This window comes from Escherichia sp. MOD1-EC6475 (assembly GCF_003046645.1).
GTDB lineage: Bacteria > Pseudomonadota > Gammaproteobacteria > Enterobacterales > Enterobacteriaceae > Escherichia > Escherichia ruysiae.
The window spans coordinates 1-57,671 of sequence record NZ_PZKQ01000039.1 but is presented as its reverse complement, the minus strand read 5'-3'; the positions used below and the strand labels follow the sequence as shown (position 1 = coordinate 57,671).

At 51.3% G+C, this 57,671-nt stretch carries 50 protein-coding genes and 2 pseudogenes (1 of these 52 running past the window's edge); 24 read left to right on the top strand and 28 right to left on the bottom strand.

What is annotated here, in order from left to right; translation table 11 throughout:
- From asnB to nagB, 5 genes are all read right to left on the bottom strand, one after another.
- Positions 1–1,407, bottom strand: partial view of an asparagine synthase B gene (gene asnB / locus A7589_RS13200; protein WP_000337055.1) — the 5' portion only. It extends 258 nt beyond the left edge of the window; only the first 1,407 of its 1,665 coding nucleotides appear in the window; the start codon lies at positions 1,405–1,407; its stop codon lies beyond the left edge, outside the window.
- Positions 1,408–1,663: 256 nt separating this feature from the next.
- Complete coding sequence (nagD, locus tag A7589_RS13190; RefSeq protein WP_000153129.1) at positions 1,664–2,416, bottom strand: ribonucleotide monophosphatase NagD; 753 nt, start codon at positions 2,414–2,416, stop codon at positions 1,664–1,666.
- A 47-nt stretch (positions 2,417–2,463) separates the two neighbouring features.
- On the bottom strand, positions 2,464–3,684 hold the full coding sequence (gene nagC, locus A7589_RS13185; RefSeq protein WP_000187570.1) for a DNA-binding transcriptional regulator NagC: 1,221 nt from the start codon (positions 3,682–3,684) through the stop codon (positions 2,464–2,466).
- 8 nt (positions 3,685–3,692) lie between these two features.
- On the bottom strand, positions 3,693–4,841 hold the full coding sequence (gene nagA / locus A7589_RS13180; RefSeq protein ID WP_000271178.1) for an N-acetylglucosamine-6-phosphate deacetylase: 1,149 nt from the start codon (positions 4,839–4,841) through the stop codon (positions 3,693–3,695).
- A 61-nt stretch (positions 4,842–4,902) separates the two neighbouring features.
- On the bottom strand, positions 4,903–5,703 hold the full coding sequence (gene nagB, locus A7589_RS13175; RefSeq protein ID WP_001237072.1) for a glucosamine-6-phosphate deaminase: 801 nt from the start codon (positions 5,701–5,703) through the stop codon (positions 4,903–4,905).
- Between the two features lie 331 nt (positions 5,704–6,034).
- On the opposite strand from nagB, the gene nagE reads away from it, so the two are divergent.
- The 4 genes from nagE (at position 6,035) to A7589_RS13150 (ending at position 12,257) form a co-directional block, all read left to right on the top strand.
- Positions 6,035–7,981 carry a PTS N-acetyl glucosamine transporter subunit IIABC gene (nagE, locus tag A7589_RS13170; protein WP_001023091.1) on the top strand — a complete coding sequence of 649 codons (1,947 nt, stop codon included), beginning with the start codon at positions 6,035–6,037 and terminating at the stop codon, positions 7,979–7,981.
- Between the two features lie 254 nt (positions 7,982–8,235).
- Complete coding sequence (glnS, locus tag A7589_RS13165) at positions 8,236–9,900, top strand: glutamine--tRNA ligase (protein WP_001287167.1); 1,665 nt, start codon at positions 8,236–8,238, stop codon at positions 9,898–9,900.
- A 568-nt stretch (positions 9,901–10,468) separates the two neighbouring features.
- Positions 10,469–11,875, top strand: a complete 1,407-nt coding sequence (gene chiP / locus A7589_RS13155; protein WP_001201179.1) for a chitoporin ChiP — start codon at positions 10,469–10,471, stop codon at positions 11,873–11,875.
- A gap of 49 nt (positions 11,876–11,924) precedes the next feature.
- Positions 11,925–12,257: a ChiQ/YbfN family lipoprotein gene (locus tag A7589_RS13150; protein WP_000733600.1), complete on the top strand. Its 333-nt coding sequence runs from the start codon at positions 11,925–11,927 to the stop codon at positions 12,255–12,257.
- 269 nt (positions 12,258–12,526) lie between these two features.
- On the opposite strand, the gene fur is transcribed toward A7589_RS13150, so the two are convergent.
- The 5 genes from fur to ybfF all read right to left on the bottom strand — a co-directional run bounded on the left by fur (position 12,527) and on the right by ybfF (position 15,129).
- Complete coding sequence (gene fur, locus A7589_RS13145; protein ID WP_000131706.1) at positions 12,527–12,973, bottom strand: ferric iron uptake transcriptional regulator; 447 nt, start codon at positions 12,971–12,973, stop codon at positions 12,527–12,529.
- On the bottom strand, positions 12,966–13,052 hold the full coding sequence (gene uof / locus A7589_RS13140; RefSeq protein WP_001406816.1) for a fur leader peptide: 87 nt from the start codon (positions 13,050–13,052) through the stop codon (positions 12,966–12,968). Before uof ends, fur begins: the two co-directional genes overlap by 8 nt.
- Positions 13,053–13,261: 209 nt before the next feature.
- Complete coding sequence (gene fldA / locus A7589_RS13135) at positions 13,262–13,792, bottom strand: flavodoxin FldA (RefSeq protein ID WP_001018618.1); 531 nt, start codon at positions 13,790–13,792, stop codon at positions 13,262–13,264.
- Between the two features lie 139 nt (positions 13,793–13,931).
- A complete protein-coding gene (gene ybfE / locus A7589_RS13130; protein WP_024165168.1) occupies positions 13,932–14,225 on the bottom strand; it encodes a LexA regulated protein in 294 nt (97 codons plus the stop codon).
- A gap of 139 nt (positions 14,226–14,364) precedes the next feature.
- Positions 14,365–15,129 (bottom strand): esterase, encoded by a 765-nt coding sequence (gene ybfF / locus A7589_RS13125; RefSeq protein ID WP_000773261.1) that lies wholly within the window; start codon positions 15,127–15,129, stop codon positions 14,365–14,367.
- A gap of 184 nt (positions 15,130–15,313) precedes the next feature.
- On the opposite strand from ybfF, the gene seqA reads away from it, so the two are divergent.
- Together seqA and pgm are read left to right on the top strand one after the other, a co-directional pair.
- A complete protein-coding gene (gene seqA / locus A7589_RS13120) occupies positions 15,314–15,859 on the top strand; it encodes a replication initiation negative regulator SeqA (RefSeq protein WP_001515978.1) in 546 nt (181 codons plus the stop codon).
- Between the two features lie 28 nt (positions 15,860–15,887).
- Entirely contained in the window at positions 15,888–17,528 is a 1,641-nt protein-coding gene (gene pgm, locus A7589_RS13115) for a phosphoglucomutase (alpha-D-glucose-1,6-bisphosphate-dependent) (RefSeq protein ID WP_001297249.1), read from the top strand.
- Between the two features lie 222 nt (positions 17,529–17,750).
- Here pgm and potE read toward each other — a convergent pair whose 3' ends face one another.
- The 10 genes and pseudogenes from potE to kdpF all read right to left on the bottom strand — a co-directional run bounded on the left by potE (position 17,751) and on the right by kdpF (position 29,713).
- On the bottom strand, positions 17,751–19,070 hold the full coding sequence (potE, locus tag A7589_RS13110) for a putrescine-ornithine antiporter (RefSeq protein ID WP_000075810.1): 1,320 nt from the start codon (positions 19,068–19,070) through the stop codon (positions 17,751–17,753).
- Positions 19,067–21,265 (bottom strand): ornithine decarboxylase SpeF, encoded by a 2,199-nt coding sequence (speF, locus tag A7589_RS13105; RefSeq protein ID WP_001292416.1) that lies wholly within the window; start codon positions 21,263–21,265, stop codon positions 19,067–19,069. Before speF ends, potE begins: the two co-directional genes overlap by 4 nt.
- A gap of 303 nt (positions 21,266–21,568) precedes the next feature.
- The gene (gene speFL, locus A7589_RS13100; protein WP_107164369.1) at positions 21,569–21,673 is read right to left on the bottom strand and encodes a leader peptide SpeFL; all 105 of its coding nucleotides are present in this window, start codon (positions 21,671–21,673) and stop codon (positions 21,569–21,571) included.
- Positions 21,640–21,759: pseudogene (locus tag A7589_RS23715) on the bottom strand (TonB-dependent receptor). The gene speFL and the pseudogene A7589_RS23715 overlap by 34 nt, the downstream one beginning before the upstream one ends.
- A 188-nt stretch (positions 21,760–21,947) precedes the next feature.
- Complete coding sequence (gene kdpE, locus A7589_RS13090) at positions 21,948–22,625, bottom strand: two-component system response regulator KdpE (RefSeq protein ID WP_000186091.1); 678 nt, start codon at positions 22,623–22,625, stop codon at positions 21,948–21,950.
- The gene (gene kdpD / locus A7589_RS13085; protein ID WP_010354861.1) at positions 22,622–25,306 is read right to left on the bottom strand and encodes a two-component system sensor histidine kinase KdpD; all 2,685 of its coding nucleotides are present in this window, start codon (positions 25,304–25,306) and stop codon (positions 22,622–22,624) included. The genes kdpE and kdpD overlap by 4 nt, the downstream gene beginning before the upstream one ends.
- Positions 25,299–25,871 carry a K(+)-transporting ATPase subunit C gene (gene kdpC, locus A7589_RS13080; protein ID WP_010354859.1) on the bottom strand — a complete coding sequence of 191 codons (573 nt, stop codon included), beginning with the start codon at positions 25,869–25,871 and terminating at the stop codon, positions 25,299–25,301. The genes kdpD and kdpC overlap by 8 nt, the downstream gene beginning before the upstream one ends.
- Before the next feature lie 8 nt (positions 25,872–25,879).
- The gene (gene kdpB / locus A7589_RS13075) at positions 25,880–27,928 is read right to left on the bottom strand and encodes a potassium-transporting ATPase subunit KdpB (protein ID WP_108188874.1); all 2,049 of its coding nucleotides are present in this window, start codon (positions 27,926–27,928) and stop codon (positions 25,880–25,882) included.
- Between the two features lie 22 nt (positions 27,929–27,950).
- Positions 27,951–29,624 (bottom strand): potassium-transporting ATPase subunit KdpA, encoded by a 1,674-nt coding sequence (gene kdpA, locus A7589_RS13070; RefSeq protein WP_000741175.1) that lies wholly within the window; start codon positions 29,622–29,624, stop codon positions 27,951–27,953.
- Positions 29,624–29,713, bottom strand: coding sequence for a K(+)-transporting ATPase subunit F (gene kdpF, locus A7589_RS13065; RefSeq protein ID WP_010356539.1), 90 nt, complete (start codon positions 29,711–29,713; stop codon positions 29,624–29,626). Before kdpF ends, kdpA begins: the two co-directional genes overlap by 1 nt.
- A gap of 312 nt (positions 29,714–30,025) precedes the next feature.
- On the opposite strand from kdpF, the gene A7589_RS13060 reads away from it, so the two are divergent.
- The 3 genes from A7589_RS13060 (at position 30,026) to phrB (ending at position 32,259) form a co-directional block, all read left to right on the top strand.
- Positions 30,026–30,232 carry a YbfA family protein gene (locus A7589_RS13060; RefSeq protein WP_000424926.1) on the top strand — a complete coding sequence of 69 codons (207 nt, stop codon included), beginning with the start codon at positions 30,026–30,028 and terminating at the stop codon, positions 30,230–30,232.
- A gap of 102 nt (positions 30,233–30,334) precedes the next feature.
- A complete protein-coding gene (locus A7589_RS13055; protein ID WP_001075790.1) occupies positions 30,335–30,844 on the top strand; it encodes a YbgA family protein in 510 nt (169 codons plus the stop codon).
- Positions 30,841–32,259, top strand: a complete 1,419-nt coding sequence (gene phrB, locus A7589_RS13050; RefSeq protein WP_000207163.1) for a deoxyribodipyrimidine photo-lyase — start codon at positions 30,841–30,843, stop codon at positions 32,257–32,259. Before A7589_RS13055 ends, phrB begins: the two co-directional genes overlap by 4 nt.
- A gap of 129 nt (positions 32,260–32,388) precedes the next feature.
- On the opposite strand, the gene dtpD is transcribed toward phrB, so the two are convergent.
- The gene (gene dtpD, locus A7589_RS13045) at positions 32,389–33,870 is read right to left on the bottom strand and encodes a dipeptide permease DtpD (RefSeq protein WP_001032672.1); all 1,482 of its coding nucleotides are present in this window, start codon (positions 33,868–33,870) and stop codon (positions 32,389–32,391) included.
- Between the two features lie 270 nt (positions 33,871–34,140).
- Here dtpD and ybgI point away from each other — a divergent pair, with 270 nt between their 5' ends.
- Genes ybgI through nei form a run of 5 tightly spaced genes read left to right on the top strand, consistent with a single transcriptional unit; the run spans position 34,141 to position 38,040 of the window.
- The gene (gene ybgI, locus A7589_RS13040; RefSeq protein WP_000798868.1) at positions 34,141–34,884 is read left to right on the top strand and encodes a radiation resistance protein YbgI; all 744 of its coding nucleotides are present in this window, start codon (positions 34,141–34,143) and stop codon (positions 34,882–34,884) included.
- A gap of 22 nt (positions 34,885–34,906) precedes the next feature.
- On the top strand, positions 34,907–35,563 hold the full coding sequence (gene pxpB, locus A7589_RS13035) for a 5-oxoprolinase subunit PxpB (RefSeq protein ID WP_016231632.1): 657 nt from the start codon (positions 34,907–34,909) through the stop codon (positions 35,561–35,563).
- The gene (gene pxpC / locus A7589_RS13030) at positions 35,557–36,489 is read left to right on the top strand and encodes a 5-oxoprolinase subunit PxpC (RefSeq protein ID WP_108188873.1); all 933 of its coding nucleotides are present in this window, start codon (positions 35,557–35,559) and stop codon (positions 36,487–36,489) included. Before pxpB ends, pxpC begins: the two co-directional genes overlap by 7 nt.
- Positions 36,479–37,213: a 5-oxoprolinase subunit PxpA gene (pxpA, locus tag A7589_RS13025; protein WP_000687173.1), complete on the top strand. Its 735-nt coding sequence runs from the start codon at positions 36,479–36,481 to the stop codon at positions 37,211–37,213. Before pxpC ends, pxpA begins: the two co-directional genes overlap by 11 nt.
- A gap of 35 nt (positions 37,214–37,248) precedes the next feature.
- Complete coding sequence (nei, locus tag A7589_RS13020; protein ID WP_024257439.1) at positions 37,249–38,040, top strand: endonuclease VIII; 792 nt, start codon at positions 37,249–37,251, stop codon at positions 38,038–38,040.
- Here the strand turns inward: nei and A7589_RS13015 are convergent.
- The 7 genes from A7589_RS13015 to A7589_RS22825 form a co-directional block, all read right to left on the bottom strand.
- Entirely contained in the window at positions 38,037–39,083 is a 1,047-nt protein-coding gene (locus A7589_RS13015) for an AbrB family transcriptional regulator (protein WP_001144721.1), read from the bottom strand. The two genes, nei and A7589_RS13015, sit on opposite strands and share 4 nt — an antisense overlap.
- Before the next feature lie 151 nt (positions 39,084–39,234).
- Positions 39,235–40,296, bottom strand: a complete 1,062-nt coding sequence (locus A7589_RS13005; RefSeq protein ID WP_000102196.1) for a fimbrial protein — start codon at positions 40,294–40,296, stop codon at positions 39,235–39,237.
- Positions 40,293–41,024 (bottom strand): fimbrial biogenesis chaperone, encoded by a 732-nt coding sequence (locus A7589_RS13000; RefSeq protein ID WP_000142795.1) that lies wholly within the window; start codon positions 41,022–41,024, stop codon positions 40,293–40,295. The genes A7589_RS13005 and A7589_RS13000 overlap by 4 nt, the downstream gene beginning before the upstream one ends.
- Before the next feature lie 14 nt (positions 41,025–41,038).
- Positions 41,039–43,498, bottom strand: a complete 2,460-nt coding sequence (locus A7589_RS12995) for a fimbria/pilus outer membrane usher protein (RefSeq protein WP_165797962.1) — start codon at positions 43,496–43,498, stop codon at positions 41,039–41,041.
- A 50-nt stretch (positions 43,499–43,548) separates the two neighbouring features.
- Entirely contained in the window at positions 43,549–44,115 is a 567-nt protein-coding gene (locus A7589_RS12990; RefSeq protein WP_000472410.1) for a fimbrial protein, read from the bottom strand.
- Between the two features lie 384 nt (positions 44,116–44,499).
- A complete protein-coding gene (gene gltA / locus A7589_RS12985; RefSeq protein ID WP_000785828.1) occupies positions 44,500–45,783 on the bottom strand; it encodes a citrate synthase in 1,284 nt (427 codons plus the stop codon).
- A gap of 205 nt (positions 45,784–45,988) precedes the next feature.
- Positions 45,989–46,096, bottom strand: coding sequence for a hypothetical protein (locus A7589_RS22825; protein ID WP_122983127.1), 108 nt, complete (start codon positions 46,094–46,096; stop codon positions 45,989–45,991).
- Between the two features lie 380 nt (positions 46,097–46,476).
- Here A7589_RS22825 and sdhC point away from each other — a divergent pair, with 380 nt between their 5' ends.
- The 10 genes and pseudogenes from sdhC to A7589_RS12925 form a co-directional block, all read left to right on the top strand.
- Positions 46,477–46,881: a succinate dehydrogenase cytochrome b556 subunit gene (gene sdhC, locus A7589_RS12970; RefSeq protein WP_000263354.1), complete on the top strand. Its 405-nt coding sequence runs from the start codon at positions 46,477–46,479 to the stop codon at positions 46,879–46,881.
- Positions 46,875–47,222, top strand: a complete 348-nt coding sequence (gene sdhD, locus A7589_RS12965) for a succinate dehydrogenase membrane anchor subunit (RefSeq protein ID WP_000254365.1) — start codon at positions 46,875–46,877, stop codon at positions 47,220–47,222. The genes sdhC and sdhD overlap by 7 nt, the downstream gene beginning before the upstream one ends.
- Positions 47,222–48,988 carry a succinate dehydrogenase flavoprotein subunit gene (gene sdhA / locus A7589_RS12960; RefSeq protein ID WP_000775532.1) on the top strand — a complete coding sequence of 589 codons (1,767 nt, stop codon included), beginning with the start codon at positions 47,222–47,224 and terminating at the stop codon, positions 48,986–48,988. The genes sdhD and sdhA overlap by 1 nt, the downstream gene beginning before the upstream one ends.
- Positions 48,989–49,003: 15 nt before the next feature.
- Positions 49,004–49,720, top strand: a complete 717-nt coding sequence (gene sdhB, locus A7589_RS12955; protein ID WP_001235265.1) for a succinate dehydrogenase iron-sulfur subunit SdhB — start codon at positions 49,004–49,006, stop codon at positions 49,718–49,720.
- 258 nt (positions 49,721–49,978) lie between these two features.
- Complete coding sequence (gene sucA, locus A7589_RS12950) at positions 49,979–52,780, top strand: 2-oxoglutarate dehydrogenase E1 component (protein WP_001181468.1); 2,802 nt, start codon at positions 49,979–49,981, stop codon at positions 52,778–52,780.
- Between the two features lie 14 nt (positions 52,781–52,794).
- On the top strand, positions 52,795–54,012 hold the full coding sequence (gene odhB, locus A7589_RS12945) for a 2-oxoglutarate dehydrogenase complex dihydrolipoyllysine-residue succinyltransferase (RefSeq protein ID WP_016159059.1): 1,218 nt from the start codon (positions 52,795–52,797) through the stop codon (positions 54,010–54,012).
- Between the two features lie 184 nt (positions 54,013–54,196).
- Positions 54,197–55,363, top strand: coding sequence for an ADP-forming succinate--CoA ligase subunit beta (gene sucC, locus A7589_RS12940; RefSeq protein WP_001048608.1), 1,167 nt, complete (start codon positions 54,197–54,199; stop codon positions 55,361–55,363).
- Positions 55,363–56,232 (top strand): succinate--CoA ligase subunit alpha, encoded by an 870-nt coding sequence (gene sucD, locus A7589_RS12935; protein ID WP_000025458.1) that lies wholly within the window; start codon positions 55,363–55,365, stop codon positions 56,230–56,232. The genes sucC and sucD overlap by 1 nt, the downstream gene beginning before the upstream one ends.
- A 219-nt stretch (positions 56,233–56,451) precedes the next feature.
- A pseudogene (locus A7589_RS12930) lies at positions 56,452–57,057 on the top strand (tetratricopeptide repeat protein); the annotation flags it as partial.
- Between the two features lie 484 nt (positions 57,058–57,541).
- On the top strand, positions 57,542–57,671 hold a 130-nt coding region (locus A7589_RS12925), incomplete at its 3' end, for an IS3 family transposase (RefSeq protein ID WP_000567664.1).

Sequence of the window (57,671 nt, the reverse complement as noted above, 5' to 3'; positions counted from 1 at the left end):
TGCCACTTCTTTCAGAGTGTCGATCCAGCTATAACCGACGCCATCAGAGAACTGCTCTTTCTGCCGCCAGGCCACGCTTGCGGGCAGATACGACTCAAAACATTCACGCAGGATGTGTTTTTCCATTTTCCCGTTACCGCACATTTTATCCTGCGGGTTAATACGCATCGCCACATCAAGGAATTTTTTGTCGAGGAACGGAACGCGTGCTTCCACGCCCCAGGCTGACATCGCTTTGTTGGCACGGGCGCAGTCATACATATGCAGGGCCAGCAGTTTACGCACCGTCTCTTCATGCAGTTCTTTAGCGTTCGGCGCTTTGTGGAAGTATAGATAACCGCCAAACACTTCGTCAGAACCTTCGCCGGACAGCACCATTTTAATGCCCATCGCCTTGATCTTACGCGACATTAAATACATCGGTGTTGAAGCGCGAATAGTGGTCACATCATACGTTTCGATGTGGTAAATCACGTCGCGGATGGCATCCAGACCTTCCTGTACGGTGAAGTGAATTTCGTGATGCACAGTGCCCAGATGGTTTGCCACTTCTTGGGCCGCTTTCAGATCCGGTGAACCTGGCAGACCCACGGCAAAGGAGTGCAACTGCGGCCACCATGCTTCCGAGCGTTCCTGATCTTCCACGCGACGGGCGGCGTATTTCTTGGTGATCGCGGAAATAATTGAGGAATCCAGACCACCCGAGAGCAGCACGCCGTACGGCACATCGGACATCAGATGGCTTTTAACGGAGTCTTCCAGCGCCTGACGCAGCTCGTTTTTGTCGGTCACGTTATCTTTCACCGCATCGTAGTCGAACCAGTCACGGTGATAATAAGAACGGATTTCGCCGTCCTGACTCCATAAATAGCTTCCTGCCGGGAACTCTTTAATGGTGCGGCAAACCGGCACCAGGGCTTTCATTTCTGAGGCTACATACAGTTGACCGTGTTCGTCATAACCCATATACAGCGGGATGATCCCCAGATGGTCGCGACCAATCAGATATGCATCTTTTTCGCTGTCGTACAGGGCAAAGGCGAACATGCCTTGCAAGTCGTCGAGAAATTCCGCCCCTTTTTCCTGATACAGCGCGAGGATCACTTCGCAGTCAGATCCAGTCTGGAACTGGTAACGATCGCCATACTCGGCGCGCAATGCCTGGTGGTTGTAGATTTCACCGTTTACCGCCAGTACGTGGGTTTTTTGTTGGTTGTAGAGAGGTTGCGCCCCCGCGTTAACGTCAACAATTGACAGACGTTCGTGAGCGAGAATGGCGTTATCGCTGGCATAAATACCGGACCAGTCCGGGCCACGATGACGCATCAGGCGTGACAGCTCGAGTGCTTTCTTACGCAGCTCAACTGCGTCTGTTTTGATATCGAATACGCCAAAAATTGAACACATAACCTTCTCCGTTAACCTGGTATTTGTTGCTTGTTGTGTTTGCTTGTTTAAAAAAATGCCGCAAAGCAGCACTGTGCGCAAGAGATTTGGCGGTGTAAAAATAAAAAACGTAATGGTGATTGCTGATTGATGAAAAAGGGTAGGGTGTAGTGGCGTGTTTATTGATGAATCGATAATTTTTGACGTGTTTTATTGAATGGATGAGTTTTGGCGAGCGGTGAAAATAAAAAACCACGTCCTGAGACGTGGTTGATATTCAGATAACGTCGATTTCAGCGACCGACGGGTAAATCCAGCTTGGGCGGAACGGCATACTGTCGATATCGTCGAGCGATGAAACGCCAGAGAGCACCAGAATCGTCTCCAGACCCGCCTGGAAGCCCGCCAGAATATCGGTACGCAGGTTATCGCCGACAATCACCGTTTCTTCCGAATGCGCCTGCATTTTGTTTAATGCCGCGCGGATGATCCACGGACTTGGCTTACCGACATAAAAAGGTTTACGCCCGGAGATTTTCTCAATACCTGCGCACAGCGCGCCACAGGCGGGATAAAAACCGCGCCCGTGGGTATCCGGGTTAGTGGCGATAAATCGCGCACCGTTAGCGACGAAATACGCCGCTTTATGCATCATGTCCCAGTTGTATGAACGCGTTTCGCCAACAATCACAAAATCAGGATTCACGTCCGTAATAGTGAAACCGGCTTTGTACAGCTCATGGATCAGCGCGCCTTCGCCCACCACATACGCTTTTTTACCTTCCTGACGACGCAGGAAATCGGCGGTTGCCATCGCGGAGGTATAAAACACGCTGTCAGGTACATCGACACCGGCAGTGGCAAAGCGGTTCGCCAGATCTTGCCCGGTCTGCGAAGGATAGTTGGTCAGCAACACCAGCGGCAGGCCTTTATCCATAATCCCGTGCAAAAATTCCGCTGCACCCGGTACGGCGACGTTATCGTGCATCAGCACGCCGTCGATATCGCAAATTACATTTTTAATGGTCATGGACTACCCAGAATATTGACAACAATAAGCGCCACTATAAAAGCACATTAATTTTCCAGCAAATGCTGGAGCAAAATACCGTTGAGCATGGCGCGTTTTACCAGCGCAAAAGCACCGATTGCCGAGCGGTGGTCCAGCTCAGAACGTACCACCGGCAGATTAGTACGAAACGCCTTCAGCGCCTGAGTATTAATGCAGCTTTCAATAGCAGGGAGCAGCACTTTATCGGCTTCGGTGATTTCTCCGGCAATAACAATTTTTTGCGGGTTAAACAGGTTGATGGCAATGGCGATGGTTTTGCCCAGATGACGACCGACATACTCAATCACTTCCGACGCCAGACCGTCGCCTTTGTTCGCGGCTTTGCAGATAGTTTTGATGGTGCAATCGTCCAACGGCACGCGACTCTGGTAGCCCTGCTTTAACAGATTCAACACCCGCTGTTCAATGGCGGCGTTGGCAGCGATAGTTTCCAGACAGCCAAAGTTGCCGCAGTGGCAGCGTTCACCCAACGGTTCGACCTGAATATGACCAATTTCACCGACGTTGCCGTTGCGACCGATAAAAATGCGCCCGTTAGAGATAATACCGGCCCCAGTTCCGCGATGTACTCGCACCAGAATGGAGTCTTCGCAATCCTGACTTGCACCGAAGTAGTGCTCTGCCAGCGCCAGACTGCGGATATCGTGACCGACAAAACAGGTCACTTTAAAACGCTCTTCCAGTGCCTCTACCAGCCCCCAGTTTTCCACCTGAATATGCGGCATGTAATGAATTTTACCGCTGTCCGGGTCAACAAGCCCAGGCAGGATCACCGAAATCGCGATTAGTTCGCGCAGCTTGCGCTGATAGCTATCAATAAACTGAGCAATGGCATTCAGCAGGGCATGTTCCAGCGTCTGCTGGGTACGTTCTGGTAGCGGATAATGTTCTTCTGCCAGCACTTTGCTGCTGAGATCAAACAGAGTGATGGTGGCATCGTGACGACCGAGTCGTACGCCGATAGCGTGGAAATTACGAGTTTCAGTGACGATGGAGATAGCGCGGCGGCCCCCGGTGGAGGCCTGCTGATCGACTTCTTTGATCAGCCCGCGTTCGATAAGCTGACGTGTAATTTTGGTTACGCTAGCGGGGGCAAGCTGGCTTTGCTCAGCAATCTGAATCCGCGAGATTGGCCCGAACTGGTCAATCAGGCGATAAACCGCCGCGCTGTTAAGCTGTTTTACGAGATCAACATTACCTATCTGAGCTTGTCCGCCTGGTGTCATACTTTCTCTTATTGAGTTACGACCTCGTTACCATTAACGATGGTCCTGGTGATTTTAAAATCAGGTGTGAATGCGGTCAGGTTGGCCACTTTACCTGCGGCGAGCGTGCCGAGACGTTTTTCAACGCCAATTGCACGTGCCGGGTAGAGCGTCGCCATACGCAGCACTTCATCCAGTGCGATACCGCAATGTTCGACCAGATTACGCACGCCTTCAATCATGGTTAATGATGAACCACTTAACGTACCATTTTCATCCACACAAAGTCCGTTGCGGTAGTATATTGTTTTACCCGCAAAAATGAACTGTTCAATATTGGCGCCTGCTGGTGCAGTAGCGTCGGTGACCAGACACAGTTTGTCGCCTTTCAGACGTTTGGCGTTGCGGATGTTAGCGTAATCAACGTGCAGGCCATCGGCAATAATACCGCAATAAATGTCTGCTTCGTCGAGAATTGCACCTGCCAGTCCCGGTTCGCGACCAGTAATATACGGCATCGCGTTATACAGATGGGTGGCAAAAGTAATACCTGCGCGGAAACCGGCTTTCGCTTCTTTCAGCGTCGCGTTGGAGTGACCAGCAGAAACCACAATCCCGGCATTTGCCAGTTTGCTGATGACTTCCGCAGGAACCATTTCCGGTGCCAGGGTAACTTTAGTAATCACATCAGCGTTTTCGCACAGGAAATCAACCAGCGCAGCATCGGGTTTACGCACGAAATTCGGGTTATGAGTGCCTTTTTTCACCAGGTTCAGCCACGGACCTTCCAGATGCAGACCTAAGGCCTGATTCGGATGTTTTGCCAGGTACTCACGCATTACGCGCACACCCTGTTTCATCAGGTCATCGCTGGTAGTGATAAGTGTCGGCAGATAGTTAGTACAGCCTGATTTCTCATTGGCTTTCTGCATGATTTCCAGCGTTTCAACGCTTACCGCTTCCGCAGTGTCGTTGAACTGCACGCCGCCGCAGCCGTTTAACTGCACATCAATAAAACCGGGGGAGAGAATGGCTCTGTTCAGTGAACGTTGTTCAATCTCTGACGGCAGTTCCGCAACCGGACAGACGCTTTTAATCAGGCCATCAGCGATAACAACCGCGTGGTCATCAAGAAATTCGTGACCGGTAAAGATCCGGCCCTGGGTTAATGCATACATTCCGACCCCCGATTTTAAAGATAATATTGCCCTGAACAAGGTGTCAGGGCAGGGATAATAATTACAGACCTTTGATATTTTCTGCTTCTAATTCATTGAAATATCTTAAAGTCTTAACTTTCAGCTCCATGGTGGACGGTTCATCGCACACCATGATCGCTTTCGGATGCAGTTGCAGGCAGCTGATGGTCCACATATGGTTAACGCAACCTTCAACTGCGGCTTGCAGCGCCAGTGCTTTCTGGCTACCCAGAACCAGAATCATCACTTCTTCGGCATCCAGCAATGTACCAACACCGACAGTCAGGGCATATTTTGGCACCTGATTAACATCGTTATCAAAGAAACGAGAGTTCGCGACGCGAGTGTCATGAGTCAGGGTTTTGATACGGGTGCGAGAAGCCAGAGAAGAGGCCGGTTCGTTAAATGCGATGTGACCGTCGTTACCTACGCCGCCCATAAACAGATGAATTTTACCGTAAGAGCGGATTTTTTCTTCATACTGGCGGCACTCGGCGTCGATATCCGGGGCGTTACCGTTGAGAAGGTTGATATTTTCTGCTGGAATATCAACGTGATCGAAGAAATTACGGTGCATAAAGCTGTAGTAACTTTCCGGATGCTCTTTCGGCAGACCGACATATTCATCCATGTTGAAGGTGACAACGTGCTTAAAGCTGACCTGGCCTGCTTTATGCATTTCGACTAACGCTTTATAGGTGGTCATCGGTGTGCCGCCAGTCGGCAGACCGAGCACGAACGGACGATCGGCAGTCGGTTTGAACGCGTTGATACGATTAACGATATGGCGAGCAGCCCATTTGCCGACCTGTTCAGCGGTAGTCAGGGGGATCAGTCTCATTATTCACCTCAATAAGTAAAATGTAAGCCGTTGGCGGATTAGGCATCTTTAAGCGTAACCTGGATTTGCGCAGAGAGGCGTCAATCCGACCTGATTTTTTGAATGATAAAATAAGTTTTCTGGTTTAGCCAGTAAAAGGGAGTAATGATAACGATATTTGGTGACAAAACTCACAAAAGACACGCGTTTAATTTGCGGTACGAATTAATTTTTTACACACTCTGTAGCAGATGATCTAACAATATGATTACAGAACATCGGCAGTACAGTTTGCAGCAAAATAAAAAACGGCTTTAAACGAGCCAAATAGGGTTCTCGTAGGGGGAATAAGATGAATATTTTAGGGTTTTTTCAGCGACTCGGTAGGGCGTTACAGCTCCCTATCGCAGTACTGCCGGTGGCGGCACTGTTGCTGCGATTCGGTCAGCCAGATTTACTTAACGTTGCGTTTATTGCCCAGGCGGGCGGCGCGATTTTTGATAACCTCGCATTAATCTTCGCCATCGGCGTGGCATCCAGCTGGTCCAAAGACAGCGCAGGTGCGGCGGCGCTGGCAGGTGCGGTAGGTTACTTTGTGTTAACCAAAGCGATGGTGACCATCAACCCGGAAATCAACATGGGTGTACTGGCGGGTATCATTACCGGTCTGGTCGGTGGTGCAGCCTATAATCGCTGGTCCGATATTAAACTGCCGGACTTCCTGAGCTTCTTCGGTGGTAAACGTTTTGTGCCGATTGCCACTGGCTTCTTCTGCCTGGTATTGGCGGCTATTTTTGGTTATGTCTGGCCACCGGTGCAGCACGCTATTCATGCTGGTGGTGAATGGATCGTGTCTGCGGGCGCGCTGGGTTCCGGTATCTTTGGTTTCATCAACCGTCTGCTGATCCCAACCGGTCTGCATCAGGTGCTGAACACCATTGCCTGGTTCCAGATTGGTGAATTTACCAACGCGGCAGGGACGGTTTTCCACGGCGACATCAACCGCTTCTATGCCGGTGACGGCACTGCAGGGATGTTCATGTCCGGCTTCTTCCCGATTATGATGTTTGGTCTGCCGGGTGCGGCACTGGCGATGTACTTCGCAGCACCGAAAGAGCGTCGTCCGATGGTTGGCGGGATGCTGCTTTCCGTTGCTATCACCGCGTTCCTGACTGGTGTTACCGAGCCGCTGGAATTCCTGTTCATGTTCCTTGCTCCGTTGCTGTACCTTCTGCACGCACTGCTGACCGGTATCAGCCTGTTTGTGGCAACGCTGCTGGGTATTCACGCGGGCTTCTCCTTCTCTGCGGGCGCCATCGACTATGCGTTGATGTATAACCTGCCGGCAGCCAGCCAGAACGTCTGGATGCTGCTGGTGATGGGCGTTATCTTCTTCGTTATCTACTTTGTGGTGTTCAGTGCAGTTATCCGCATGTTCAACCTGAAAACGCCAGGCCGTGAAGATAAAGAAGACGAAATTGTTACTGAAGAAGCCAACAGCAACACTGAAGAAGGTCTGACTCAACTGGCGACCAACTATATTGCTGCGGTTGGCGGTAGCGACAACCTGAAAGCGATTGACGCCTGTATTACCCGTCTGCGCCTGACGGTGGGTGACTCATCCCGCGTCAACGATGCGATGTGTAAACGTCTGGGGGCTTCTGGGGTGGTGAAACTGAACAAACAGACCATCCAGGTGATTGTTGGTGCAAAAGCGGAATCTATCGGTGATGCGATGAAGAAAGTCGTTGCCCGTGGTCCGGTAGCCGCTGCTTCTGCTGACGCTGCTCCGGCAACTGCCGCGCCGGTTGCGAAACCACAGGCTGTACCAAACGCAGTGTCTATCGCTGAGCTGGTATCGCCGATCACTGGTGATGTTGTCGCACTGGATCAGGTGCCAGACGAAGCGTTTGCCAGCAAAGCGGTGGGCGACGGTGTGGCGGTGAAACCGACGGATAAAATCGTTGTATCACCAGCCGCAGGGACTATTGTAAAAATCTTCAACACCAACCACGCGTTCTGCCTGGAAACCGAAAAAGGCGCGGAGATCGTCGTCCACATGGGTATCGACACCGTGGCGCTGGAAGGTAAAGGCTTTAAGCGTCTGGTGGAAGAGGGCGCGCAGGTAAGCGCAGGGCAACCGATTCTGGAAATGGATCTGGATTACCTGAACGCTAACGCCCGCTCGATGATTAGCCCGGTGGTTTGCAGCAATATCGACGATTTCAGTGGCCTGAACATTCAAGCTCAGGGTCATGTTGTGGCGGGTCAAACGCCGCTGTATGAAATCAAAAAGTAATCTGTTTCATGCCTGATGCGACGCTTGACGCGTCTTATCAGGCCTGTCGGTTGGATAAGACGCACCAGTGTCGCATCCAACTATGACACAGCAGTGGCAAAAGCGGCGGATATCATCTTCGCCGCTTTTTTTTTCATCAATCATCCCCATAATCTCAGTGAGATTTTCTATTTTCTCTAACTAACAGTTGTCAGCCTGTCCCGCTTATAAGATCATACGCCGTTATACGTTGTTTACGCTTTGAGGAATCCACGATGAGTGAGGCAGAAGCCCGCCCGACTAACTTTATTCGTCAGATCATTGATGAAGATCTGGCCAGTGGCAAGCACACCACAGTACACACCCGTTTCCCGCCAGAACCAAATGGCTATCTGCATATTGGTCATGCGAAATCTATCTGCCTGAACTTCGGGATCGCCCAGGACTATAAAGGCCAGTGCAACCTGCGTTTCGACGACACTAACCCGGTAAAAGAAGATATCGAGTACGTAGAGTCGATCAAAAACGACGTTGAATGGTTAGGTTTTCACTGGTCTGGTAACGTTCGTTACTCCTCCGACTATTTTGATCAGCTCCATGCCTATGCGATCGAATTGATCAATAAAGGCCTGGCGTATGTCGATGAACTGACGCCGGAACAGATCCGCGAATACCGTGGCACCCTGACGCAGCCAGGTAAAAACAGCCCGTACCGCGACCGCAGCGTTGAAGAGAACCTGGCGCTGTTCGAAAAAATGCGTACCGGCGGTTTTGAAGAAGGTAAAGCCTGCCTGCGAGCGAAAATCGACATGGCTTCGCCGTTTATCGTGATGCGCGATCCTGTGCTGTATCGTATTAAATTTGCGGAACACCACCAGACCGGCAACAAGTGGTGCATCTACCCGATGTACGACTTCACCCACTGCATCAGCGATGCGCTGGAAGGCATTACGCACTCTCTGTGTACGCTGGAGTTCCAGGACAACCGTCGTCTGTATGACTGGGTTCTGGACAACATCACCATTCCTGTTCATCCGCGCCAGTACGAATTCTCGCGCCTGAATCTGGAATACACCGTGATGTCCAAGCGTAAGCTGAACCAGTTGGTGACCGACAAGCATGTAGAAGGCTGGGACGATCCGCGTATGCCGACTATTTCTGGTCTGCGTCGTCGTGGTTATACCGCAGCTTCTATTCGTGAGTTCTGCAAACGCATCGGCGTGACCAAACAGGACAACACCATTGAGATGGCATCTCTGGAATCCTGCATTCGTGAAGATCTCAACGAAAACGCGCCGCGCGCAATGGCGGTTATCGATCCAGTGAAACTGGTTATCGAAAACTATCAGGGCGAAGGCGAAATGGTCACCATGCCGAACCATCCGAACAAACCGGAAATGGGTAGCCGTCAGGTGCCGTTTAGCGGTGAGATTTGGATCGATCGCGCTGATTTCCGCGAAGAAGCTAACAAGCAGTACAAGCGTCTGGTGCTGGGTAAAGAAGTGCGTCTGCGTAATGCTTACGTGATTAAAGCAGAACGCGTGGAGAAAGATGCTGAAGGCAATATCACCACCATCTTCTGTACTTACGATGCCGACACCTTAAGCAAAGATCCGGCTGATGGTCGTAAAGTCAAAGGCGTTATTCACTGGGTAAGCGCGGCACATGCGCTGCCGGTTGAAATCCGCCTGTACGATCGCCTGTTCAGCGTGCCGAATCCAGGCGCTGCGGATGATTTCCTGTCGGTGATTAACCCGGAATCGCTGGTCATCAAACAGGGCTTTGCTGAACCGTCTCTGAAAGACGCGGTAGCGGGTAAAGCGTTCCAGTTTGAGCGTGAAGGTTACTTCTGCCTCGACAGCCGCCATTCCACGGCGGAAAAACCGGTATTTAACCGCACCGTTGGGCTGCGTGATACCTGGGCGAAGGTTGGCGAGTAATTTTAAGTTTCACCATGCAGGATGCGGCGTAAATGCCGCATCCTGCAAGAAACACACAAACAGTCTCAAACGCTAAATTGCCTGATGCGCTACGCTTATCAGACCTACGTGAACTCTGCAATGTATTGAATTTGCGTGCTTTTGTAGGCCGGATAAGGCGTTTACGCCTGAAATATACAAACAATCCCAAACGCCGCGCTCTGCGGCGTTTTTTCTGCTTATCATCGCGAATTAATTCCGCTTCGCAATTTATCCGTAAAATAAATTTAAAACCACAAATCATAATTCAATAAAATGTAACCGTTTTCATCCTACTGGAAAGCCACATATTTTTTCTTCTACAAGCTCTTCTGCTGCAAACTTAAATCCTGTAACAAAAATCATCAAAATATGTGCGGTTGCTCATGTTCTTACATTCTCGTTACAGAAAGAGATTGATAATTCGCGTCGCGAAAAATAGTCTGTTCCTGTAGTCAGCGAGACTTTTCTCAACGCTACTTTTTTAATTTTTATTTTTTTCGCTGTTCACCTGTGGTGCAGCAATTTATACGTCAAAGAGGATTAACCCATGCGTGCGTTTAGTGGCAAACGTAGTACGCTGGCGCTGGCTATCGCCGGTGTTACAGCAATGTCGGGCTTTATGGCAATACCGGAGGCTCGCGCCGAAGGATTCATCGACGATTCAACCTTAACCGGCGGTATCTATTACTGGCAGCGTGAACGTGACCGTAAAGATGTTACCGACGGCGACAAATACAAAACCAACCTTTCTCACTCCACCTGGAACGCCAACCTCGATTTTCAGTCTGGTTATGCTGCTGATATGTTCGGCCTCGATATTGCCGCGTTTACGGCGATTGAAATGGCGGAAAACGGCGACAGCTCCCACCCGAACGAAATCGCGTTTTCAAAAAGTAATAAAGCCTATGATGAAGACTGGTCTGGCGATAAAAGCGGTATAAGTCTGTACAAAGCAGCGGCCAAATTTAAATACGGTCCGGTGTGGGCGAGGGCAGGTTATATTCAGCCAACGGGTCAAACACTGTTAGCGCCGCACTGGAGTTTTATGCCGGGTACTTATCAGGGCGCGGAAGCCGGGGCTAATTTTGATTACGGCGATGCCGGCGCATTGAGTTTCTCCTATATGTGGACGAACGAATATAAAGCGCCGTGGCATCTGGAAATGGATGAGTTTTATCAGAACGATAAAACTACCAAAGTTGATTATCTGCACTCCCTCGGGGCGAAGTACGACTTCAAAAATAACTTCGTACTGGAAGCGGCGTTTGGGCAGGCTGAAGGTTATATCGATCAATATTTTGCCAAAGCCAGCTATAAATTTGATATCGCTGGTAGCCCATTAACTACCAGCTATCAGTTCTATGGTACGCGCGACAAAGTTGACGATCGCAGCGTCAACGATCTTTACGACGGCACCGCCTGGCTGCAGGCGTTGACCTTTGGCTACCGGGCGGCTGATGTAGTGGATTTGCGCCTCGAAGGCACCTGGGTTAAAGCTGACGGTCAGCAGGGATACTTCCTGCAACGTATGACCCCAACCTATGCTTCCTCGAACGGTCGCCTGGATATCTGGTGGGATAACCGTTCTGACTTTAACGCCAACGGCGAAAAAGCGGTCTTCTTCGGTGCGATGTATGACCTGAAAAACTGGAATCTTCCCGGCTTCGCCATCGGCGCTTCCTACGTTTATGCATGGGATGCCAAACCAGCGACATGGCAGAGCAATCCGGATGCGTACTACGACAAAAACCGGACTATCGAAGAGTCTGCTTACAGCCTGGATGCGGTCTACACCATTCAGGATGGTCGCGCCAAAGGCACGATGTTCAAACTGCACTTCACCGAATACGACAACCACTCCGACATTCCAAGCTGGGGCGGCGGTTACGGCAACATCTTCCAGGATGAGCGTGACGTGAAATTCATGGTTATCGCACCGTTCACTATCTTCTGATGCCCGATGCGGCAGGCATTTCACCTGCCGCACGTTTGAGGAATTTGCTATGAAAAAACTGATTCTCATCGCCATGATGGCATCGGGGCTGGTGGCTTGTGCGCAATCGACCGCGCCACAGGAAGACAGCCGTCTGAAAGAGGCATACAGCACCTGTATCAATACCGCACAAGGCTCGCCGGAAAAAATTGAGGCCTGCCAGAGCGTGTTAAACGTGCTGAAGAAAGAGAAACAACATCAGCAGTTTGCCGACCAGGAAAGTGTGCGGGTACTGGATTATCAGCAGTGTCTGCGAGCAACGCAAACGGGTAACGACCAGGCAGTGAAAGCCGATTGCGATAAAGTCTGGCAGGAAATTCGCAGTAATAACGCTACGCAGTAAAAACAAAAAAAGCGAGGGCTGTAACTCTCACTTGTTCTTATTTCCCTTGTATAAAAAAGCCAACCTGCAGGTTGGCTTGAGATTTATAGCAAGTGCATAAATTGCCTGATGCGCTGCGCTTATCAGGCCTACCTTTTTATGCAATATATTGAATTTGAGATGATTTGTAGGCCGGATAAGGCGTTCACGCCGCATCCGGCACGAACAAATCTCACTATGCCAATAATATAAAGTCAACCTGCAGGTTGGCTTTTCTCGTTCAGGCTGGCTTATTTGCCTTCGTGCGCATGCTCATCTTCGCGGCAATCGCCTTCGGCACAGTGACCGTAAAGATAGAGACTATGGTTAGTCAGGCGAATGCCATGTTTCGCGGCGATTTCACGCTGACGCGCTTCGATAGATTCATCACTAAATTCAATAACCTTGCCGCAGTCGAGGCAGATCAGGTGATCGTGGTGATGTTGCTGGGTCAGTTCAAATACGGATTTACCGCCTTCAAAATTGTGGCGGGTGACGATACCGGCATCGTCAAACTGGTTCAGTACGCGATATACCGTAGCCAGACCAATTTCTTCACCCATATCGATCAGACGTTTATATAAATCTTCCGCACTGACGTGATGGTTGTCCGGCTCCTGAAGAACTTCCAGGATTTTTAAACGAGGAAGCGTTACTTTCAGGCCAGCTTTCTTTAGGGCGGTATTGTTATCAGTCATGCGGAATCTGTCCTGTTACTAAGCGGTTCACTTCATTAGAAGAAGTGACAGAATTTGCTCTTGAGATAATGCGTATCATTATAGAATTGCCACGCCTAAATGAAAACCACAAGTCCCTGGCAAATATTGTTAATAAAAACGTGGCTTAGCTTACATTTACATCGGCAAGGCCACTTCAATACTGGAACATTGTACAGGTACTACGGCAAAAGTTACAAATTTGTAGCAATTATTTTGATTGGCGTTATCTATTAATACGGCGTAGACATTAGCCTACACCGCATCACATCAGGCATTGAGAATTTCGTCGAGATGCAACTCTTCAGAAATCTGTTTAACCCATTTTTCTACACGTTCAGCGGTCAGTTCCGGCTGACGGTCTTCGTCAATAGCCAGGCCGACAAAGTGGTCGTCATCTGCCAGACCTTTTGACGCTTCGAAATGGTAGCCCGCAGTTGGCCAGTGACCCACGATAGTCGCGCCGCGCGGTTCGATGATGTCACGGATAGTGCCTAATGCATCACAGAAATATTCGGCGTAATCTTCCTGGTCGCCACAGCCAAACAGGGCAACCAGTTTACCATTGAAATCAATCTCTTCGAGAGTCGGGAAGAAGTCGTCCCAGTCACACTGCGCTTCGCCGTAATACCAGGTTGGGATACCCAGCAGCAGAATGTCATAAGCTTCCAGATCTTCTTTGCTGCTTTTTGCAATGTCATGGACATCGGCAACGTCTTTACCAAGCTGTTTTTGAATCATTTTTGCGATATTTTCGGTATTACCGGTGTCGCTGCCGAAAAAGATGCCAGTGATAGCCATGAGTGAAATAACCTCTTGAAACTTATTGAAATGGGGGTGGCAAATTGCCCACGGATAAAGGCAATCATAGCAGAACAGGCAGTCTTGCGGAATCAGCAAACGGGCAGGACTGCACACTGTGCTACATGAAAGTGGAAATTTAAACGATGCCCTGACTACGCAGTGCCGCCAACTGCTGCATCAAAATCTCTTCGATCAGTTCGCTACGGCTCATATTGCGCGACTCTGCCAGCTCATTCAGCGCCTCGACAGCTTCCGCGTTCAGCTTCAGTTCGACACGCTTAAGACCACGTACTTTGTCGCGTTTTAGCTGGTTGCGTTTATTAATACGCAGCTGTTCATCGCGCGAAAGCGGATTGGTTTTCGGTCGTCCCGGTCGACGCTCGTGCGCGAACAGATCTAATGTCGTACGGTCCGTTTGTTCTTTGGCCATGATCTTGGTGACTTCGGGGGAAACAATCAGCCGGGCGTCTGCCCGGATGGATAGCGCGCCATAATACATCAGCGCGATGAGTCACGCCAACGCCCACGCGCGGAAAGCGACGCAGACGCTGGGTTTTTAATCAGTTGCGTTAATCATTGAGATAGCGACGGATGGCGCGCAGTACCGCATCAGGTTTTTCTGCGTGTACCCAGTGACCCGCACCCGCAATCACATGCGCCCGAGCCTGCGGGAATTGCGCCAGTAAATCATCACGATATTGTTCAGTGACATACGGTGAATTACCGCCGGGGATAAACAGGGCAGGGTGATCCCATGCCGGAATTTTCGACCAGCCAACAATATGCGGATACTGATCCCACAACACTGGCACGTTAAAACGCCATTCACCATCAACGTAAGATTTCAGCAGAAACTGAATCACTCCTTCTTCATTCAGATGCTGGCGCATCACCGCTGCTGCCTGCTGTCGCGTTTGCGCGTTGGATTTACTGACGGCGTTGATGGCTGCGAAAATCTCATCATGACGACGAACGTGATAATCGACGGGGGCAATATCGATAGCCACCAGTTTATCGATGCGGTCGGGGGCCAGTGCGGTTAGCGCCATAACGGCTTTACCGCCCATAGAGTGACCGATAAACGTCGCTTTTTCGATCTGCTGTGCATCCAGCGTATCCAGCAGATCTTGCGCCATTGCTGGATAATTCATCACAGGATCGCGCGGTGAAAGTCCGTGGTTACGCATATCTACCTGGATGATATCGTGGTCGCTCACCAGGTTGCGCGCCAGCACGCCGAGGTTGTCGAGACTACCAAACAAACCGTGGACGAGGACGATGGGAGAATTATTATGCTGGTTTTGTGCAGATTGCGCGCGGATATTCAATTTCATGGCAAAGTTCTTTTTTTCGCGAAGTCGGGTTAGGGTATTATGTTGACCATTGTGCCACAGGGCTGCAACAAATAAGGTTTAATCCGAGTTTTTCTGCAAGCCAGGCTTGACGCTATCCGCTGCCGGGATTTATTCATATACTCCTGGCGACTTGTATTCAGCTAAGACACCGCACTGGATTAAGATGAAAACGATTGAAGTTGATGATGAACTCTACAGCTATATTGCCAGCCACACTAAGCATATCGGCGAGAGCGCATCCGACATTTTACGGCGCATGTTGAAATTTTCCGCCGCATCACAGCCTGCTGCTCCGGTGACGAAAGAGGTTCGCATTGCGTCGCCTGCTATCGTCGAAGCGAAGCCGATCAAAACGATTAAAGACAAAGTACGCGCAATGCGTGAACTTCTGCTTTCCGATGAATACGCAGAGCAGAAGCGCGCGGTCAACCGCTTTATGCTGCTGTTGTCTACACTATATTCTCTTGACGCCCAGGCGTTTGCCGAGGCAACGGAATCGTTGCACGGTCGCACGCGCGTTTACTTTGCGGCAGATGAACAAACGCTGCTGAAAAATGGTAATCAGACCAAGCCGAAACATGTGCCAGGCACGCCGTATTGGGTGATCACCAACACTAACACTGGCCGTAAATGCAGCATGATTGAACACATCATGCAGTCGATGCAATTCCCGGCGGAATTGATTGAGAAGGTTTGCGGGACAATTTAAAACAACGTTGCAGATAAAGGACAAAGCAATGGCAATCCACAATCGTGCAGGTCAACCTGCACAACAGAGTGATTTGATTAACGTCGCCCAACTGACGGCGCAATATTATGTACTGAAACCAGAAGCAGGGAATGCGGAGCACGCGGTGAAATTCGGTACTTCCGGTCACCGTGGCAGTGCAGCGCGCCACAGCTTTAACGAGCCGCACATTCTGGCGATCGCTCAGGCAATTGCTGAAGAACGTGCGAAAAACGGCATCACTGGCCCTTGCTATGTGGGTAAAGATACTCACGCCCTGTCCGAGCCTGCGTTCATTTCCGTACTGGAAGTGCTGGCAGCGAACGGCGTTGATGTCATTGTGCAGGAAAACAATGGCTTCACCCCGACACCTGCCGTTTCCAATGCCATTCTGGTTCACAATAAAAAAGGTGGCCCGCTGGCAGACGGTATCGTGATTACACCGTCCCATAACCCGCCGGAAGATGGTGGTATCAAGTACAATCCGCCAAATGGTGGCCCGGCTGATACCAACGTCACCAAAGTGGTGGAAGACAGAGCCAACGCACTGCTGGCCGATGGTCTGAAAGGCGTGAAACGTATCTCCCTCGACGAAGCGATGGCATCCGGTCATGTGAAAGAGCAGGATCTGGTGCAGCCGTTTGTGGAAGGTCTGGCTGATATCGTTGATATGGCGGCGATTCAGAAAGCTGGCCTGACGCTGGGCGTTGATCCGCTGGGCGGTTCCGGTATCGAATACTGGAAGCGCATTGGCGAGTATTACAACCTCAACTTGACCATCGTTAACGATCAGGTCGATCAAACCTTCCGCTTTATGCACCTCGATAAAGACGGCGCGATCCGTATGGACTGTTCCTCCGAGTGTGCGATGGCGGGGCTGCTGGCACTGCGTGATAAGTTCGACCTGGCGTTTGCTAACGACCCGGATTATGACCGTCACGGTATCGTCACTCCGGCAGGTTTGATGAATCCGAACCACTACCTGGCAGTGGCGATCAACTACCTGTTCCAGCATCGTCCGCAGTGGGGCAAAGATGTTGCCGTGGGTAAAACGCTGGTTTCTTCTGCGATGATCGACCGCGTGGTCAACGATTTGGGTCGCAAGCTGGTGGAAGTACCGGTAGGCTTCAAATGGTTTGTTGATGGTCTGTTCGACGGCAGCTTCGGCTTTGGCGGCGAAGAGAGCGCAGGGGCTTCCTTCCTGCGTTTCGACGGCACGCCGTGGTCCACCGATAAAGACGGCATCATTATGTGTCTGCTGGCGGCGGAAATTACCGCAGTCACCGGTAAGAACCCGCAGGAACACTACAACGAACTGGCGAAACGCTTTGGTGCGCCGAGCTACAACCGTTTGCAGGCAGCTGCGACTTCCGCGCAAAAAGCGGCGCTGTCTAAGCTGTCTCCGGAAATGGTGAGCGCCAGCACCCTGGCAGGTGACCCGATCACCGCACGTCTGACGGCGGCACCGGGTAATGGTGCTTCTATCGGCGGTCTGAAAGTGATGACTGACAACGGCTGGTTCGCCGCGCGTCCGTCAGGCACGGAAGACGCATACAAGATCTACTGCGAAAGCTTCCTTGGTGAAGAACATCGCAAGCAGATCGAGAAAGAAGCGGTTGAGATTGTTAGCGAAGTTCTGAAAAACGCGTAAACACATTAAATAAGAAAAAGGGCGGTCGGAAGATCGCCCCTTTTACTTATGATTGCCTGATACGCTACGCTTATCAGGCCTACGAGGATAGTGCAATATATTGAATTTGCGCGATTTTGTGGGCTGGATAAGGCGCTTGCGCCACCTGCGGCATGAACAACGAGCACTTTGTTAATAATCCCAAAGGGCGATCATTCGATCGCCCTTTTTTACTTCGCTTTATTAACCGTGTTTATTTTTCAGTTCAAAGCGGGGTGATACCAGACCATACAGTGTCCAGCCGAGGAAGGTCACGATGGAGCCATACAGCATGGCCTCTTCCCCAGACGAGTACAGCGCATAGAAGCTGTACATTGCACCAATAAAGGCAACAAAGTTAGCCACTTTCGCTTTAGCAGCCGGAACATTAGCTGCTTTCTGAATGATCACCAATGCTGCCATCGACAGAATATACGGGATAATATTGGTCACCACGGCCAGGTTGACCAACACGTTGAACTGGCTGTTCAGCGACGGGCTAATGGTCATCAGCGATAATCCACTCTGGATAATCACAATGGTCAACATTCCCTGAACCGGTGCATCCACTTTGGTTACACGAGAGAAAATTTTCGGGAAGTACCCTTCATCGGCAGAAGATTTAAACACCTGGGCAATGGTGAACTGCCAACCGAGCAGTGAACCGCAGCAGGACATCACCATCAACGCCATAATCACTTTACCGACTTCCGGTGTGAACATCTGCGCGAAGGCCAGACCAAACGGTGCCGTTGAATTTGCCAGCTCCATATTTGGCACAATCCCGGCAATCACGTTAGTAGAGACGATATAAATTACTGCCGCACCCAACGTACCGCCAAGAACAGCAATTGGCACGTTACGTTCCGGGTTTTCTACCACTTCAGCGTTCGCACAGGCCGATTCCAGACCGAGAAAAGCCCACAATGTCATGGCGATGGAAGAACCAACCGCGCTAAAGAAGGGCGCATGATGCGGGTTCCAGGAGTCAGCGTAAAGCGTCGGGCTGAACCAGAACCAGCCGATAATGCACAGGCCAATTACCGGAATAATGACACCCCACACGGTAATGCTACTGATCTGCCCGGTAATGCGTGCACCACCAAAGTTAGCCACGGTACATACCCACAGCACAGCAATAGTGGCAAGACCAATCTGAACAGGCGAAAGGGTTGTGTCAAACAACTCAGTACCGTAGCCAACGGCGGAAATAGCGATGGCGACATTGGCAATCAGCAGTGACACACCGTAGGTATAGTTCGCCATGAAGTTACCGGATTTACCGAAGGCATATTCGGCATAACCCCCCATACCACCTGATTTACGACTATACATACCGCATTTTGCAAAGGCCCAGGCCAGCGCCATTGAGCCTACGGCGGTGACCAGCCAGGAGATAATCGAGATCGTCCCGACTTCGGCTAGTTTGGTCGGCAGCATAATGATGCCGGAACCCATCATGTTGACCATCGTCAGTATGGTTAACTGCACGACGCCCATTTTATTCGCTTTAGCCTGACTCATAATTTTTCTCCCTTCAGCAGGGCGCTTTGTGCTTCGCTTGATTTGATGACATAGCACCAGACCTGTTTGCGACCGTCATGTTCTTCGATGTAGACCCCCTGTAATTCCGGCGCAAAACCTGGCAGCAGGTTAATGCCTTCTTCCAGGGCAATGAAGTAACGCAGAACTGCACCGCCCCAGACTTCACCCGGAACAACACACAGCACGCCCGGAGGATAAGGCAGGGCACCTTCGGCTGCGATACGCCCTTCTGCATCCGGCAGACGAACCAGCTCCACCTCACCGCGTAAGTAGGCGTAGTTAGCTTCTTGTGGGTTCATGCTGACGCGAGGGAAGTGTTCCTTACGGAACATCTCTTTTTGCAGTTGTTTCACGTTATGACGGGCATACAGGTCGTGCATTTCCTGGCACAACTGACGCAGGGTATAACCGGCGTAACGGGCTTCATGCTGTTTGTAAATGGAAGGCAGTACGTCCGCCAGAGGCGCATCATCTTCCAGCAGTTTTTCGAAACGTACTAGCAGGGCGACAAGCTGCTGTAGTTTGGCCATATCTTCTGCCGGAGTCAGCAGGAATAAAATGGAGTTAAGGTCGCATTTTTCTGGAACGACACCATTTTCACGCAGGAAGTTAGCGAGAATGGTTGCAGGAACACCGAATGCCTCATATTCGCCGTTACGTGCATCAATGCCTGGGGTAGTCAGTAGCAGCTTGCACGGATCGACAAAATATTGGTTTTCTGCGTAGCCTTCAAAAGAGTGCCAGTGTTCTCCTGGTACAAACTGGAAGAAACGCAGGTCATTGGCAATTTCAGCGGTGGGATATGACTGCCATGGCTTGCCATCCACCAGTTCAGGAACGAACGGACGAATATGATGACAGTTTTCAAGGATCAGTTTGCGGGCATCAATGCCATTCGCCACGCAGTCCATCCACATATTGCGACCGCTTACGCCTTCATGCATTTTAGCGTTGACGTCCAGTGCCGCGAACAGCGGATAGAACGGACTTGTGGAGGCATGCATCATAAAGGCATTGTTCATGCGTTTATGCGGTACATAACGCGGTTGACCTTTGATATGGCGGTCTTTTTTATGAATTTGTGATGTCTGGGAAAAACCCGCCTGCTGTTTATGGACTGACTGCGTAACCAGAATGCCCGGATCGTTTTCATTAAGCTCCAGCAGCAGCGGCGAACAGTCAGCCATCATCGGGATAAACTGCTCGTAGCCGACCCATGCGGAGTCAAACAGAATGTAGTCACACAGATGACCAATTTTATCCACTACCTGACGGGCGTTATAAATTGTACCGTCGTAGGTGCCTAACTGAATAACCGCGAGGCGGAACGGACGCGCCTCTTTTGCCCGCTGCGGTGCGACTTCTGCAATCAGTTCGCGCAGGTAATTTTCTTCGAAGCAGTGCGCATCAATGCCACCGATAAAGCCATACGGGTTGCGTGCTGTTTCCAGATAAACCGGTGTTGCACCAGCTTGTAGCAACGCCCCGTGGTGATTAGATTTATGGTTATTGCGGTCAAACAGCACCAGATCGCCCGGTGTCAGCAGTGCGTTTAATACCACTTTGTTTGAAGAGGAGGTGCCGTTTAAAACGAAGTAGGTTTTATCGGCATTAAACACTTTTGCTGCGTGTTGTTGTGCGATACACGGTGCGCCTTCATGAATTAGCAGGTCACCCATTGCCACGTCGGCGTTGCACAAGTCAGAACGGAAAAGAGTTTCACCAAAATACTCTACAAACTGGTTACCTGCCGGATGGCGACGGAAAAATTCGCCGCCCTGATGACCGGGGCAATCAAATGCGCTGTTACCCTGATTGACATAATCGACCAGTGCGCGGAAGAAAGGTGGGCGTAACAGGGTTTCATAATGACTGGCAGCGGTTTCTAACTGGCGACCGTAAAACGTTTTCCGCGCTTCGCAATGTTCGAAGACACCCGAAATACGTGACAGGTATTTTGCTGGCACATGATCTTCATTTTCCGTGGCAATAAATACAGGAATGCCATAGCCAGTAGCGTCTATTTCATCGAGTTTTCCACGTTCAACATCATCGACCGATAAAACAATGGCAGCAACGTCAATATAATTACTTTCGTCAATGTTCACGCATACACGATGAGTGGAAAAGTAATTCTGGCAAGAACGACTAACGGCAATTTTTAATTCTGACATTTTTCATCTCTTTATTTCAGGTAATAGCAGGTCCTCAATTTCTCAATAGAGAAATTGATAACGCCGGAAAAAAGCAAAACATCACCCCTGATAAATAAATCAGTAGTTTGCTTTTTGTAGATGCAATAACCCGACCAGCCCGGTAACTGGCAATACTCTACCTGTCCAGATTGCGACGTAGCGATCTGAATTAATAAGGGTATAAAAGGGTTAGCAATGCATGAGCACCAGGGATACAGGTATTAACCTGTGATGCTTAAAGACAGGGAGACCTGTATTTTGAGGTGCCCTTTAGTCAGAAGACTAGCGGGCATTAAAGAAATGAAAGTCAAAGCTATTGCGATGGGAAAACTTCATAATATGAGTTGTTCGCCTTATATGGGGCATTGCACGGTTATTATTTTCCATTTTCCTTTACCTTTTTCTGTATCAGTTGAAGGTAAAATTATTCTATCCAGGAAATGTCTCTAATCTATGAAGAAGATCAAAAAAATGGTCAAACTAAAAGTTGTTAATCATAAAGTATGGATGGTGCAAAACAGAATGTTGCTTTGTTTTTTTTGATTTTGTAATTTAATTGTTTGTGTTTTGTTAGCGCATTAATCCTGCTGAATAATAATGTTTCAGCAGGGCTAATTTTAAAATAATAATTCTTTTAAAAGTGCAAAAAATGAATAAATATTCAAAGCATAAACCGATATCCAATACCGGTTTCAGTAATAAAATGGCGAGGCCGAGCTGGGTCTTGTTCCAGTTTTTGTCGCAGATGCCCCATATAAATACGCAAATAGTGGCTGTGTTCAACCGCGTTTGGTCCCCACACCTGGTTGAGGAGCTGGCGCTGGGTGAGCACTTTTCCCGCATTATTGAGCAACACTGCCAGCAGGCGAAACTCAATCGGGGTGAGATGCACCTCTTCCTCACCCCGATGGATCACACGAGCCGCTAAATCGACGGTAACATCAGAAAACTTCACTACCGGATCGGGTGCGGCGGTAGCTGAGTGGCGGCGTAAAGCGACGCGCAGACGCGCCTGCAATTCGCCAATGCCAAACGGTTTACTCAGGTAATCATCAGCTCCGGCATCCAGCGCGGCGATTTTGTCGCTCTCTTCACTACGTGCGGAAAGCACAATCACCGGCACTACGCTCCACTGGCGCAGGTCGCGGATAAACTCAATTCCATCGCCATCGGGCAGACCGAGATCGAGAATAATCAAATCCGGCTTGCGGGTTGCCGCTTCCAGCAAGCCGCGTTGCAGCGTTTCGGCCTCAAAGACACGCATACCGTCGCCCTCCAGCGCCGTGCGCAGAAAGCGACGAATAGCTTGTTCATCTTCAACAATCAGAACGTTTGTCACATATCCTCATGAAATTCTTCAAGTTCAGGGGCAGTTTGCTGGGGAAGTGTAACACGAAAACAGGCACCACCTTCCGGTCGGTTGAATGCGGTAATGGTGCCGCCGTGTACATCCACAATCGCCCGACAAATTGCCAGCCCAAGCCCGACGCCCGGTACTGCCGACTCCTTATTTCCGCGAGCAAACTTATCGAATATCGTCTGCTCCTGGCCTGGCGGAAGACCGGGGCCGTTATCCCAGACATCCAGTTGTAGATTTTCGCCCTCAACGTGGGCATCGATACCAATTTCGGCCTGTGCGCCCGCGTATTTCACCGCGTTCTCCAGCAGATTAATCAGCAACCGTTCAAAGAGTGGCCCGTCAACGTGGATTAAAGTCAGTGGTTCTGGCAATGACAGGTTGATGGGCGATGATAAACCCGGTTCCAGCATTTGCAGCGCACTGCCGACCACTTCTTCCAGCGTTAACCACTCTTTCTTCAAATTAAAGCCGCCGGACTGAATTCGCGCCATATCGAGTAAATTATTCACCAGGCGGGTGGTGTTCAGCACATGTTGGCGAATTTCGCTGGCCTGGCGAGCGTGCGGAGAACCTTCACTCGCCAGATCGAGCGTTAAGATTTCTGCCTGACCGAATAGCACCGTGAGCGGGGTGCGTAAATCATGCGAAAGTGCCGCCAGCAGAGCGTTGCGGATCTGTTCACGTTCGCTTGCCATCCGCGCCTGTTCTTCGCTGGCGGTCAGCGTCAGCCGCTCAAGGGCATTGGCGACTAACAGCGTAAACGTTTCCAGCAGGCGCTGCTGTTCCGGGATCATCAACTGGCGCAGATTCCCCGGTTCCACCACCACCAGCCCGTAGGTTTTCTCGCCGCTTTTTAACGGCAAAATCTGGTACGGCACGCCGGGTAACGTGTCGGTGCCCGCGCCCGCTGGCAGGCCTTTATCAAAACTCCACTGCGCGATGGCATCGTCCCACGGCGTCATTCCCTGCGGATGTGTCAACGGCTGCAATTTGCCATTGTCATCAGGTAGCAGCACCTGGCTGCGGGCATGAAACGTGGAGGCAATAAATTGTTCGCTGGTGGCGGCGATGTCCTGCGGACTGCGGCCCACCGCCAGAGCTTTCGACATTTCATATAAGTGCCGTGTGCGTTGCTCGCGGTAACGGGCTACCCGCGCCTGATAACGCACACCCGCAGTAAGGTTCCCGATCACCAGCCCGACGGTTAACATCACCGCGAAGGTCAGCAGATATTGCACATCAGAGACGGCGAGCGTGCCGCGTGGGGCGATAAAAAAGAGATCGAAACTCACCACATTAATGACGGTGGCGACCACTGAAGGCCAGCGCCCATAAAACAGCGCCACCACCACCACGCCAAGCAGATACAGCATCACCAGGTTGGCGGCATCAAACGCCATCAGCCACTGCATGGCAATTAAGGTGATAACGGCGCATAACGCGGCGGCAACCACGCATCCCTGAATCTGTACCCGCCACTTGTCTTTAAAAGAGCGGCTATCCGGCGCGTTGTTAAGCGTGCGGGCGGGTGGTTCATCAAGCGCGACCAGCACCTGATCGAGATCGGGGGCGATGCGCGCCAGCCGGTCAGCAAACGTTTCCCGACGCCACCAGCGGCGCGAGGCCGGACGACCGAGAATAATCTTGCCGAGATTATGTTCACGGGCATAACGCACTACTGCTTTTTCTTCTGCCGGATCAGAAAGCGTTGCCGTCTCTGCACCTAACTCCTGCGCCAGACGTAAGGCGCTGAGAATTGCCCGGCGTTTTTTCTCCGATAAGCGGTGCAGGGCAGGGGTTTCAACATACACCGCGTGCCAGATGCTCCCCAGCCTTGACGCCAGCCGCGCCGCCGCGCGAACCAGTTTTTCGCTGCCGGTGTTATGCCCGATGCATAAAAGGATCGCGTCGCGCGTGTGCCAGACTTTCTCTTCGCCAGGATGCCCCCGCCAGGCGCGCATTTGCTCATCTACGCGATCGGCAGTACGGCGCAGTGCCAGTTCGCGCAGGGCGATCAGATTGCCTTTGCGGAAAAAATGTTCAATGGCGCGCTCCGCCTGCCCGGCAATATAGACTTTGCCTTCTTTCAGCCGTTGACGCAGATCGTCCGGGGGCAAGTCCACCAGAACTACGTCGTCGGCGGCATCAAAAAAAGGATCAGGCACGGTTTCCCGTACCTGAATTCCGGTGACGCCGCTGACCACATCGTTCAGGCTTTCCAGATGTTGAACGTTGACGGTAGTGAAAACATCAATGCCAGCTTCCAGCAGCTCTTCGATGTCCTGCCAGCGTTTGGGATGACGGGAACCTGGCGCATTACTGTGCGCCAGTTCGTCCATTAAGATAAGCGCCGGACGGCGGGCGAGGGCGGCATCGAGATCAAACTCGCTGATATTCCGCCCACGATACGCCTGGCGTTTCAGTGGCAAAACAGCCAGACCTTCCAGCATGGCGGCGGTATCTTTCCGCCCGTGGGTTTCTACCACGCCAACCACAATATCCAGCCCTTGCGCCCGCAGTCGCTGGGCTTCTGCCAGCATCGCCCAGGTCTTCCCGACGCCTGCACAGGCACCGAAGAAAACTTTTAGCTTCCCCCGATGCGGCGCGGCAGTTTGTTCCAGCAGACGGTCGGGATCGGGACGTAAGGGTTCGTTATTCATCAAGCTTATCCAGCGCCAGATTGAGTTCGACAATATTGACGACCGGCTGGCCGATATATTTCACCAGCGGTTGTTGGCTGTATTTTGCGATCAGCTGCGTGAGCTGTTCAACGCTGAGATTACGCGCTTTCGCCACGCGTGGGATCTGCCAGACCGCCGCTTGCGGGGTAATGTTATTGTCCAGCCCGCTTGCTGACGCCGTCACCAGTTCAACCGGAACGTTCGTGCTGGCATCCGGGTTAGCGGCTCGTAATGCAGTAACGCGTGCGGCTATTAGTTTATCCAGCTCCGGGTTACTGACCGCCAGATTGCTCCCGCCAGAAGCCTGTGAATTATAGGGCATTTCTGCCGTTGCCGACGGGCGACCATGAAAATAACCGTTGCCGGTAAAATTCTGCCCGATTAATGCCGAACCGCGCACCGTATCACCTTCACGGATCAACGAACCATTGGCTTGCCAGGGAAACCACCATTGCCCCAGCGCGGTGGTCAGTAGCGGATAAACACCGCCAGTGATCAATAACAGAAAGAGAAATGTCGATAATGCTGGACGTAATCCACTCATGGTAACCCTCACACCAGACCGCAAACGGTCAGTAGTAAATCAATCACTTTGATACCGATAAACGGCACCAGTAGCCCACCCAGACCGTAAATCCATAAGTTACGGCGCAACATGGCAGAAGCGGTAAGCGGTTTATAACTCACGCCTTTTAACGCCAGAGGAATTAAAAAGACGATAATCAAGGCGTTGAAAATCACCGCACTGAGAATGGCGGAGTCGGGCGAATGCAGGCGCATGATGTTCAGCGCATTTAACTGCGGATACGTTGCCGCGAACGCCGCCGGAATAATGGCGAAGTATTTCGCCACATCGTTGGCAATGCTGAAGGTGGTGAGCGAGCCACGGGTCATCAGCATCTGTTTGCCAATGTGCACCACCTCGATCAACTTGGTCGGGTTGGAGTCGAGATCCACCATATTGCCCGCTTCTTTCGCCGCCTGAGTGCCGGAGTTCATCGCCACCGCGACATCTGCCTGCGCCAGCGCCGGAGCATCGTTGGTGCCGTCGCCGGTCATCGCCACCAAACGGCCTTCCGCCTGATACTGACGAATCAATGCCAGCTTGGCCTCCGGTGTCGCTTCGGCGAGAAAATCATCGACACCCGCTTCCGCAGCAATCGCGGCGGCAGTCAGACGGTTATCTCCGGTAATCATCACCGTTTTAATGCCCATTTGGCGCAGTTGTGCGAAACGCTCTTTGATACCGCCTTTGACGATGTCTTTCAGCGCAATAACGCCCAGCACGCGGGAACCTTCTACTACTACCAGCGGCGTGGCACCCTGACGCGCAACGTTATCAACTTTTTGATCGACATCGGCAGGGAAGTGACCACCGTTAGCTTCAACATGGCGGCGAATGGCATCGACAGAACCTTTACGGATCATCCGGTTGTCGATGTTGATCCCACTCATCCGGCTTTGTGCAGTAAATGGCACAAAGGTGGCATGGAGCGACTGCACATCGCGCTCGCGCAGGTTAAAACGCTGCTTGGCGAGGATCACAATACTGCGGCCTTCCGGCGTTTCGTCGGCTAGCGAAGCCAGTTGTGCGGCATCGGCCAGCGTTTTTTCCTCTATGCCCTGGGCGGGGATAAACTCCGATGCCTGACGGTTACCGAGTGTGATGGTGCCGGTTTTATCCAGTAGCAGGACGTCAACGTCACCCGCTGCTTCAACTGCCCGTCCGCTGGTGGCAATCACATTCGCGCCCAGCATCCGACTCATCCCGGCGACGCCGATCGCCGACAGCAAGCCGCCAATAGTCGTTGGGATCAGACAGACCAGCAGCGCCACCAGTACCGTTACGCTGACTGCATTACCGCCCCACGCGGAAAACGGCCACAGCGTGGCGGTTGCCAGTAAAAAGACGATAGTCAGGGCAATCAGCAGGATGGTCAGGGCAATCTCGTTCGGCGTTTTACGTCGCTGTGCGCCTTCCACCATTGCGATCATCCGATCCAGAAACGTCTCGCCGGGGTTAACGCTGCATTCAATCACCAGCCAGTCAGAAAGAATACGCGTTCCGCCGGTGACGGAGGCAAAATCACCGCCGGATTCACGGATCACCGGAGCCGATTCCCCGGTGATGGCGCTTTCATCGACCGATGCGCCGCCTTCAATGACTTCACCATCGCAGGGGATAATATCGCCAGCTTCTACCAGTACGATATCGCCTTTACGTAGTTGATCGGCAGGAACTTTGTCCGCCGCAGCGCCATATTTCGGCTCACGCAGCTTGCGGGCAAAGGCAGTTTTTTTCACCCCTTTCAGACTGTTGGCCTGCGCTTTACTGCGGCCTTCTGCCAGCGCCTCGGCGAAATTAGCGAACAGTACGGTGACCCACAGCCAGCCGCTAATTGCCGCACTAAACAGCGCATTGCCAGGCATTGCACCGCTTGCCATCGCGATGCTAATACAGGTGGTCAGCAGACTGCCGATCCAGACGATAAACATCACCGGATTGCGCCATTGCGCCTGCGGGTTTAATTTTTTCACCGCTTCTTTCAGCGCCTGAACGACAAGTGTTGGTTCGAATAGCGCCAGTTGTTTACGACTCATATTCAGTGCTCACTCAATATCATCAGGAGAGATATTCCGCCACCGGACCAAGCGCCAGGGCAGGGATAAAGGTCAGTGCGCCAACCAGCAACACGGTGCCGATTAACAGGCCAACAAACAGCGGGCCGTGCGTTGGCAGCGTGCCGGAGCTGGCGGGTTGGCTCTTTTTACTCACCAGCGAACCGGCAATTGCCATCACCGGGATAATCACCCCGAAGCGACCGACAAACATGCAGAACGCCAGTAAACAGTTCCAGAACGGAGAGTTGGCGCTTAATCCGGCAAAGGCGCTGCCGTTGTTATTAGCGGCGGATGACACGGCGTACAGCACTTCGCTAAAACCATGCGGGCCAGGGTTGAGCATGGCGCTACGTCCGGCGTCGGTCATCATTGCCAGCGCCGCGCCCATCAGCACCAGCGTCGGGGTGACCAGAATCGCCAGCGCGGTCAGTTTCATCTCGCGCACGTCGATTTTTTTACCCAGATATTCCGGTGTGCGACCAATCATCAGCCCGGCAATAAACACCGCCAGCAGGACGAACAGCATCATGCCGTAAAGGCCAGAACCAACGCCGCCGAATACCACTTCACCAATTTGCATCAACCACATCGGCACCATGCCGCCAGGGGCGGTAAACGAATCATGCATCGCAATCACCGCACCGCAGGAAGCCGCCGTGGTCACAACCGCAAACAGGCTACTGACCAGCACGCCAAAACGGCTCTCTTTACCTTCCATATTGATGTTACTGTCTGCGCCGAGCGCCAGCAGATGCGGATTACCCTGAACTTCTGCCCACATCACCACGCCTACGCAGATGACAAAAATAATCGACATCGCCCACAACAACATGCGTCCCTGGCGGCGATCGCCCGCCACTTCGCCAAAGGCAAAGCACAGTGCTGTTGGGATCAAGAAGATCGCCAGCATTTGCACGAAGTTGGTCAGTGCGGTCGGGTTTTCAAACGGATGCGACGAGTTGGCATTAAAGAAGCCACCGCCATTAGTGCCGAGCATCTTAATCGCTTCCTGAGAAGCCACCGGCCCCATTGGTAACAGTTGTTGTGCTCCTTCAACGGTCGTCACAGCCTGATAGGGCAGAAAGTTTTGCAGCGCACCTTGTTGAATAAAAAACAGTGCGATCAACAACGCCACAGGGGCTAACACCCATAACGTGATGCGTAGCAGATCGACCCAGGCATTACCGAGCGTGCTCATGCTCTGGCGGGTAAACGCGCGGATAAGGGCAAAAATCACCGCAATCCCGCTGGCGGCAGAAAGAAAGTTTTGTACCGTTAGGCCCGCCATTTGGCTGAAATAACTCAACGTGGTTTCACCGCTGTAAGATTGCCAGTTGGTATTAGTCACAAAGCTGACGGCAGTATTCAGCGCCAGATCCCACGACAGCCCCGGCAGTTGCTGCGGATTAAGCGGCAGATAATGCTGACCGAGCAACATAAAATACAGTAGCGCCAGCCCCAGCATATTCAGACAGAGAATGGCAGAGAGATATTGCCTCCAGTTCATCTCGCGACCAGAGACGCCAAGTGCGCGAAAGAGTACGCGCTCAACGCTCGCCGTACCGGGAAGAGGAATATCATTAATCAGCCGCGCCAGCCCGCTGCCTAAAGGGCGCGCCAGCACCATCAGCACCAGTAAAAACGTGGCGATCAGTAACAACCCTTGCGCAGCCATCAAAACGCCTCCGCATTGATCAGGGCATAAGCCAGATACCCCAGTAATAAAAACACCAGCAACACGCCGGTTATCACGCCTGCACTCACAGTGCACCTCCAGTGGCCTAAAAGTGATACCGGAAGGGTAGAATTCTGGCTGCAAAGATTTCGCAAAAATCTGCGGGCGGGGTGTAAAAAAAGTATAAAAATGGCAAAGACCGCAATTTAACTAATGGTTAGTATTGATTTAACTTTCATGTAACTTAATTACAGGGTGAATGTAAATAAACCATCAATAAGCAAAAATAAGTGGTCGGATGAGTAGTAAAATTACACAAAAGGCGGTACTATTTTCATCAGATAAACAAATTCATTTTCCGGTGCTATTCACCGGGTAGATACAAAAGGGGGGAGAAAAGTATGGAACTCTACAGAGAATATCCTGCATGGCTTATCTTTTTACGCCGTACTTATGCGGTTGCAGCGGGCGTTCTGGCGCTGCCTTTCATGCTTTTCTGGAAAGACCGCGCCCGCTTTTACAGCTACCTGCATCGCGTCTGGTCGAAAACCAGCGAGAAACCGGTGTGGATGGATCAGGCCGAAAAGGCAACCGGTGATTTTTATTGATTGCTAAGTTCTGAATACATTGAAAACCGCCAGGGGAAACACTGGCGGTTTTTTTTGTTTTCGCCGTCTACACTTACTCCTGTAAACCGTTCAGGAGCAGTAATGAATCAACAACTTTTTGATGAAAGCACCCTAATCCGTATCTTCGCGCTTCACGAGTTACACCGTCTTAAAGAGCGAGGCTTAACTCGCGCGGCGCTTCTCGATTATCACAGCCGCTATAAACTCGTATTTCTGGCTCATTCTCAGCCCGAATACCGCAAGCTCGGCCCGTTCGTGGCAGATATTCATCAGTGGCAAAATCTGGACGATTTTTACAATGAATACCGCCAGCGCGTAATCGTTTTGCTATCTCACCCCGCCAACCCGCGCGATCACACCAACGTTTTGATGCACGTTCAGGGGTATTTTCGTCCGCATCTTGATTCCACAGAACGTCAGCAACTGGCGGCGCTTATCGACAGTTATCGATGTGGCGAGCAACCGCTTCTTGCGCCGCTGATGCGTATCAAACACTATATGGCGCTTTATCCTAATGCCTGGCTTTCAGGGCAACGTTATTTCGAACTTTGGCCGCGTGTTATTAACTTGCGCCATGCAGGAGTTTTATGACCACCCATCTGGTCTGGTTTCGCCAGGATTTACGTCTGCAGGATAATCTCGCGCTGGCTGCCGCCTGCCGCAAGTCGTCTGCACGCGTGCTGGCGCTGTATATCGCTACACCACGCCAGTGGGCGGCGCATAGCATGTCGCCGCGTCAGGCTGAATTTATCAATGCGCAACTGAATGGGCTACAAATCGCGCTGGCAGAAAAAGGCATTCCTTTGTTATTTCATGAAGTGGATGACTTTGCCGCCAGCGCCGAAATGGTTAAACAGGTGTGCGGGGAAAATCGCGTTACCCATCTGTTTTATAACTATCAATATGAAGTGAATGAGCGGGCGCGGGATGTGCTGGTAGAAAAAACGCTGCGTAACGTGGTGTGTGAAGGATTTGATGACAGCGTGATCCTGCCGCCTGGCGCGGTGATGACCGGCAATCACGAGATGTACAAAGTCTTTACGCCGTTTAAGAATGCCTGGCTGAAACGGCTGCGGGAAGGGATGCCGGAGTGCGTCTCCGCACCGAAAGTGCGCCCAGGCGGGGCAATAACAGCAGGAACGCCGATTCCGCTGAATTACCCTCGTCAGTCTTTCGATACTGCGCATTTCCCGGTGGAAGAAAAAGCGGCGATTGCGCAATTACGCCATTTTTGCCAGAACGGTGCCGGAGAGTATGAGCAACAGCGTGATTTCCCGGCGGTAGAAGGCACCAGCCGTTTGTCCGCAAGCCTCGCAACGGGAGGATTATCGCCTCGCCAGTGTTTGCATCGCCTGCTGGCGGAACAACCGCAGGCGCTGGACGGTGGAGCGGGTAGCGTCTGGCTTAATGAGTTGATATGGCGCGAGTTTTACCGGCACCTGATAACGTATTACCCCTCGCTGTGTAAACATCGTCCGTTTATTGCCTGGACCGACCGCGTGCAGTGGCAGCGCAATCCCGCACATTTAAAGGCCTGGCAGGAAGGCAAAACCGGATACCCGATTGTCGATGCCGCCATGCGTCAGCTTAACAGCACTGGCTGGATGCATAACCGTTTGCGGATGATCACTGCCAGTTTTCTGGTGAAAGATTTGTTGATCGACTGGCGCGAAGGGGAGCGGTATTTCATGTCGCAGCTTATCGATGGTGATTTGGCAGCCAATAACGGCGGCTGGCAGTGGGCGGCTTCTACGGGTACTGATGCCGCGCCGTATTTTCGTATATTCAACCCGACAACCCAGGGCGAGAAATTTGACCGCGAGGGCGAGTTTATCCGCCAGTGGTTACCGGAGCTGCGCGATGTGCCGGGAAAATCGGTGCATGAGCCGTGGAAATGGGCGCAGAAAGTGGGTGTAAAGCTGGATTATCCAGAGCCGATTGTCGATCACAAAGAAGCCAGATTACGAACGCTGGCAGCGTATGAGGCGGCGAGGAAAGGGAAATAACAGACGCGTCAGGCAATTGTGCCCAGATGCCGGATGCGACGTGAACGCCGTATCCGGCCTACCTGATAGTGCAAATTTAATGAGCCATACAGACCTGATAAGACGCGTCAGCGTCGCATCAGGCGCTTATTAAGACTCCAGCGCCAGCGTGCGATTTCTGAACTTCAGCGTCTGGTACAGCCAAATCATCAGCACCAGCCCCACACAAGCCAGTGCACCCCAGGTGATTTGATCAAACACTTCAATATACGCGTTGATGGAGTAGTTGATCGCTCCGGAAGCATCAAACGAAGCTTGCGATGTCTGATCGGCAATGACGCCCGCCAGATAGTTAGCAATCGCGCCGGAAAGCAGCATATAAATGCCGGTTAATACGCCGGTCACGCCGGGAATTTCAATGCGCGTAATTTGCGACATGGCTACCGGATCGATAAACAGTTCGGCAAAGCCCATCACTGCCAGCCCCAGAACCATCAGCGGCAGGGAAGAGTGTCCATACATCGCAGACCAGCGGGCGCTTAAGGTCAGAATGCAGAATCCGGCGCTCATCAGACCGAGGCCAAGAGCAAATTTTCCCCAAATGCGCACGGTACGATTACCCGCCACGCTCTCTTTCACGACCCAGGCAAGGAACACCCCGCACAGCATGACCGCGAAGGCATTAATCGACTGAAACATAGCGGTCGGAACGGTATAACCGAAAATATCGCGGTTAACGAAACGGTCGATATAAAGGCTAATCGAACTGCCACCTTGTTGTGCGAAGGCCCAGAACAACATACTGAAGAAGGTAAGGGTAACAATCAGCCCCAGTTCTTTACGCTGTTTCTGGTTTTCTGCTTTGCGATAAATTTTTGCCAGCACCGCCAGTCCAATCACCGTGGCAACAACTAAGGCGTATACCGACCATTCTTTCCAGAACAATACAGTAATCAGCGCAGGTGTTGCGACCAGCAGAACCAGCAGCCATCCCCAGTTCGGCAGGAGAAAGTTTTTCGCACACAGCACCTCCTTATTAACGCCCCGGGTATGAGCGAAGTGACGATTGCCGCATAAGAAAATGACCAGCCCGGCGATCATCCCGACCGCAGCCAGGCCAAAGCCCATTGCCCAGCTGTACTCTTCCTGGGCGTAACCACAGGCGATTGGGGCGATAATAGAACCCACGTTACCTGCCGCATACATCAGCGAGAAACCGCCATCACGACGCGGATCGGTTGGCTCATAGAGTTCGCCAAGCAGGCAACTGACGTTGGATTTAAACAGGCCATAGCCGCAGACGATAATCGCCAGCGACAAATAGAGGAATGTCGGATGGATCTCGCTGGCTCCCAGCACCAGATGTCCGACCGCCATCAACAACGCTCCCAGCATTACCGCCATACGGTTGCCGAGCACTTTATCGGCCAGGAAGCCGCCAAGAATTGGTGTGACATATACCAGTGAACAGTAGGCACTGAATAACGCGTAAGCGTGGGTATCGTTGTACTTCAGTTGATTGGTGAGATAGAGAATCAGCAGGGCGCGCATTCCGTAGAAGCTAAAATATTCCCAGATTTGTAGCGCGACAACGTAGTAGATAGCGCGCGGCTGTGATGCGTGTTTATTCATGATAATTCCACAGTTGGATGCGACGCCACGTAATAAAAGCGCGGTGTGCGTGTGTTTCCTTAAAGTTAAAACCTTGATACAGATCTGATTATTTATGCAATATGCTGTCTGTTTGCATAAATATACATGAACTGTAGTGTGATGAGATAAACAATTTGCGCCTTTTGGCCGCCTGTTTGTTTCTTAATATGTCAAAAGATTGGCTATCGACGAACAGGCGAGGTAACGCTATGTTAACGGTGTAGCTATCAGAATACGGAAGGCGCGAAGATGAAAAACACCGAACTGGAACAACTGATTAACGAGAAACTGAACAGCGCGGCGATAAGTGATTACGCGCCGAATGGTTTGCAGGTGGAAGGCAAAGAGACGGTGCAAAAAATTGTTACCGGTGTCACTGCCAGCCAGGCTTTGCTCGATGAGGCAGTGCGTCTGGGCGCGGATGCGGTCATTGTGCATCATGGCTACTTCTGGAAAGGCGAATCTCCGGTAATTCGCGGCATGAAGCGTAACCGTTTAAAAACCTTGCTGGCGAATGATATCAACCTGTATGGCTGGCATCTGCCGCTGGACGCGCATCCGGAGCTTGGCAATAACGCACAACTGGCGGCGTTACTGGGGATCACGGTCATGGGCGAAATTGAGCCGTTGGTGCCGTGGGGCGAACTGACCATGCCTGTGCCGGGGCTGGAACTGGCTTCCTGGATTGAAGCGCGTCTGGGACGCAAGCCGTTATGGTGTGGCGATACCGGACCTGAGGTGGTGAAACGCGTCGCCTGGTGCACGGGCGGCGGACAAAGTTTTATCGATAGCGCCGCGCGTTTTGGCGTGGATGCATTTATTACTGGCGAAGTTTCTGAACAGACCATTCATTCGGCGCGCGAGCAGGGATTGCATTTTTATGCTGCAGGTCACCATGCCACCGAACGCGGTGGTATTCGCGCGTTGAGCGAGTGGCTGAATGAAAATACCGATCTTGAAGTGACTTTTATTGATATTCCTAATCCGGCATAACGAATAATCAGAGGGATCGAAAGTGCAACGAGCGCGTTGTTATCTGATAGGTGAAACGGCGGTAGTGCTGGAACTGGAACCGCCGGTGACGCTGGCTAGCCAGAAACGGATTTGGCGTCTGGCGCAGCGTCTGGTTGATATGCCGAATGTGGTGGAAGCCATTCCTGGCATGAACAATATTACGGTGATTTTGCGTAATCCTGAGTCGCTGGCGCTGGATGCTATAGAGCGTTTGCAACGCTGGTGGGAGGAGAGTGAGGCGCTGGAACCGGAGTCACGCCATATCGAAATCCCGGTGGTTTACGGTGGTGCTGGCGGGCCGGATTTATCGGTGGTCGCGGCACATTGTGGGTTGAGTGAAAAACAGGTTGTTGAATTGCACTCCTCCGTGGAATACGTGGTCTGGTTTTTAGGTTTTCAACCGGGCTTCCCGTATCTCGGTAGTTTGCCGGAACAACTACACACGCCGCGACGCGCTGAACCGCGTTTGCTCGTTCCGGCAGGTTCTGTCGGGATCGGTGGGGCGCAGACTGGTGTTTATCCGCTGGCAACGCCGGGGGGGTGGCAATTAATAGGCCATACCTCGCTCAGTTTATTTGACCCGACGCGAGACGAACCCATCTTATTACGTCCGGGAGACAGCGTGCGCTTTGTGCCGCAGAGGGAGGGAGTATGTTAAAAATTATTCGTGCGGGGATGTATACCACCGTGCAGGATGGTGGTCGTCACGGTTTTCGCCAGTCGGGTATCAGCCACTGCGGCGCACTGGATATGCCTGCGCTGCGTATTGCTAATCTGCTGGTGGGTAACGATGCCAACGCTCCCGCACTGGAAATCACGCTCGGTCAGTTAACGCTTGAATTTGAACGCGACGGCTGGTTTGCCCTGACTGGTGCAGGTTGCGAAGCGCGGCTGGATGATAACGCTGTCTGGACCGGCTGGCGCTTGCCGATGAAAGCAGGCCAGCGTTTAACCCTTAAACGGCCGCAACATGGCGTTCGTAGCTATCTGGCGGTCGCAGGCGGTATTGATGTTCCGCCAGTTATGGGGTCATGCAGTACCGATCTCAAAGTGGGGATTGGCGGGCTGGAAGGGCGTTTACTGAAGGATGGTGACCGACTCCCGATTGGCAAAGCAAAGCGGGATTTTATGGAAGCGCAGGGCGTTAAACAGCTTCTGTGGGGAAACCGCATTCGCGCCTTGCCGGGGCCGGAATATCATGAGTTCGATCGCGCCTCGCAGGATGCATTCTGGCGTTCGCCCTGGCAACTTAGCCCGCAAAGTAACCGGATGGGCTATCGCTTACAGGGGCAAATCTTAAAACGCACCACCGATCGCGAACTGTTATCTCACGGTTTGCTGCCGGGGGTGGTGCAAGTGCCGCATAACGGTCAGCCGATTGTGCTGATGAACGACGCGCAAACCACCGGCGGTTACCCGCGCATTGCCTGTATTATTGAAGCTGACATGTACCATCTGGCGCAAATCCCACTCGGGCAGCCCATTCATTTTGTCCAGTGTTCGCTGGAAGAGGCACTGAAAGCGCGCCAGGATCAGCAACGTTATTTCGAACAATTAGCGTGGCGGCTGCACAATGAAAATTGACCTGAACGCCGATCTGGGCGAAGGCTATGCCAGCGACGCTGAACTGTTAATGCTGGTTTCCTCAGCCAATATTGCCTGTGGATTTCATGCAGGCGACGCGCAAACCATGCTGCTAAGCGTTCGTGAAGCAATAAAAAATGGTGTCGCGATTGGCGCTCACCCGAGCTTTCCCGACAGGGAAAACTTTGGACGTAGCGCCATGCAACTGCCGCCGGAAACGGTTTACGCCCAGACGCTGTATCAAATTGGCGCGCTGGCAGCGATTACTCGTGCAGAAGGTGGCGTGATGCGCCACGTCAAACCGCACGGCATGTTATACAACCAGGCGGCGAAAGACGCACAACTGGCAGACGCTATCGCCAGAGCGATTTACGTTTGCGATCCGGCATTGATTCTCGTTGGACTGGCGGGAAGCGAACTGATCCGAGCAGGCAAGCGTAATGGCCTGACAACGCGCGAGGAAGTGTTTGCCGATCGCGGTTATCAGGCTGACGGCTCGCTGGTGCCGCGAAGCCAGCCAGGCGCGTTGATTGAAAACGAAGAACAGGCGCTGGCGCAGACGCTGGAGATGGTGCAACACGGCAGAGTCAAAAGTATCACCGGCGAATGGGCGAAGGTCACGGCGCAAACGGTCTGTCTGCATGGCGACGGCGAGCACGCACTGGCGTTCGCCCGCCGACTACGCGCTACATTTACCCAAAAGGGGATTGTTGTCGCAGCATAATCCCGATGAACAAAGAACGAAAAAAGGATATCACCATGCCTGAAGGCCCGGAGATCCGCCGCGCAGCGGATAACCTGGAGGCGGCGATCAAAGGCAAACCTCTAACTGATGTCTGGTTTGCCTTCCCGCAGTTAAAACCTTATCAATCACGACTTATCGGTCAACACGTTACCCATGTGGAAACGCGTGGTAAGGCGTTGTTAACTCATTTTTCCAACGACTTAACGCTCTATAGTCATAATCAGCTTTACGGCGTCTGGCGCGTGGTCGATACCGGCGAAGAGCCGCAGACCACGCGAGTATTGCGGGTAAAACTGCAAACGGCTGACAAAACCATTCTGCTTTATAGCGCCTCGGATATTGAGATGTTGACGCCGGAACAACTGACCACACATCCGTTTTTACAACGCGTTGGCCCCGATGTGCTGGATCCGAATCTGACGCCGGAGGTAGTGAAAGAACGGTTATTGTCGCCGCGCTTTCGTAACCGGCAGTTTGCCGGATTACTGCTCGATCAGGTGTTTCTGGCAGGGCTTGGCAATTATTTGCGGGTGGAGATCCTCTGGCAGGTCGGATTGACCGGAAGTCATAAAGCGAAAGAGCTCAACGAGGCGCAACTGGATGCACTCGCGCACGCGCTACTGGATATTCCGCGTCTTTCTTACGCTACGCGGGGGCAGGTGGATGAGAATAAACATCATGGCGCGCTGTTTCGCTTTAAGGTTTTTCATCGTGATGGCGAACCGTGCGAACGCTGTGGCGGCATCATTGAGAAAACCACGCTGTCATCGCGCCCGTTTTACTGGTGCCCTGGCTGCCAGCATTAGGCAGAACGTTTCGGCGCATAGGTTGAAATAAACCGTGCAATGGCTGGCCCCGTCAGCAAAATACTGAACAAGCGCAGGGTTTGCATCGCCATAATGAGCGCCATATCGGCATTGCTCCCTGCGGCGATGACCGCCACCGTATCAAGTCCGCCAGGGCTGGTGGCGAGGTAGGCGGTCATAAAATCAATATGCATAAACCGGGTCAGCCCCCACGCCATACCCGCACAAATAGCCAGTAGAGCAAAAATCGACAGCAGGATTTGCGGTAGCGGGCGTAGTGCTCGCAGTAAGATTTGCTTATCGAAGCCCAGACCAATTCGCCAACCAATCGCCATATAAGCTATCGCCAGCAGCCATTCTGGTAACTCAATTGTGATGAACTCGCCAGACTGGAGTACCGCGCCCGCCAGCATCGGGATGAGCATCGTGCCGGAAGGAAGACGTAGCAGGCATCCCGCCGTACCGGCAACGACCGCGAGCAAAATCGTAAGCAGGAGATTAATGCTGACTGGCGGGAACCAGACGATCTGTTGATTAACCGCTTCAGCGTTATCGCCCAGCATCATCCGCGTAACCAGAACTGCCGCACCTGCGACAAACAGTACTCGCAAATATTGCATAAACGCCACCAGACGAATATCTGCGCCGTAATCCTGCGCCATAGCGACCATTGCCGCTGCGCCGCCAGGAGAAGAACCCCAGGCGCCGGTATTACCCGGTAGCGAGCTATAGCGCACCAATAACCAGCCCACGATGGCGCTGGAAAGCAGCGTCACCAGTAAAATGGCTAACACAATTGGCCAGTTAACGGCCAGAGTAGTGAGGATCGAGCCAGTGAGGTTTTGCGCAATCATGCAGCCAAGAATGGCCTGCGCAGCAAGAAAAGCGGAGCGAGGGAGTTGCAGAGTCATTCCGCGCATACTGAAGATGATCCCGGCGATCATCGGCCCAAGTAATAGTGCCGCCGGGAGATGTACCGCGAGGAAACCAATAGAAAGGAGAAGTGATAACACACATAACATTCCCCACTGCAAGACTGGCATCCTTCGCTCCATCATTATTTTCTCTTTGGTGTATCGATACAGCATAAAGAAAGCCGGGCCTGGAAAAAATAACGGTAATCAAGGAAAAGGGGAAAATAAGCAATTATCTGAAAGAGATGCCCTTTCTGGCTGCAAAGGGCATCATGGTAACTCAGTTATAGTTAATCTTAAAAAGCACTACTGTATCGAAGGGACCAGCCTCGATGGGGGTGCCTGGTATGGATGACAATTCGGCGGTAAAGTTTTTTTCATAAACTAACATGTCGCTGGTGAAATCGGCATATTCGCTGTATTTGTTGAAAGTATAGGGCGAGGCGTTTTCATCCAGTAAACGTAGTTTAAGGCCATTACCAATCAACAATGCTTTATCTTCTTCAACCAACGTTTCTTCGGTATAAAACGAGGAACTGACTTTAAACCCGTCGGTGCACTGGTCATTTTGTGATTTCGTCGTCTTAATACTAAAACTTTTCGACATCGTGTGACGGCGAATATCCAGTACGTTAAATTTACCAAAATCAATCACCTGTGTTTCAGGCGAAATAGAAAAGTTAACGCTGCAATCCAGTACACGGATGTTTTCCAGACCGGTAATGTGATATTTCAGGTTTTGGGCGGAAGGATCTTCATTAACACTGCCAGCGCCATCAAATTGCACCACAATATAGTCGCTCAGCGTACTTTGATAATCATGCGGCGGCATTTCACGAACTTTAACATAGAGCCGCATACGCGCGAGAAATGTACGCGACATATGAATATTGCTGGGATCGCCGGAACAAATCTTATTTTGCCACCCCATGGCAATGATTTGCTCTGGTGTGTAGATATCAATTTTCTTGCTGTCGATACACTGGTTGGTGTCGATTCGGCTTTTCCCGAGACTGGCATCGTAATCAACGCCGTTATATGTTACGCCAAGTTGATAATAGCGATCCTGCATTCCGGGGTAGGGGTTTACCCAGGCATAAACATGCTCGCTTTCAAAGTTGCCGTTAGTATTGTTGTCACAATAGACGGGAATTTTAATATCGTCAGATTCCCAGATTTTATCGCCAGGTTTGGCATTGCCTGGCACAGCAAAGGGTTGAATAGCTTCTGATTTTTCTACAGATCCGCCAGATGCGCCAAAATAGCAGTTCAGCGCCAGCGCAGACTTCAACGGCAGAAATAACAGACAGATGATGAGCAACAATCCCTTGTCAGTACTCATTTCTTCGCCTCCACCGCCTGTAAACGACATTGTCCGTTACAGTTCAGAGTATTCATCCGTAATGCGCCGTAATCATCCATGTAACCCAGGTAAAAATGATTACCGTTATAGCTTCCAGTATTCGTTGTGACGGTGCTAAAAGGGGCAATCATCAGCGATTTAAAACCGGGGAGCACACCTTTATCATTTTGCCCAAGATAGGCAATCGTCAGGTAATAGGCGGTAGGGTTTTTCAGGGTAAGTTGGTTGCCCTGCTGGCTAACCTGTAACTGTAGCTCTACGTGTTCACCTGTTTTCTTGCGCAATGCCGCAGGTCGCCAGAACAACTTGATACGGCTTTGGATCGCGACCTGAAGTATCGCATGGTCGCTGCTTTTATCCGGTGCTGGCGGAATTTCGCGCATGTTATAGTAGAACAGCGTTTCACGATCGCCGGGTAACTGTGTGGTTGACGCTTGCTTTACAATCCGCACCTGCGATGTTGCTTTTGGTTCCAGGCGCTGTATTGGTGGCAGAGCGACCAGAAGATCGTCGCTTTTCTCCCCTTTATCATTTTCTATCCAGGAATAAGCAAGGTAAGGCAGTTTGTCACTCTGGTTTTCTATGCGCAGGCTGGTGGCTTTGTCGTTGGCGTTAAACACAACTCGTGTGCGATCGGGTTGCACGGCAGCGTGGCTACCCAGGCTGACGGCTAACAGAATCAGGGGCAATCCTTTAATAAATGTCATTCTCTTTTCCTTAATTAATGACAAGGTAAAATCAGGCGTTTGGTCGTATCTTCCAGACGTTCTGGCAGATGAATAATGCAACTTTGTTTGTCACCCCAGAGCACTGTAAATTGCTGGTTTTCAGCTACTCCACCAAGCCAGGCATGGCCTTCCTCGCTAACCATACCTACACTGATTCCGCTGCCATTCTGCTGAATATCGGCACCGAGAGGGGGATAGTGACCGCTGACGTCGCGAATAATAATGTTAACGTCTTTACCAGAACGGGAAGCCAGCGATTTGTAACCAATAGCGCCTTCAATCCACGTTTCTTTGATGACGTTTTCAGCAACAGTCACGCCGTCAGGTAAATCATTCATGTTGACTGCCACGGTGGAAGGTTGGTAACTGGAAATTAGCGGCACTACCGCAATACCAAAATGGTTGGTGTAGTCGAGGTTACCCTGAACCGGAATATTTGCCACGCCGTCGGTGCTGACCATCAGCCGTGGCTCGTTGGTTGAACTGCGGCGATGGAAGGCTGCGCCATATTGAGTGGCGGTAAAGGAACCACTCCAGCTACTGCTGACGGAGCTGTAATCATTGGCGGCATAAGTGCCAGACAAATCCCATTCACCGGCTGAACTCAGGTGTTGATAGTTGCCGCTCACCTGTGCGCCATTATCAGGGCGATCGGATTGTGCTCCGGCAGACATGCCCCAGCTATTACGTTCATCCAGCGTATCGTTCCACGACATGCGGTGTGTAGTGCTGTTACTACTGTTTTGCATGTCATAGCCGACTCGACCACCGTTACCGACAGGTAATGAAATCGACAGGTAAATCTGGTTGTCGCGATCTTTGTCTTCGTAGTGGGTTGTGTTGAATGACGTCGAAATTGATATATCTTTCCACTCACCGATATCAATATTAAAACCTGCCGTTATGTTGGCAGTCGTGGAGGTATTTGCGTTCCACCAGGTCTGATGTAACAGGTTGGCGTACAGGTTGAGGTTCAGAGGGGTTATCGGTTGGCCTACTGATAAGCTGATCGTCTGTTTTTCGTCTTGTGCATCGTTGTCGTTGTATTTGTGATCCAGATAGTTGGCGTAGCTGTGAAAATGACGATCGGAGAAGCGATAAGCAGCGAGTGAAATCGTACTATTTGTGGCGTCCACTTGTTTGCTGTAATTGAAACGGTAGCTTAAGCCTCGCTCGTCCTGCTGGGTATCAAATTGGCTACTGGCCCAGGTGACATCAAATGACAATGCTCCCAGCCAGAGCATATTTTGCCCGATGCCTATTGCGCCAGAATGATAGTCATTTCCTGAGAGTAGCAAACCGCCATATAACGAGGTATTCGAGAGCATCCCCCAGGACATTTCATTGCTAAAAAAGGTTTCATTTTCAGTTTGATGAGACATTGAGGTTCGCGGCTGACCAACAGCAAGTTTATAGCGAACCTGACCCTGGCGCGTCAGGAAGGGCGTCGAGGCGGCCGAAACCTGAAAGTTGTTCACACGTCCATCGTCTTCCGTCACTTTGACATCCAGCGTACCCTGGACAGACTGATTGATGTCATCAATGATAAACGGGCCAGGCGGGACTTTTTTCTGGTAAATAACTCGCCCCGAATGACTTACGGTGACGGTGGCGTTGGTTTGCGCGATACCGCTGATTTGTGGGGCGTAACCGCGCAGTTCCCAGGGCAACATCCGGTCATCGCTGGTCAGTGCCGCACCGGTATAAGAAAAACCGTCGAAAATATTGGAACTGAAATCAGTTTCGCCCAGGGTTAATTTCGAACCTAATTGTGGTAGTGGGCGAAAAAGATAAGTACGTGATATTCCGCCGCTCTGGTCATGGGCATTGTCGCTTTCGGAACGGCTCAACTGGTAATCGCTGCGTAAGCGCCATGCACCCATGTTAATACCGGCAGTACCATAAGCGTTCAGGTTAGTGTTGCTGCTACTGCCTTGGGGACGGTAGTTGCTGGCAAACAGGTTGTAATCCATCAGAAAGCCGGCTACACCTTCTTTCCATGTTGATGGCGGCATCCAGTTTTCTGAGTGCCATGCCAGCCACGCTTGCGGAATGGTGATATTGAGTTGCTGATTGGTTTGATCGAAATTGAAGAGTATTTCTGGATGCGAGCTAAAATCAACACACTGATTTCTCTGTATTAATGATTGACGGAAGTCTGGTTTTAAACCGAATTTATCCACCAGTGATTCATTGATACACGGAATGGTTTTATCACCGCTTTTTTGCCAGCTAATTTTTTGCCCGTTACTGATTTGGTTATTATTAACGGCAATGCTAACAAAATATTCACCGGGGGCAATCACCCCTTTGTCTTTTAATAATGAAATATCAATGCTATCACGCATCGATTTGTCGAGGACGCTCAGGTTAAATTCGACCGCCAGCGCGGACGGCATTACCATCGTCAGGCAGGAAATAAAAGAGAGTCGATAAATATTCACGGTGTCCATACCTGATAAATATTTGCAGAAAGGCGGCTACGTCGCCGCCATAATTATGCTTATTTATAATCCAGAACGTAGGTCGCGTTAGCGGTTACGGCACCAGCCGTGACATTGACTGCATTATCAATTTGTTCCATCCAGGCAAAGAAGTTCAGCGTTTGTTCTGTTGAGCTTGAATCCAGGTCGAGGTCTGGCGCAGCTGTACCCAATACGATGTTTGTGTCATTTTTGTCCATCAGTCTTACGCCGACACCTGTTGCTTCGCCAGCACTGGTATTACTCAACAGAGGTGTTGCCCCGGTCGTTTTAGCCGAACCGTCGAAGGTTACGGCAACTTTGGATATCGGCGAACCGCTACCATTATCAGAACTTGGCAGGTCACAGTTTATTAAGCGAATGTCGACGGCCACTTTATTGCTGTGATGATCCCGGTTTATATGGGTCGTCGTGACTTGTCCAAGGTCAATATTTTTATCAACATCATCTGGATGAATGTCACAAGGAGCTTCAATAATTTCACCTTTAAAGTGAATCTCACCAGAGCCTTCGTCTGCAGCATAAACAGGAGCAGTGAACAACAGAGATACGGCCAATGCGGCCAATGTTTTTTGTCCTTTAAACATAACAGAATCCTTTAAGGAAATAGAAAAATAGTATAGCTCTGCCAGATTATCTGATTTTGCGTGTGGAGTGTTTTTAGTTTTACTTAAAAATAGATTTAGTATTGCTAAATACGAAAGTAATTAATTTGTGATGTGAATTGATTTGGCTATTAAAAATAGAAGTGAGAAATGGATATGCATAATATTCAGAAGGTTATAAACAGGACGGAGAGGACAATTATTCCTAAAAAGATATTATATTGATTGCTATGTAAGCTGCTTGTTTTTTGTTCCTTGCCCGCTTTTTAATTTTATTTTTACAATTTTTCGTGTTTTATCCAACAAAAAATAACCCGCCATATAAAAAGGGCGGGTTAGATGAATTTACTGCTCAGTCATCAACGATTAACGTTTAATATCGCTTTTAAAGTCACGTTTTTCATAGCCAGTATACAGCTGACGCGGACGGGCAATTTTCATGCCGTCACTGTGCATTTCGCTCCAGTGGGCGATCCAGCCAACCGTACGTGCCATAGCGAAGATCACGGTGAACATGGAAGACGGAATACCCATCGCTTTCAGGATGATACCGGAGTAGAAGTCGACATTCGGGTACAGTTTCTTCTCGATAAAGTACGGGTCGTTCAGCGCGATGTTTTCCAGCTCCATTGCCACTTCCAGCAGGTCATCTTTGGTGCCCAGCTCTTTCAGGACTTCATGGCAGGTTTCACGCATTACGGTGGCGCGCGGGTCGTAATTTTTGTACACGCGGTGACCGAAGCCCATCAGGCGGAAAGAATCATTTTTGTCTTTCGCACGACGAACAAATTCCGGAATGTGCTTAACGGAGCTGATTTCTTCCAGCATTTTCAGCGCAGCTTCGTTAGCACCACCGTGAGCTGGCCCCCACAGCGAAGCAATACCTGCTGCGATACAAGCAAACGGGTTTGCACCCGAAGAGCCAGCGGTACGCACGGTAGAGGTAGAAGCATTCTGCTCGTGGTCAGCGTGCAGGATCAGAATACGATCCATTGCACGTTCCAGAATTGGATTGACTTCATACGGTTCGCACGGCGTGGAGAACATCATGTGCAGGAAGTTGCCAGCGTAAGAAAGGTCATTGCGCGGGTAAACAAATGGCTGACCGATGGAGTATTTGTAACACATCGCAGCCATGGTCGGCATTTTCGACAGCAGACGGAACGCGGCGATTTCACGATGACGTGGGTTATTGACGTCAAGTGAGTCGTGATAAAACGCTGCCAGCGCGCCGGTAATACCGCACATGACCGCCATCGGATGAGAGTCGCGACGGAAGGCGTGGAACAGACGGGTGATCTGTTCGTGGATCATCGTATGACGGGTAACTGTAGTTTTAAACTCGTCATACTGTTCCTGGGTCGGTTTTTCACCATTCAGCAGAATGTAACAGACTTCCAGGTAGTTAGAATCGGTCGCCAGCTGATCGATAGGGAAACCTCGATGCAGCAAAATACCTTCATCACCATCAATAAAAGTAATTTTAGATTCGCAGGATGCGGTTGAAGTGAAGCCTGGGTCAAAGGTGAACACACCTTTTGAACCGAGAGTACGGATATCAATAACATCTTGACCCAGCGTGCCTTTCAGCACATCCAGTTCAACAGCTGTATCCCCGTTGAGGGTGAGTTTTGCTTTTGTATCAGCCATTTAAGGTCTCCTTAGCGCCTTATTGCGTAAGACTGCCGGAACTTAAATTTGCCTTCGCACATCAACCTGGCTTTACCCGTTTGTTATTTGGCTCGCCGCTCTGTGAAAGAGGGGAAAACCTGGGTACAGAGCTCTGGGCGCTTGCAGGTAAAGGATTCATTGATGACGAATAAACGGCGAATCAAGCACTTAGCAATCCGAATTATTAAACCTGTCTATCACTAATAACTGTCCTGGATGGATTGGTCAATACTTCCACACTGTTACATAAGTTAATCTTAGGTGAAATAGTGACCCCATAACTTTTACGCATTATATGCTTTTCCTGATGATGTTTGTAACAACTTTGTTGAATGATTGTCAAATGAGATGGTTAAAAATTAAATAAATGTTGTTATCGTGACTCAGATCACTGTTCTGGATAAAACCCGACAAAGCATATGTAGGTTAATTGTAATGATTTTGTGAACGGCCTATACTGCCGCCAGGTCTCCGGAACACCCTGCAATCCCGAGCCACCCAGCGTTGTAACGTGTCGTTTTCGCATCTGGAAGCAGTGTTTTGCATGACGCGCAGTTATAGAAAGGACGCTGTCTGACCCGCAAGCAGACCGGAGGAAGGAAATCCCGACGTCTCCAGGTAACAGAAAGTTATCCTCTGTACCCGTAGTCCCCAGGGAATAATAAGAACAGCATGTGGGCGTTATTCATGATAAGAAATGTGAAAAAACAAAGACCTGTTAATCTGGACCTACAGACCATCCGGTTCCCCGTCACGGCGATAGCGTCCATTCTCCATCGCGTTTCCGGTGTGATCACCTTTGTTGCAGTGGGCATCCTGCTGTGGCTTCTGGGTACCAGCCTCTCTTCCCCTGAAGGTTTCGAGCAAGCTTCCGCCATTATGGGCAGCTTCTTCGTCAAATTTATCATGTGGGGCATCCTTACCGCTCTGGCGTATCACGTCGTCGTAGGTATTCGCCACATGATGATGGATTTTGGCTATCTGGAAGAAACATTCGAAGCGGGTAAACGCTCCGCCAAAATCTCCTTTGTCATTACTGTCGTGCTTTCAATTCTTGCAGGAGTCCTCGTATGGTAAGCAACGCCTCCGCATTAGGACGCAATGGCGTACATGATTTCATCCTCGTTCGCGCTACTGCTATCGTCCTGACGCTCTACATCATTTATATGGTCGGTTTTTTCGCTACCAGTGGCGAACTGACATATGAAGTCTGGATCGGTTTCTTTGCCTCTGCGTTCACTAAAGTGTTCACCCTGCTGGCGCTGTTTTCCATCTTGATCCATGCCTGGATCGGCATGTGGCAGGTGTTGACCGACTACGTTAAACCGCTGGCTTTGCGCCTGATGCTGCAACTGGTGATTGTCGTTGCACTGGTGGTTTACGTGATTTATGGATTCGTTGTGGTGTGGGGTGTGTGATGAAATTGCCAGTCAGAGAATTTGATGCAGTTGTGATTGGTGCTGGTGGCGCAGGTATGCGCGCGGCGCTGCAAATTTCCCAGAGCGGCCAGACCTGTGCGCTGCTCTCTAAAGTCTTCCCGACCCGTTCCCATACCGTTTCTGCGCAGGGCGGCATTACCGTTGCGCTGGGTAATACCCATGAAGATAACTGGGAATGGCATATGTACGACACCGTAAAAGGGTCGGACTATATTGGTGACCAGGACGCGATTGAATATATGTGTAAAACCGGGCCGGAAGCGATTCTGGAACTGGAACACATGGGGCTGCCGTTCTCGCGCCTTGATGATGGTCGTATCTATCAACGTCCGTTTGGCGGCCAGTCGAAAAACTTCGGCGGCGAGCAGGCGGCACGTACAGCGGCAGCGGCTGACCGTACCGGTCACGCACTGTTGCACACGCTTTATCAGCAGAACCTGAAAAACCACACCACTATTTTCTCCGAATGGTATGCGCTGGATCTGGTGAAAAACCAGGATGGCGCGGTGGTGGGTTGTACCGCACTGTGCATCGAAACCGGTGAAGTGGTTTACTTCAAAGCCCGCGCGACCGTGCTGGCGACCGGCGGGGCAGGGCGTATTTATCAGTCCACCACCAATGCCCACATTAACACCGGCGACGGCGTCGGCATGGCTATCCGTGCAGGCGTACCGGTGCAGGATATGGAAATGTGGCAGTTCCACCCGACGGGGATTGCCGGTGCGGGCGTACTGGTCACCGAAGGTTGCCGTGGTGAAGGCGGCTATCTGCTGAACAAACATGGCGAACGCTTTATGGAGCGTTATGCGCCGAACGCTAAAGACCTGGCGGGTCGTGATGTGGTGGCGCGCTCCATCATGATCGAAATCCGTGAAGGTCGCGGCTGTGATGGTCCGTGGGGACCACACGCAAAACTGAAACTCGACCACTTGGGTAAAGAAGTTCTCGAATCCCGCTTGCCGGGTATCCTGGAACTCTCCCGTACCTTCGCTCACGTTGATCCGGTTAAAGAACCGATTCCGGTTATCCCAACCTGTCACTATATGATGGGCGGTATACCGACCAAAGTGACCGGTCAGGCGCTGACGGTGAACGAGAAGGGCGAAGATGTGGTGATCCCTGGCCTGTTCGCGGTGGGGGAAATTGCTTGCGTATCGGTACACGGTGCTAACCGTCTGGGCGGCAACTCGCTGCTGGATCTGGTGGTATTTGGTCGCGCGGCAGGTCTGCATCTGCAAGAGTCTATCGCCGAGCAGGGCGCACTGCGCGATGCCAGCGAGTCTGATGTTGAAGTTTCTCTGGAGCGCCTGAACCGCTGGAATAATAACCGTAACGGTGAAGATCCGGTGGCGATTCGTAAAGCACTGCAAGAATGTATGCAGCATAACTTCTCGGTATTCCGTGAAGGTGATGCGATGGCGAAAGGGCTTGAGCAGTTGAAAGTGATCCGCGAGCGTCTGAAAAATGCCCGTCTGGATGACACTTCCAGCGAGTTCAACACCCAGCGCGTTGAATGCCTGGAACTGGATAACCTGATGGAAACGGCGTATGCAACGGCTGTTTCTGCCAACTTCCGTACTGAAAGCCGTGGCGCGCATAGCCGCTTCGACTTCCCGGATCGTGATGATGAAAACTGGCTGTGCCACTCCCTGTATCTGCCAGAGTCGGAATCCATGACGCGACGTAGCGTCAACATGGAACCGAAACTGCGCCCGGCATTCCCGCCGAAGATTCGTACTTACTAATGCGGAGACAGGAAAATGAGACTCGAGTTTTCAATTTATCGCTATAACCCGGATGTTGATGATGCTCCGCGTATGCAGGATTACACCCTGGAAGCGGAAGAAGGTCGCGACATGATGCTGCTGGATGCACTTATTCAGCTGAAAGAGAAAGATCCCAGCCTGTCGTTCCGTCGCTCCTGCCGTGAAGGTGTGTGTGGTTCCGACGGTCTGAACATGAATGGCAAGAATGGTCTGGCCTGTATTACCCCGATTTCGGCACTCAACCAGCCGGGCAAGAAGATTGTAATTCGTCCGTTGCCAGGTTTACCGGTTGTCCGCGATTTGGTGGTAGACATGGGACAATTCTATGCGCAATATGAGAAAATTAAGCCTTACTTGTTGAATAATGGACAAAATCTACCAGCTCGTGAGCATTTACAAATGCCAGAGCAACGTGAAAAACTCGACGGGCTGTATGAATGTATTCTCTGCGCATGTTGTTCAACCTCTTGTCCGTCTTTCTGGTGGAATCCCGATAAGTTTATCGGTCCTGCAGGCTTGTTAGCGGCGTATCGTTTCCTGATTGATAGCCGTGATACCGAGACTGACAGTCGCCTTGACGGTTTGAGTGATGCATTCAGTGTATTCCGCTGTCACAGCATCATGAACTGCGTCAGTGTATGTCCGAAAGGGCTGAATCCGACGCGTGCCATCGGCCATATCAAGTCGATGTTGTTGCAACGTAATGCATAAATACCAGGCCTGATAAGACGCGCAAGCGTCGCATCAGGCAACCAGTGCCGGATGCGGCGTAAACGCCTTATCCGGTCTGGAAAAGAAATGCAGGAAATCTTTAAAAACTGCCCCTGACACTAAGACAGTTTTTAAAGGTTCCTTAGCGGACGCAGAAAACACGACAAGTCCGCAACAAGTGAACCCCGGCACGCACATCACTGTGCGTGGTAGTATCCACGGCGAAGTAAGCATAAAAAAGATGCTTAAGGGATCACGATGCAGAACAGCGCTTTGAAAGCCTGGTTGGACTCTTCTTACCTCTCTGGCGCAAACCAGAGCTGGATAGAACAGCTCTATGAAGACTTCTTAACCGATCCTGACTCGGTTGACGCTAACTGGCGTTCGACGTTCCAGCAGTTACCTGGTACGGGAGTCAAACCGGATCAATTCCATTCTCAAACGCGTGAATATTTCCGCCGCCTGGCGAAAGACGCTTCACGTTACTCTTCAACGATCTCCGACCCTGACACCAATGTGAAGCAGGTTAAAGTCCTGCAGCTCATTAACGCATACCGCTTCCGTGGTCACCAACATGCGAATCTCGATCCGCTGGGACTGTGGCAGCAAGATAAAGTGGCCGATCTGGATCCGTCTTTCCACGATCTGACCGAAGCAGACTTTCAGGAGACCTTCAACGTCGGTTCATTTGCCAGCGGCAAAGAGACCATGAAACTCGGCGAGCTGCTGGAAGCTCTCAAGCAAACCTACTGCGGCCCGATTGGCGCCGAGTATATGCACATAACCAGCACCGAAGAAAAACGCTGGATCCAACAGCGTATCGAGTCTGGTCGCGCGACTTTCAATAGCGAAGAGAAAAAACGCTTCTTAAGCGAACTGACCGCCGCTGAAGGCCTTGAACGTTACCTTGGCGCAAAATTCCCTGGCGCAAAACGCTTCTCGCTGGAAGGCGGCGACGCGTTAATCCCGATGCTTAAAGAGATGATCCGCCACGCGGGCAACAGCGGCACCCGTGAAGTGGTTCTCGGGATGGCGCACCGTGGTCGTCTGAACGTGCTGGTGAACGTGCTGGGTAAAAAACCGCAAGACTTGTTCGACGAGTTTGCCGGTAAACATAAAGAACACCTCGGCACGGGTGACGTGAAATACCACATGGGCTTCTCGTCTGACTTCCAGACCGATGGCGGCCTGGTGCACCTGGCACTGGCATTTAACCCGTCTCACCTTGAGATTGTAAGCCCGGTAGTTATCGGTTCTGTTCGTGCCCGTCTGGACAGACTTGATGAGCCGAGCAGCAATAAAGTCCTGCCAATCACCATCCACGGTGACGCCGCAGTGACCGGACAGGGCGTGGTTCAGGAAACCCTGAACATGTCGAAAGCGCGCGGTTATGAAGTTGGCGGTACGGTACGTATCGTTATCAACAACCAGGTTGGCTTCACCACCTCTAACCCGCTGGATGCTCGTTCGACGCCGTACTGTACTGATATCGGCAAGATGGTTCAGGCACCGATTTTCCACGTTAACGCGGACGATCCGGAAGCCGTTGCCTTTGTGACCCGTCTGGCGCTCGATTTCCGTAACACCTTTAAACGTGATGTCTTCATCGACCTGGTATGCTACCGCCGTCACGGCCACAACGAAGCCGACGAGCCGAGCGCAACTCAGCCGCTGATGTATCAGAAAATCAAAAAACATCCAACGCCGCGCAAAATCTACGCTGACAAGCTGGAGCAGGAAAAAGTGGCGACGCTGGAAGATGCCACCGAGATGGTTAACCTGTACCGCGATGCGCTGGATGCTGGCGATTGCGTGGTGGCAGAGTGGCGTCCGATGAACATGCACTCCTTCACCTGGTCGCCGTACCTCAACCACGAATGGGACGAAGAGTACCCGAACAAAGTTGAGATGAAGCGCCTGCAGGAGCTGGCTAAACGCATCAGCACGGTGCCAGAAGCCATTGAAATGCAGTCTCGCGTTGCCAAGATTTATGGCGATCGCCAGGCGATGGCTGCTGGTGAGAAACTGTTCGACTGGGGCGGTGCGGAAAACCTCGCTTACGCCACGCTGGTTGATGAAGGCATTCCGGTTCGCCTGTCGGGTGAAGACTCCGGTCGCGGTACGTTCTTCCACCGTCACGCGGTGATCCATAACCAGTCTAACGGTTCCACTTACACGCCGCTGCAACATATCCATAACGGCCAGGGCGCGTTCCGCGTCTGGGACTCCGTACTATCTGAAGAAGCTGTGCTGGCGTTTGAATACGGTTATGCCACCGCAGAACCACGCACCCTGACCATCTGGGAAGCACAGTTCGGTGACTTCGCCAACGGTGCGCAGGTGGTTATCGACCAGTTCATCTCCTCTGGCGAACAGAAATGGGGCCGGATGTGTGGTCTGGTGATGCTACTGCCGCACGGTTACGAAGGGCAGGGGCCGGAGCACTCCTCCGCGCGTCTGGAACGTTATCTGCAACTTTGTGCTGAGCAAAACATGCAGGTGTGCGTACCGTCTACCCCGGCACAGGTTTACCACATGCTGCGTCGTCAGGCGCTGCGCGGGATGCGTCGTCCGCTGGTCGTGATGTCGCCGAAATCCCTGCTGCGTCATCCGCTGGCGGTTTCCAGCCTCGAAGAACTGGCGAACGGCACCTTCCTGCCAGCCATCGGTGAAATCGACGAGCTTGATCCGAAGGGCGTGAAGCGCGTGGTGATGTGTTCTGGTAAGGTTTATTACGACCTGCTGGAACAACGTCGTAAGAACAATCAACACGATGTCGCCATTGTGCGTATCGAGCAACTCTACCCGTTCCCGCATAAAGCGATGCAGGAAGTGTTGCAGCAGTTTGCTCACGTCAAGGATTTTGTCTGGTGCCAGGAAGAGCCGCTCAACCAGGGCGCATGGTACTGCAGCCAGCATCATTTCCGTGAAGTGATTCCGTTTGGGGCTTCTCTGCGTTATGCAGGCCGCCCGGCCTCCGCCTCTCCGGCGGTAGGGTATATGTCCGTTCACCAGAAACAGCAACAAGATCTGGTTAATGACGCGCTGAACGTCGAATAAATAAAGGATACACAATGAGTAGCGTAGATATTCTGGTCCCTGACCTGCCTGAATCCGTAGCCGATGCCACCGTCGCAACCTGGCATAAAAAACCCGGCGACGCAGTCGTACGTGATGAAGTGCTGGTAGAAATCGAAACTGACAAAGTGGTACTGGAAGTACCGGCATCAGCAGACGGCATTCTGGATGCGGTTCTGGAAGATGAAGGTACAACTGTAACGTCTCGTCAGATCCTCGGTCGCCTGCGTGAAGGCAACAGCGCCGGTAAAGAAACCAGCGCCAAATCTGAAGAGAAAGCGTCCACTCCGGCACAACGCCAGCAGGCGTCTCTGGAAGAGCAAAACAACGACGCGTTAAGCCCGGCGATCCGTCGCCTGCTGGCTGAACACAACCTCGAAGCTAGCGCGATTAAAGGCACTGGTGTCGGTGGTCGTCTGACCCGTGAAGATGTGGAAAAACATCTGGCGAAAGCCACGGCGAAAGAGTCTGCACCGGCTGCTGCTGCTCCAGCGGCACAACCAGCACTGGCTGCACGTAGCGAAAAACGTGTCCCGATGACTCGCCTGCGTAAGCGTGTGGCAGAGCGTCTGCTGGAAGCGAAAAACTCCACCGCCATGTTGACCACGTTCAACGAAGTCAACATGAAGCCGATTATGGATCTGCGTAAGCAGTACGGTGAAGCATTTGAAAAACGTCACGGCATCCGTCTGGGCTTTATGTCCTTCTACGTGAAAGCTGTGGTTGAAGCCCTGAAACGTTACCCGGAAGTGAATGCTTCTATCGATGGCGATGATGTGGTTTACCACAACTATTTCGACGTCAGCATGGCGGTTTCTACGCCGCGCGGTCTGGTGACGCCGGTTCTGCGTGATGTCGATACCCTCGGCATGGCAGATATCGAGAAGAAAATCAAAGAGCTGGCTGTTAAAGGCCGTGACGGTAAGCTGACGGTTGAAGATCTGACCGGTGGTAACTTCACCATAACCAACGGTGGTGTGTTCGGTTCCCTGATGTCAACGCCTATCATCAACCCGCCGCAGAGCGCAATTCTGGGTATGCACGCTATCAAAGATCGTCCGATGGCGGTGAATGGTCAGGTTGAGATCCTGCCGATGATGTACCTGGCGTTGTCCTACGATCACCGTCTGATCGATGGTCGCGAATCCGTGGGCTTCCTGGTAACGATCAAAGAGTTGCTGGAAGATCCGACGCGTCTGCTGCTGGACGTATAGTAGTTTAAGCCTCACCTGCACTGTAGACCGGATAAGGGGTTATCGCCTTCTCCGGCAATTGAAGCCTGATGCGACGCTGGCGCGTCTTATCAGGCTTACGGGTGACCGACAATGCCCGGAAACGATACGTCATATTCGGTCTACGGTTTAAAAGATAACGATTACTAAAGGATGGACAGAACACATGAACTTACATGAATATCAGGCAAAACAACTTTTTGCCCGCTATGGCTTACCGGCGCCAGTGGGTTATGCCTGTACTACTCCGCGCGAAGCAGAAGAAGCCGCTTCAAAAATCGGTGCGGGTCCGTGGGTAGTGAAATGTCAGGTTCACGCTGGTGGCCGTGGTAAAGCGGGCGGTGTGAAAGTTGTAAACAGCAAAGAAGACATCCGTGCTTTTGCAGAGAACTGGCTGGGCAAGCGTCTGGTAACGTATCAAACAGACGCCAATGGCCAACCGGTTAACCAGATTCTGGTTGAAGCGGCGACCGATATCGCTAAAGAGCTGTATCTCGGTGCTGTTGTTGACCGTAGTTCCCGTCGCGTGGTCTTTATGGCCTCCACCGAAGGCGGTGTGGAAATCGAAAAAGTGGCGGAAGAAACCCCGCACCTGATCCACAAAGTTGCGCTTGATCCGCTGACTGGCCCGATGCCGTATCAGGGACGTGAGCTGGCGTTCAAACTGGGTCTGGAAGGTAAACTGGTTCAGCAGTTCACCAAAATCTTCATGGGTCTGGCGACCATTTTCCTGGAGCGCGACCTGGCGCTGATCGAAATCAACCCGCTGGTTATTACTAAACAGGGCGATCTTGTCTGCCTCGATGGCAAACTGGGCGCTGACGGCAACGCACTGTTCCGCCAGCCTGATCTGCGCGAAATGCGCGACCAGTCGCAGGAAGATCCGCGTGAAGCACAAGCTGCACAGTGGGAGCTGAACTACGTTGCGCTGGACGGTAACATCGGTTGTATGGTTAACGGTGCAGGTCTGGCGATGGGTACGATGGACATCGTTAAACTGCACGGCGGCGAACCGGCTAACTTCCTTGACGTTGGTGGTGGCGCTACCAAAGAGCGCGTGACCGAAGCGTTCAAAATCATCCTCTCTGACGACAAAGTGAAGGCCGTTCTGGTTAACATCTTCGGCGGTATCGTTCGTTGCGACCTGATCGCTGACGGTATCATCGGCGCGGTAGCGGAAGTGGGTGTTAACGTACCGGTCGTGGTACGTCTGGAAGGTAACAACGCCGAACTCGGCGCGAAGAAACTGGCTGACAGTGGCCTGAATATTATTGCAGCAAAAGGTCTGACGGATGCAGCTCAGCAGGTTGTTGCCGCAGTGGAGGGGAAATAATGTCCATTTTAATTGATAAAAACACCAAGGTTATCTGCCAGGGCTTTACCGGTAGCCAGGGGACTTTCCACTCTGAACAGGCCATTGCATACGGCACGAAAATGGTTGGCGGCGTAACTCCAGGTAAAGGCGGCACCACCCACCTCGGCCTGCCGGTGTTCAACACCGTGCGTGAAGCCGTTGCCGCCACTGGCGCTACTGCTTCTGTTATCTATGTACCAGCGCCGTTCTGCAAAGACTCCATTCTGGAAGCCATCGATGCAGGCATTAAACTGATTATCACCATCACTGAAGGTATCCCGACGCTGGATATGCTGACCGTGAAAGTGAAGCTGGATGAAGCAGGCGTTCGTATGATCGGCCCGAACTGCCCGGGCGTTATCACCCCGGGTGAATGCAAAATCGGTATCCAGCCGGGTCACATTCACAAACCGGGTAAAGTGGGTATCGTTTCCCGTTCCGGTACACTGACCTATGAAGCGGTTAAACAGACCACGGATTACGGTTTCGGTCAGTCGACCTGTGTGGGTATCGGCGGCGACCCGATCCCAGGTTCTAACTTTATCGACATTCTCGAAATGTTCGAAAAAGACCCGCAGACCGAAGCGATCGTGATGATCGGTGAGATCGGCGGTAGCGCAGAAGAAGAAGCGGCTGCGTACATCAAAGAGCACGTCACCAAGCCAGTTGTGGGTTACATTGCCGGTGTGACTGCGCCGAAAGGCAAACGTATGGGTCATGCTGGCGCCATCATTGCCGGTGGTAAAGGGACTGCGGATGAGAAGTTCGCTGCCCTGGAAGCCGCAGGCGTGAAAACCGTTCGCAGCCTGGCTGATATCGGTGAAGCACTGAAAACTGTTCTGAAATAAATATCTGTAATAAGAAATAGCCCTCGCCGCTTCCCTCTACAGGAATGGCGAAGGGCTGTCGGTTTCGACATGGTTGGCCATCTTATGATGGCCTTTTTTGTTTTTATTCGGGCGCTAATCTGAAAAGCTTTCCCGCTGCTTTTTTTCCCATCCCTTGCGCAATAATGCCCGGCGAAATATCTCTTCTCCATTCAGTAAAAGGATTTATACATGAAGAAAATTGTTCTGCCGAGCTCCCTGGTACGTAGTTATAGTGTCCCTGCTGGAGAACGAGGGAACATCTGGACCGTGTTTAAACTCAATCCAGACGGCGAGTTTGAAGATATCAACTCTGTTACCAGCGCCAATTTTAATGACACCACATTAGGCGTCAGGGATTTAGCCACTGTGATAATGCCTGCGACGGGCTCTTCAACTCCGGCTTCGCCCGCGATGCAAAACAGTGGAGATACTCAACTGGCAAGAAAATATAATCATGAAGGTGAAGCTGTTTACAAAACCGGTCAACTTGAGCAAGCCATTCAACTCTTCCAACAGGCAACAGAATTAGACGGCAATTACGGACAGGCATTTAGTAACCTGGATCTGGCTTATCAGAAAAATGGCAACATAGCGGAAGCGATTTGGGCAAATCGTAAAGCGATCTCGTTAGCCAGTGGAGCAAATGCGGCGACAACGCGCGCTAACTCCTATTATAACATTGCCAAAATTTATGAAACTGCAGGACAGAACGCTGATGCATTGCAGCATTATCAACTCGCTTATGCGGAAAAAAATAAGCCCTCTTATGAAGAGGCTATCGCACGTGTAAAAGCAAAAATGTAAATCAGCTGTATTTTGAGGGCAACTGATGATACCCGCTGTTTACGAACATCTTATTTGCCGGTTACACAGTTTCCTGATTTGACCTGCGTGAGAGGCGCAGGTCATTAATCATTTCAAACGTGAACTACGGTCGAAAATATTATTTCAGCATGAATTAATATATATTTTTTTGGGGCTTTATAAGTAGCTGATGCTTCTTTACAATGCGATTGTATAAAAAACTTTTTTAATATAATTAGTTATATCACTTGATGTACTACTGAATTATCAACTATTACTTTAAGGTTCAGTAGTCGTAAAGCCGTATCTCCAGATAATTAAATTTCTGATATCTTACAATATCATCATATTCAAATGGTTAAATTAAGAATATTACACGGCCAAAACAGGCAGTAGACTGGCCCCCTGAACCTCCAGACAACCAATATCACTTAAATAAGTGATAGTCTTAATACTAGTTTTTAGACTAGTCATTGGAGAACAGATGATTGATGTCTTAGGGCCGGAGAAACGCAGACGGCGTACTACACAGGAAAAGATCGCTATCGTTCAGCAGAGCTTTGAACCGGGAATGACGGTCTCCCTTGTTGCCCGGCAACATGGTGTGGCAGCCA

Coding starts and splice junctions, on each gene's coding strand:
- pgm (WP_001297249.1), top strand. CDS start 15,888: ATGGCAATCCACAATCGTGCAGGTCAACCTGCACAACAGAGTGATTTG.
- phrB (WP_000207163.1), top strand. CDS start 30,841: ATGACCACCCATCTGGTCTGGTTTCGCCAGGATTTACGTCTGCAGGAT.
- pxpA (WP_000687173.1), top strand. CDS start 36,479: ATGAAAATTGACCTGAACGCCGATCTGGGCGAAGGCTATGCCAGCGAC.
- nagD (WP_000153129.1), bottom strand. CDS start 2,416: ATGACCATTAAAAATGTAATTTGCGATATCGACGGCGTGCTGATGCAC.
- A7589_RS13060 (WP_000424926.1), top strand. CDS start 30,026: ATGGAACTCTACAGAGAATATCCTGCATGGCTTATCTTTTTACGCCGT.
- sucA (WP_001181468.1), top strand. CDS start 49,979: ATGCAGAACAGCGCTTTGAAAGCCTGGTTGGACTCTTCTTACCTCTCT.
- A7589_RS12990 (WP_000472410.1), bottom strand. CDS start 44,115: ATGTTTAAAGGACAAAAAACATTGGCCGCATTGGCCGTATCTCTGTTG.
- seqA (WP_001515978.1), top strand. CDS start 15,314: ATGAAAACGATTGAAGTTGATGATGAACTCTACAGCTATATTGCCAGC.
- nagE (WP_001023091.1), top strand. CDS start 6,035: ATGAATATTTTAGGGTTTTTTCAGCGACTCGGTAGGGCGTTACAGCTC.
- A7589_RS13015 (WP_001144721.1), bottom strand. CDS start 39,083: ATGCCAGTCTTGCAGTGGGGAATGTTATGTGTGTTATCACTTCTCCTT.
- fur (WP_000131706.1), bottom strand. CDS start 12,973: ATGACTGATAACAATACCGCCCTAAAGAAAGCTGGCCTGAAAGTAACG.
- nagC (WP_000187570.1), bottom strand. CDS start 3,684: ATGACACCAGGCGGACAAGCTCAGATAGGTAATGTTGATCTCGTAAAA.
- odhB (WP_016159059.1), top strand. CDS start 52,795: ATGAGTAGCGTAGATATTCTGGTCCCTGACCTGCCTGAATCCGTAGCC.
- kdpB (WP_108188874.1), bottom strand. CDS start 27,928: ATGAGTCGTAAACAACTGGCGCTATTCGAACCAACACTTGTCGTTCAG.
- uof (WP_001406816.1), bottom strand. CDS start 13,052: ATGATACGCATTATCTCAAGAGCAAATTCTGTCACTTCTTCTAATGAA.
- kdpA (WP_000741175.1), bottom strand. CDS start 29,624: ATGGCTGCGCAAGGGTTGTTACTGATCGCCACGTTTTTACTGGTGCTG.
- A7589_RS13005 (WP_000102196.1), bottom strand. CDS start 40,296: ATGAGTACTGACAAGGGATTGTTGCTCATCATCTGTCTGTTATTTCTG.
- fldA (WP_001018618.1), bottom strand. CDS start 13,792: ATGGCTATCACTGGCATCTTTTTCGGCAGCGACACCGGTAATACCGAA.
- sdhD (WP_000254365.1), top strand. CDS start 46,875: ATGGTAAGCAACGCCTCCGCATTAGGACGCAATGGCGTACATGATTTC.
- A7589_RS13055 (WP_001075790.1), top strand. CDS start 30,335: ATGAATCAACAACTTTTTGATGAAAGCACCCTAATCCGTATCTTCGCG.
- ybgI (WP_000798868.1), top strand. CDS start 34,141: ATGAAAAACACCGAACTGGAACAACTGATTAACGAGAAACTGAACAGC.
- sdhC (WP_000263354.1), top strand. CDS start 46,477: ATGTGGGCGTTATTCATGATAAGAAATGTGAAAAAACAAAGACCTGTT.
- A7589_RS13000 (WP_000142795.1), bottom strand. CDS start 41,024: ATGACATTTATTAAAGGATTGCCCCTGATTCTGTTAGCCGTCAGCCTG.
- kdpD (WP_010354861.1), bottom strand. CDS start 25,306: ATGAATAACGAACCCTTACGTCCCGATCCCGACCGTCTGCTGGAACAA.
- A7589_RS12995 (WP_165797962.1), bottom strand. CDS start 43,498: ATGGACACCGTGAATATTTATCGACTCTCTTTTATTTCCTGCCTGACG.
- pxpC (WP_108188873.1), top strand. CDS start 35,557: ATGTTAAAAATTATTCGTGCGGGGATGTATACCACCGTGCAGGATGGT.
- speF (WP_001292416.1), bottom strand. CDS start 21,265: ATGTCAGAATTAAAAATTGCCGTTAGTCGTTCTTGCCAGAATTACTTT.
- gltA (WP_000785828.1), bottom strand. CDS start 45,783: ATGGCTGATACAAAAGCAAAACTCACCCTCAACGGGGATACAGCTGTT.
- speFL (WP_107164369.1), bottom strand. CDS start 21,673: ATGGAAAATAATAACCGTGCAATGCCCCATATAAGGCGAACAACTCAT.
- sdhB (WP_001235265.1), top strand. CDS start 49,004: ATGAGACTCGAGTTTTCAATTTATCGCTATAACCCGGATGTTGATGAT.
- nagA (WP_000271178.1), bottom strand. CDS start 4,841: ATGTATGCATTAACCCAGGGCCGGATCTTTACCGGTCACGAATTTCTT.
- A7589_RS13150 (WP_000733600.1), top strand. CDS start 11,925: ATGAAAAAACTGATTCTCATCGCCATGATGGCATCGGGGCTGGTGGCT.
- sucC (WP_001048608.1), top strand. CDS start 54,197: ATGAACTTACATGAATATCAGGCAAAACAACTTTTTGCCCGCTATGGC.
- sucD (WP_000025458.1), top strand. CDS start 55,363: ATGTCCATTTTAATTGATAAAAACACCAAGGTTATCTGCCAGGGCTTT.
- A7589_RS22825 (WP_122983127.1), bottom strand. CDS start 46,096: ATGCGTAAAAGTTATGGGGTCACTATTTCACCTAAGATTAACTTATGT.
- kdpC (WP_010354859.1), bottom strand. CDS start 25,871: ATGAGTGGATTACGTCCAGCATTATCGACATTTCTCTTTCTGTTATTG.
- potE (WP_000075810.1), bottom strand. CDS start 19,070: ATGAGTCAGGCTAAAGCGAATAAAATGGGCGTCGTGCAGTTAACCATA.
- glnS (WP_001287167.1), top strand. CDS start 8,236: ATGAGTGAGGCAGAAGCCCGCCCGACTAACTTTATTCGTCAGATCATT.
- ybfF (WP_000773261.1), bottom strand. CDS start 15,129: ATGAAATTGAATATCCGCGCGCAATCTGCACAAAACCAGCATAATAAT.
- nei (WP_024257439.1), top strand. CDS start 37,249: ATGCCTGAAGGCCCGGAGATCCGCCGCGCAGCGGATAACCTGGAGGCG.
- dtpD (WP_001032672.1), bottom strand. CDS start 33,870: ATGAATAAACACGCATCACAGCCGCGCGCTATCTACTACGTTGTCGCG.
- chiP (WP_001201179.1), top strand. CDS start 10,469: ATGCGTGCGTTTAGTGGCAAACGTAGTACGCTGGCGCTGGCTATCGCC.
- nagB (WP_001237072.1), bottom strand. CDS start 5,703: ATGAGACTGATCCCCCTGACTACCGCTGAACAGGTCGGCAAATGGGCT.
- sdhA (WP_000775532.1), top strand. CDS start 47,222: ATGAAATTGCCAGTCAGAGAATTTGATGCAGTTGTGATTGGTGCTGGT.
- ybfE (WP_024165168.1), bottom strand. CDS start 14,225: ATGGCCAAAGAACAAACGGACCGTACGACATTAGATCTGTTCGCGCAC.